Below are 57,671 nucleotides of genomic sequence, written 5' to 3'. Positions count from 1 at the left end.
TTGCAAAGAAAGCAGCTACCTCTTCCCAGTTGTTTACCCGTTGGTAATCCGTCAGGGGTAAGTTATGCGGCGCGGTAAACAGGAGGGGAGTACCCTTAAAAGAAGCAAGGTTTTTGTCGTGGTCATCAATCATGTAATCTGCCTCCACAATGGTTTTGGAGCCACAGAACACAATATTCCGCCAGCTGATAAAAGGGAAGTGCTCATTCAGCCATTCCAGCTTTTCCGCTAATGACAACGGAAACTCCATTGCTGCTGATACAATAAATACTTCATGATTTTCAGCCAGCGCTTTTACCACTTCCTGGCTGCCTGCCATTACCGGAATGTTCCGGAAAAAACCTGGTTGTCTTAATAAGCGATGGGCTACTCCTTCGCCTAAGGCGCTACCCTCCGGTACGTTATTCATACGCTCCGGGTCTATCACCTCTCCATATTCTTTGGCATACACATCCAGCAGGTGCTGTGTAAGGTCTGCCATTACATTGTCCATATCGATTGCTATTCGTGCCATATTTTGCTGTTTCTTGCAAATTTATGCCATATTTCGCATATTGTTGCAAAATATTTCATAATATTGCATAAAATAGCAAGCGTATGTTGAAAGAGGAAAGGTTGGACTACATCCTGAAAAAGCTGCAAACCGATCATAAAGTGCTGCAAACGGAGCTGAGCAGCGATTTGCAGGTATCTGAAGATACCGTGCGGAGAGACCTCGAATCCCTGGCACAAAATGGGCAACTGATCAAAGTAAGAGGAGGCGCTATCCCGCATTCTCCCAATCCTTACTCTTTCATGGAACGTATCCAGTATCATGAAGACGACAAAAAACAGATGGCCGTTAAAGCGTTGAATTTTCTGCACAACGGACAAACCATTATGTTGGATGGTGGTACTTCCACATTAATGCTCGCGAAATTATTTCCTCCCAACCTGCATATCCGCGTGATCACTAACAGCGTACCTATTTTGGCGCAGCTAATAGAACACCCGGCCATTGAATTGATTTTTACCGGTGGATTAATTGGTAAAGAAGCAAGAACGGCCGGCGGAATGGATACCATCCGCATGATCGAAAAATTGCGGGCAGATATTTGCTTTCTCGGTATTTGTAGTCTGCATCCCGATGCGGGCGTAACCGGGCTGGATATGGGCGAAGCAGATGTAAAAAGCGTCATGATCGCATCCTCTAATAAAAGAGTGGCGTTGGCAACCAGTGATAAAATGGGTACTGCAGAACCTTTCAAGGTATGCGATATCACATTGTTGGATACCATTATCACGGATAATCCAAATCTGCCTTCCTTGAAACCTTATAGTGACCTGGGTATACAGGTAATTTAATCCGTTTAATTTTTATCTTACCGAAGATGTTACAGGATGTATCGATGGTGATGACTAATAAGAGAGCCTCCCGTATTGCGGTAAGTGCTTTATTTTTTCTTACCGGTTTATGTTTTTCCAGCTGGGCTTCCCGGATTCCGGATATCCAGCAAAGTTTGCGCCTCAACGACGCCGGACTGGGTAGTTTATTACTGGCGCTGCCCGTAGGCTCCATCATTGCTTTGCCGTTAACAGGCGTATTGATATCTAAATACAGCAGCCGCCAGGTATTACTGATTGCAGCCGTTGCTTATGCAGCCGTATTGCCTACGCTGGGATTGGCCCACACCGCCTGGGAGCTGAGTATTCTCCTGGTGATCTTTGGCTTTTGTGGCAACATGGCAAATATTTCGGTGAATACGCAGGCTGTTGGTGTGGAAGCAATGTATGGGCGTTCCATCATGGCCTCTTTTCACGGCTTATGGAGTGTAGCTGGTTTCACTGGCGCCGCCATTGGTACGGCTATGGCCGGCTTTCATATGGCTCCTGTGTATCACTTTTTAATTATTGCCGGCATTTCTTGGGCCCTCCTGTTGTTGACCATGAATCATCTGGTATTACGGGTACCTAACGAAAACAAAGTACCGTCGCTGTTTGCAAAGCCGGATAACTTCCTGCTCACGCTGGGTATTATTGCCATGTGTTCTATGATCTGTGAAGGAACTATGTTCGACTGGGGTGGGGTATATTTCAGAAGAGTATTATTAGTGAGAGATGGATTGTCTGGTGCCGGCTATGCCGCGTTCATGAGTACCATGGCCTCCGGACGTTTTATAGCAGATTATCTGACCACAAAATTTGGCGTTAAAAAGATGCTGTTGTTAAGCGGCACACTCACCGCTACCGGCTTAATTGTGGCGGTTATTTTCCCTTACTTCTTCCCCGCGATGTTTGGATTTATGTTAGTAGGAGCGGGTGTTTCTGCTGTGGTACCGCTGGTGTACAGCGCCGCCGGAAAATCCACTACTATCCCGCCCGGTATGGCATTGGCAACCGTATCTACGATCGGTTATATGGGTTTCCTTTTTGGCCCTCCATTGATCGGATTTGTGGCGCAGGCCACCAGCCTGGGTGTTGCCTTCACATTAATTGCAGTGATGGGAGCAGCTATTGCCGTCATGTCTACCAGAATAAAAGTATAATATTTACACAGCCACTGCGCCGTTTATACGGGGCAGTGTGCTGAATGAGATCTCTTCTTCGCGATGATCTATCACCAGCCAGTAAGCATCTTTTTGTAGTATTACCTGTGGCTGCTGCATGCCGGCAAGCGCCGTGAGTAAGACTTCCGGCGAATGATCAAAAGGTATAAATCTTACCAGCGGATGTATGCCCTGGTCATTCAGTGGTGCATCTGTCAATGCTTCTCTTGGTAGAAAGTTCAATTCATTGATGGCCAGTTCCATGGCTACAATTTCCTGCAGATAAGGATTGGTAAGGATTCCAGTATTTATTTGCTGTAGTAAGAATTCACCAAAGAGGGTAATTTCCCGCTTAAATTGTAAATCAGATTTTTGTTGTATCTGCCAGAATGCTTCTGCCTGGGAAACCAGCTCCGGGCCCAGCAAAAAGCAGGTATAGGGAAGCATCGTATAAATAGGGGTGATCCTGTTTACACGATACAGCGTACAACTAACAGACATCCCCGGTTGATGTACCACGGCCTGCAGGCGGGCCTTTTCCCGGTCCGTCAAATCGTATCGCAGGAGTATATCAGTGGGACTGGTACGCATCTGAAGGCATAATTGCGGGGAAGCAATCAGGTCTGTCAAGGCTTTTTGAAAAGATAAGAGTGACATATGTTTCAGGTATGATAGAGGTGCCAGGCTGCTTTCGCCCGGTTAAGTTCGCGTGTAATGCCCTCGAACTGTAACAGGTGAAAGTAGGATTCGTGAAACTCGAAAGTAATGCCGCAAAGATTAGGAACTAACGGTAACGTATAATCGAGTAGTTCCCAAACTGCCGGCGGACAAGGACCTGCGTGAGAATCCGTATACATGCCACCCAGTTCATTACCGCCTGCAATATGAATTTCAATCACTTTGTCCAGTTGTAGTTGTGTGATAAATTCTTTGGGGTCAAAGTGATGATTAACAGCGTTGGTATATACGTTATGAATATCGAGCAAGAGTCCGCAGGACGTGTCATTTGATAGCTCATTCAGAAACGCCGTTTCGCTGAGCTCCTGATCTGGCAGGTCAATGAAGTATACATTGTTTTCCACCAGGAAAGGTGTGGGAATGGCGCGTTTAATGGCATTAATTCTGCCACCGATCATATCCAGCACTTCATAATCGTAAGGTACGGGTACGGCCAGGCCTGCGTTATGCTCTTCCTGTTGATCGTTATGCACTTTTACAAACGACAGGTGATCGCTGTGCCATTTGAATGCATAGCGTTGATGCCATTCTTTCATTTTCTCCAGGTAAGCTTTATCGAAGATGCCGGCGCTGCCAAGGGAGTAGGAGATATTGTGTGACGTTAAGGGATAGTGTGCAGCAATTCTATCCAATACATTCATCCAGGATTCAATTTCTTCAAAACGTTGCGGGCGGCCGCTGCCGCGGTCTGTCCAGAACATATCCGGGATGATTTCCACATAGTCGCAGCTATCCGGACAAGCCTGCAGGTATAATTCAAGCGAAGGGTTGTAAAGCAATCCTACGCCCAGTTGTGGGATGGTTTGCTGATAAAGATGTCCCACTCTGGCAGATGATATAACTTGTGACATGGGAGAAGATTTAGTAACCGTCCCGGTATATACCGGGACGGTTGGACTACATTAATGTTGTGCTGCCACATTTTTAATGATGGCCATTTTATCCAGATCCACTTTAATCACTTCTTCCAGTTTTTCCCGGATGTTGAAGTGTACGCCGGATAAGCAAGCCTGGCAACCACGGGGGTTAATTTGTTTGATCACCATAGACTGTAATTTGGTGATGTCTTCCAGTTTGGTGCCTTTAGGAACGGCAACATCTACGTGACCATTTTCACCGTAGTGAATTTCAGCTGTACGCATGACATGTGTTTTTTGGGGGTGTGTAAAATATTTATTGAAAACAGATAGTAATATTCCCTGTCGGCAGGGCTGTTGTAGTTATAGTGCCAGTCATTTTGGGGTTCAAAACGCAGTGTTTTACTGCGGATAGTAAAGTTAGGAGAATCTGTTGAGAACTAGATAAGTATTTATACGGGAAATGTGGTTAGCAGGAACTACCTGCTAACCGGTAAGTTGATCAGTAAGAGGCTACAGCCCGCTCTATTGCCTGTTGTACAAATTGATTCAGGTTTAAATGCATTTGTTTGGAAGTGTGTATAGCCTTTCGATGAAGCTCTGGAGATATTCTGATATTGAATGATCCTTTGGCGGGTTTAAAAGGTTCTTTATTGGCTTTCTTGCAGAGTTCCAGATAGTCTTCTACAGCTTCTTCAAATGAGGTGTGTAAGTCTTTTACTGTGCTTGCTTCAAAGCTGATCAGATCATCTATTTCTTCAATTTTACCAAAGAATACGTCGTCTTCTGCACTGAAATGAACACTGCCCAGAAAGCCTTTGTATTGCAGCATGCCCTTTTTCTTCATAGTTGTTCGAGTTTTTTTATGATAGGTGCTTATTGCAATTTACTTTCGATTCTTTGTTGTCGCAACTAAATTTTAGTTGCATTATGCTTTATTTCTTACATCTCCAACTGCTTAATCAATCTAAAACTCTTCTCCAATAACTCTTCCAACGTTTTTTCTTCTATTAACAATGTATTCACCTGCAACCGTAAATAGAATTTAGTGGTAACTGCATCCTGCCAGTCTGTGTCTAACGCTATGGAGCCTCCCAATAGGGGATTCGTCAGGTATTGCAGGTAAGGCATTAGCCCGGAAACAATAGAAGTGGGCTTCGCGATAGTGATGAAAGCCTTGTCAAAGTCAGGGTATCCTGTTTTTACCTGGTTAGGATGTAGGCGGCTTAATAAGCCCACCATTTTCCCGTTGTCGAATATTTTTAACCTGTTTTGTTGGGTTGAAATCTCCAGCATTATTACAGTGGTGCCGCCATATTTATAAAACACATTTCTCGGATCATCCTTTGTTCTTCCGGGGGTTAATTTTCCAGTGATTAATTTGGGATAGACAAGTGAGTCAAGGAAATCGTTTTGTGTATTTTCCCATGAGAATGAGCAATTACCAGTTAGTCCCTGATAGTTGATATCAAARGAAAACCTGTAAACAGGTTGTGCATCTGTCCCTTCCACGTATAATGCATTACTGCCGTATTTATTCAAAATGCTTTTCCACGATGACTGAAGTTCCTGCATAACATGAAATCATTTATTTCTCTAAATAACATATATTTTTTATATAAAACTTCGTGTATTTAATCATCTCAGAAAAAAAACTTCCCTCCAAACAAAATTATTTTCGCTTTATAAACTTCAAAACCCGTAACTTTGCACGATTTTTTTGTTCCCTCATACGGCAGGAAAATCAATTTGGTTTTTCATTTTCAATAGATTACACAAATGCCAAAAGACTCATCTATCAAATCTGTTCTCATTATCGGTTCTGGACCCATTATTATTGGTCAGGCTTGCGAATTTGACTATTCYGGTTCCCAGGCAGCACGTTCGCTGCGGGAAGAAGGAATTAAAGTGATATTGATTAATTCCAACCCGGCTACCATCATGACGGATCCTATGATGGCCGATAAGGTTTATTTGCTGCCACTGACCGTGGAAAGCATTGAGCAGATTCTGGAAGAAAACCAGATAGATGCCGTATTACCCACCATGGGAGGGCAAACTGCGCTGAACCTTTGTAAAGAAGTAGACGAACTGGGAATCTGGGAGAAGTTCAATGTTCGCCTGATTGGGGTAGACATTAAAGCGATCGACAAAGCAGAAGATCGTGAACAGTTCCGTCAGTGGATGATCCAACTGGGTATCCCGGTGGCACCCGCCAGAACGGCTAACTCTTTCCTTGAAGGAAAGGAATTTGCACAGGAAATAGGCTTCCCGCTGGTAATCCGTCCTTCCTTTACCCTCGGTGGTACCGGTGGAGGATTTGTACACAGCAAAGAAGACCTGGACGAAGCACTGGACCGCGGTTTGAAAGCTTCTCCTATCCACGAAGTACTGGTTGAAAAAGCAGTACTCGGATGGAAAGAATACGAACTCGAACTGTTGCGTGATAAAAATGATAACGTTGTTATCATCTGTACCGTAGAAAACCTGGACCCAATGGGTATTCACACAGGGGACTCTATCACCGTAGCTCCTGCCATGACCCTGAGCGACACCGCTTTCCAGGACATGCGTAACAAAGCAATGATGATGATGCGCGACCTCGGCAACTTCGCCGGCGGTTGTAACGTACAGTTCTCCCTGAACCCGGAAAATGAAGAACTGATTGCGATCGAGATCAACCCTCGCGTAAGCCGCTCTTCTGCACTGGCTTCTAAAGCAACCGGTTATCCGATTGCAAAAATCGCTGCTAAACTGGCGATTGGTTATACACTGGATGAACTGGAAAACCAGATCACCAGAACTACTTCCGCTTTCTTCGAACCAGCACTGGATTACGTGATCGTAAAAATGCCACGCTGGAACTTCGATAAATTTAAAGGAGCTGACGATACCCTGGGTCTGCAAATGAAATCAGTAGGAGAGGTAATGTCTATCGGACGTACTTTCCCTGAAGCGCTGCAGAAAGCCTGCCAGAGCCTCGAGAACGATGCACTCGGTCTGGGCTACTATGGTAAGTCACTCATGAAGAGCGAGCAACTGATCGAGAAATTAAAGCGTCCAACCTGGGATCGTATATTCCGTATCAAAGATGCTTTGATGGCGGGTGTATCTGTAAAACATATTCATCAGCTGACTTTCATCGATCGTTGGTTCCTGAATCAGATACAGGACATCGTGAACCTGGAAAAGCAATTGCTGGAACATGACCTGGCAAGCGTACCAGTGGAAATGCTGAAGGATGCCAAGAAAATGGGCTTCTCCGATGCACAGCTGTCTATCCTCTTCGGCGATAGTGATGAAGATGAAGTATACGCTAAACGTAAGGAACTGGGCATCACCCGTACTTTCAAAATGGTGGATACCTGCAGTGCGGAGTTTGAAGCAAAAACACCTTACTTCTATTCTACTTTCGATACCGAAAACGAAAGTATCAGAACTGATAAGAAAAAAATCATCGTACTCGGTTCCGGTCCGAATAGAATTGGACAGGGTATTGAGTTCGACTACTGCTGTACACACGGCTTACAGGCTATCCAGGATTGCGGTTATGAAGCGATCATGGTAAACTGTAACCCTGAAACAGTATCTACCGACTTCGATATGGCGGATAAGCTGTACTTCGAGCCGGTGTTCTGGGAGAACCTGTGGGAAATCATCGAGCTGGAAAAACCAGAAGGTGTGATTGTACAACTTGGAGGACAAACAGCGCTGAAACTCGCGAAAAGACTGGAACAGAAAGGAGTGAAGATTATCGGAACTTCTTTCGACAACATGGACATCGCGGAAGATCGTGGCCGTTTCTCTGATATGTTGAAAGACCTGGGTATTCCTTATCCTAAGTATGGTACTGCTTACAATACAGATGATGCCATTGAGGTAGCGAAAGAAGTAGGTTATCCGGTACTGGTGCGTCCTTCCTATGTATTAGGTGGTCAGCGTATGAGAATCGTGATCAACGAAGAAGAGCTGGAAGAATCTGTACTGAGCTTGCTGAGACACTTACCAGGTAACAAAATTTTGATTGATCACTTCCTGGATCGTTGCCAGGAGGCGGAGATAGATGGTATTTTTGATGGTACTGATTTCCATGTAATGGGTGTGATGGAACACATTGAACCAGCAGGTATCCACAGTGGCGATAGCCACGCGTTGCTGCCGGCTTTCAACCTGTCGCCGATTGAAGTAACCACCATGGAATACTATGCAGAAAAGATTGCACGCGCCTTGAACATCAAAGGCCTGATCAACATTCAGTTTGCCATTAAAGATGGTAAAGTGGCGGTGATTGAAGCTAATCCACGTGCATCCCGTACTACACCGTTTATCGCGAAAGCTTACCAGGTACCATATCTCAACATCGCTACCAAAGTGATGATTGGTGCTAATAAGCTGAAGGACTTTACCATTGAAAAGAAACTCACCGGCTTTGCTATCAAAGAACCAGTGTTCTCTTTCAACAAATTCCCTGGCGTAAACAAAGAACTGGGACCAGAAATGAAGTCGACTGGTGAAGCCATCCGCTTTATCAAAGACTTGCGTGATCCTTACTTCAGACAACTGTTTAAAGAAAAGAGCATGTATCTGAGCAAATAGTTTTTAGCTATTTGCAGCAAAATAAAAAAGCCATCGGAGCATTATGCTTCGATGGCTTTTCTTTTATGAACAGATCACTTGTTATCGCTTCTATCTAACAGCTAATTGCTAAAAGCTTATAGCTATAAAAAAACAGAGCCTGATAAAAATCAGGCTCCTTCTTTTCCCTCAAAATAACCATTAAAGACACGACTATTGAATCTGGTAAGATTCAAATAGCGTGACCGGTAATGCAGTTTACAAATAATATTATATTTAAAAGAGATGTTAACTAATCAATAACAGATGAAAATTTCAATAATTCTTTAATGATTGATTATTAATATATTAAATAGTTCGTATTAATTACTAGTTACCTGCTGTTTTTCGCAGTGGGGAGAAAGTTTTCAAGATATCATATATACATACTATTTCATGCATTTAACATTTTTAAAACACTTTGATGCAAATTAAGTGAGAGGTTCGTGATGTCATAAAAGTTAACCCCACATGCATTTTGAATCAACCTTGTTTGTTACGATGTGTTGGAAACGTATTCCTTTTTTACGCATCATTTTACCATTACTGGGCGGAATAAGTTGTCAGCTGTTGCTTCCTTTATCCCCCGTTTTCCTGTTATTATTGACAGGTATCTGTATCTCAGGTTTACTGCTGTTTCGTTTATTGCCGCTACAGTGGCGCTTTGCAATCGGTTGGCTACCGGGTGTATGGATATGCATGCTATTGTTTTGTTGTGGCGGCCTGTTATTGTATAAAGCTGATATCCGCCACCGGCAAGGATTTTTCGGACAATCGGCTACCGATTCTTCGTTGCTTTTATTGCGGGTAAATGAAGCATTACAGGAAAAGGCCCGTTCTTTTAAAACAACGGCCCGGATAATTGCGGTTTATGAACATCATCAATGGATGCCCGTAAAGGGTTATTTGCTGCTTTATTTTGCCCGGGACAGCTCATTGGCTAATATTGATTACGGAGATGAAATAGTGGTCAGGAAGCGCCCTGAAATGATTAAAAACACCGGTAATCCCGGTTCATTTGATTACCAGCAATACTGTGTAACCCAACAGCTTTATCATCAGCTTTACCTGCGCGCGGAAGATTGTTACCGGTTATCCCGCAACAGGGGGAATGTAATCAACCGGTTATTGTTGCAGGCGCAGGGGTATTGTCTTCGTAACCTGAAGCAATATATCGGCAACGGTCCGGAGGCAGGGATGGCCGAAGCATTGCTCATTGGCTATCGTCCGGATCTTGATAAAACGGTGGTGCAGGCGTATAGCAACACCGGCATTGTGCATGTTATTGCTATTTCGGGAATGCACCTGGCCTTGTTGTATGGCACGCTGCTATGGTGTTTGCAATGGTTGCCCGCAAATAAATGGGCGAACATAGGAAAGGCGGTAGTGATCCTGGCGGTGCTATGGGGTTTTGCGTTGCTTACCGGCGCATCTGCGTCTGTATTGCGCTCTGCGGTGATGTTTACAGGGATTACGATGGGGCGTTTTGTGCTGGAAAGATATAGCAGTATTTATAACACGCTGGCAGCATCTGCTACCCTGTTGTTGTGTGCAAACCCTTATCTGGCAGTGGATGCAGGGTTCCAATTGTCTTACCTGGCGGTACTCAGCATTTTACTTTTTTATCAGCCATTGTATGAGCTTTGGGAGATGAAAAGAAAGTGGGCCGATCTTATCTGGCAAATGATGGCCCTGTCTCTCGCAGCTCAGTTAATGACTACACCGGTTAGCCTGTTTTATTTTCATCAGTTCCCTAACTACTTTCTGCCTGCCAACCTGATAGCGGTTCCTTTATCTACCGTAATTATTTATGGAGAAGCTATCCTGTTGTTCCTGGCGCCTTTCCGGCTACCCGCCATATGGTTGGGAACCGGATTGAAATACGCAATTATGTATATGAATGCCTGTGTAAAATGGCTGGGAGAATTACCCTATGCATTGATCACAAATATTGATTGTACCCTGCTGCAAACCACTTGCTTGTACGTAATAATCGCCGCATTGGCAGGGTGGTGGCTACTTAGCTGGAAAACAGGCCGCTGGCTGGCGCTACTGGGTGTATGGGCGTTTCTCGCTGCCCATGCTTACAGAACCACCCGAAGAAACGTCCAATGCAAAATAATTGTTTATAACGTGGCCGGCTATACGGCAATTGATTGCATACAAGGCCGACAGGTGCAATTCGCCGGAGATGACAGTGCCTGGCAACTTCCCGTAGCAGCCACGGCACTGACGGCCGCCAGAAATGAAATAGGTGTACATCCCGGACACCTCAACAGCTTTCAGCAATATGGACACTGTATCAGCTTCCTGGGCAAACGGTTACTAATGATAGATACCGCACTGCCGGCCTATCTCCCGAAAAGAAAATTAAAAGTGAATTATATACTGATAGTGCATAACGCCTTGCAGGATATCAGGCCATTAAACACCTGGTATGAATTTGATACGCTTATTTTTGCGACCTCCAATAGTACACGCCGCATAGAAAAATGGCGCCAGGCCTGCGATACCCTGGGGTGGAAATACTATGCAATTGAAAAGGAAGGAGCTTTTGTGTATAACTTCCCGTAACAGGAAGAATGGCGGAATCAGTAATTAACAGACTATTTAATAGCTGGTTACGTCTGAAAAATGCCGTTTTTAATACCAAATGTGGGCGATAAATGGAAAAATGATTGTTACGTGTTAACTTTGCGCTTCTTTTCGGTTCCAAACCAGGGAGCCTATGTTATTAATTTCTAATGTTTTCCATTCATGCAAAAGCAAATTAAATCCGCTTTGATCTCCGTTTTCTATAAAGATAACCTGGAGAACATTGTTAAAAAGTTAGGTGAACAAGGTGTTACCATCTATTCTACCGGTGGTACGCAAAAATTTATTGAGGACCTGGGCGTGAAGTGTGTGGCAGTTGAAGACCTGACTGCTTATCCTTCTATTTTGGGTGGACGTGTTAAAACCCTGCATCCAAAAGTATTTGGTGGTATTCTCGCTCGTCGTGATAACCCGCAGGACCTGGAACAACTGAAAGAATACCAGATCCCTGAAATTGACCTGGTGATTGTAGACCTGTATCCATTCGAAGAAACAGTAAAGAGCACTACTGTTGAGCAAACCATCATCGAAAAAATTGACATCGGCGGTGTTTCTCTGATCCGCGCAGCTGGCAAAAACTATAAAGATGTAGTGATTGTTGCCTCTAAAGATCAATACGCTGACCTGGAAAAAGTATTAACAGATAACAATGGTGCTACTACCATTGAAGATCGCAGAAGCTTCGCTGCTAAAGCATTTGAAGTATGCGCTCACTATGACGTAGCCATCTCTCAATATTTCCTCAACAACGAACCTGGTGTTAACTTCCAGCTCTCTGTTCCGCAGGGACAGGTAAACCGTTATGGAGAAAACCCACACCAGCGCGGCGTTTTCTACGGCAACCTGGATGAAGTATTCAACAAATTGCACGGTAAGGAATTGTCCTTCAACAACCTGGTAGACGTAGACGCTGCCTGCCAGCTGATCCAGGAGTTTGAAGCCACTACCTTCGCCGTTATCAAGCATACCAACGTTTGCGGTATTGCCTCCCGTAATACCCTGAAAGAAGCCTGGGACGCAGCTTTGGCTGGTGACAAGGAAAGTGCTTTCGGCGGTGTACTGGTAACCAACAAGGTAATCGATAAAACTACCGCTGAATCTATCAGCGAAATTTTCTTCGAAATCCTCATTGCACCTGGATTTGACGCAGATGCACTCACCGTACTGCAAGCGAAAAAGAACCGCATTTTACTGGAACAAAAACAACCAGTGAAAAGCAAATACATGTTCAAAAATGTATTGAACGGTGTATTGCTGCAAGACAGCGATAACGGCAACTACAAAGAATGGAATGAAGTAGGCGCCCGTCCGGCTACACCAGCAGAGAAATCTGACCTGGAGTTTGCCAACATCGTTTGCAAACACCTGAAATCTAACGCCATTGCACTGGTAAAAGACAAACAACTGATCGGTAAAGGTTGCGGACAAACCTCCCGTATCGATGCTTTACGTCATGCTATCGAAAAAGCAGGACAGTTTAGCTTTGACCTGAAAGGCGCTGTGATGGCATCTGATGCTTTCTTCCCATTCAACGACTGTGTAAGCATTGCTCATGAAAACGGTATCAACGCCGTAATCCAGCCAGGTGGTTCCGTAAGAGATAATGACTCCGTAGAGTTCTGCAAAGAACATGATATGGTGATGGTGATGACGGGTATGAGACATTTCAGACACTAATAGTTACTACTAATAGAGATAATGCAGAAAGCGCCGGAATTTTTCTGGCGCTTTCTGCATTAAAACCATCTGATATTCGAAAAAAAACAATAGTATTGTCAGCTTGTAAATCAATATAATTCTAAAAGCTACGCCCCCGTGGTGCATAGCTGTTCCAGATGTCTTTTATTCAACAAAATATCATGCAGGATGCGGATGATGCAGATTTGATCCGGGAGTATAAAACTACCGGCAAACTGGATTTTCTTGCAGCACTTTACCAGCGTTATATGAGCCTGGTATATGGGGTATGCCTGAAATATTTTGATGAAGAAGCCAGTAAGGACGCGGTAATGCAGATCTTTGAGGAACTGATCGGCAAACTGAAACAGCATGAAGTCCAGAATTTTAAAAGCTGGCTCCACGTATTGACCCGCAACCACTGTTTAATGAAGCTGCGGGCCATGAAAAATAAGGAATCACGACAAGTATCAATAGATGATCACCCCGTTGTGGAAAACGAGGAATTAGGGCATCATGAAAACGGAATGACGCTGGAAGACAATCTCCAGAGTATGGAGAAATGTCTGGAAACCTTACCAGAAGAACAAAAACGTAGTGTTGACCTGTTTTATCTGCAGGAAAAAAGCTACCGGGAAGTCAGCGTTATTACCGGATATGACATGAGCAAGGTTAAAAGCTACATCCAGAACGGAAAGCGGAACCTGAAAATATGTATGGAGAAACAAGATGTCTGATAAGCGACCACATATAAAACCGGAAGCCCTCGCCGGCCTCATCCGCCAGTACCTGGCCGGAGAGCTGGACGATAAGGCGATGCACGACCTGGAACGCCAGGCCCTGGACGATCCGTTCCTGGCCGACGCGTTGGAAGGGTATGCAACGCATGCTCCGGAGCAACAGACACACCAGGCAGACCTGGTTTCCCGGTTGGAAGCACGCGTGGCACCCAAAGAAAGCAAGGTGCGTGTGCTGTATTATCGCTGGGCCGCGGCAGCTGCGATCTTATTATTGATGTTTTCTGCCGGTTGGTTCCTCTGGGAACAACAACGGCCTGCACCGATCGCAGGTGTAACTCCTTCGACGGCCACACCCGTACCCGATTCCCAACCACAGGGCGAAAGTACAGTCGTACCACCTGTAGTACCGGCTCCGCCAGCACTGGCCAGCGCCGATCAACACGCTAAAAACGTAATTCCACCCCCTCCGGCAGCCGAACCATCGGTTAAAGTGGATCGCCGGACAATTTCCGCTGCAGATGAGCCCGCGCCAACTCCAGCACCAGCTGCAGCTCCTGTACCTGAGGCCAGAGCTTATAGCCCGGTACCGGCAATTGCTGATAAGTTTGTGGAAAAAGCGCCTGTAACAGCAACTGAAAAGAAAGGACAACTGGAAGAGCACCATAATTATTTTATGCCTCCAGCGGATGCAAAGAAGGATAATCAGGCTTTCTCTGCCAACTTCGATAGCAATAAAAGTTTAAGTGAAGTAGTAATAACTGGCTATAGTACCCAGCGGAAAAAATCTGTTACCGGATCATCATCTATTGTGATTCGTGGAATGAGCACTATTCAGCGCGACAGCGCCAGCAGTGTAGAACGAGCTTTACAGGGAAAAGTGGCAGGTGTACAGGTTACCAATGAAGGAAATACAGATGATGAAGTTACCTATCATGCACCTGCTCCAATAGTAGGAGAAACGGCCTATGACAACTATCTCCGGACCAAAACAGTTAATCCGGATAATAAATACAATGGCACTGTACGTGTATCCTTTACCGTTATGCCGGATGGGTCTCTGCAGGACTTTAAGATTCTCCGTCACCTGAATGATGCCTGTGATGCAGAAGCCATCAGGGTGATCAAAGAAGGACCGGCATGGGCGCCTGCTTCAGACAGAAAACCTGCCAAAGTAAAAGTAAGAGTGAGATTTACGGTGGAAAAAGAGTAAGACTTACTTATTCCGTTCTTTCCATTGCTGGTTAAAGGATTTGGCAGCAAATACGGGTAACTCCCGGTTGTCGCCCCAGCCCTTGGCAAAGAATCGTTTTAGCAGAAAGTTTTTCATTTTACCGCTGGCCATATTCATCATCTTACGACTGCCACAGCCCTGCTTCCATACAAACCAGGCAAATTTTTCACCACCGGAGGTATAGTTTTCTTCCACCGCTTTTTGCCGGTTATGCAGTAACAATTCGTGGAGATTAATGCGCACCGGGCATACCTCGGTACAGTTGCCGCAAAGAGAAGAGGCAAAACTCAAATGCATATACGAATCCATGCCCTTCAGATGTGGCGTAATCACAGAGCCGATTGGACCGCTGTAAGTAGCTGCGTATGTGTGGCCGCCAATGTTTTTGTAAACGGGGCAGGCATTGAGGCAGGAACCGCAACGAATGCAGTACAGGCTTTCGCGGGCAGTGGTATCCTGGAGGATATTGGTACGGCCGTTGTCCATCAGGATTACATACATCTCTTCCGGACCATCTGTTTCTCCTTCCTGGCGTGGGCCGCTAAAAATGCTGTTGTAGGCAGTTACCTGCTGACCAGTGCCGTAAGTAGCTAACAAAGGCCAGAATAGCGCCAGGTCTGCAATAGAAGGTAATACTTTTTCTATCCCTACCAGTACAATATGCGTTTTAGGAAATGCAGTAGTTAAGCGGGCATTCCCTTCATTCTCTGTTACCGCTATCGATCCGGTATCGGCCAGGATGAAGTTGGCGCCAGTAATGCCTATTTCTGCTTCCAGGTACTTATGACGTAATTTTTCGCGGGCTACGAGGGTGAGTTGTTCTGGTGTAAGACCCGGATCTGTACCCAGTTTTTCGGCAAATAAGCGGGCTACATCTTCCTTGCTTTTGTGCATGGCCGGTGTAACAATATGATAAGGCGGTTCCCCGTCCAGTTGTTGTATATATTCTCCCAGGTCAGTTTCTACACATTCAATGCCATTACTTTCCATGAAGGCGTTGAGGTGTACTTCTTCTGTGGCCATGGACTTGCTTTTCACAATGCTTTTACATTGTTTGGCCTGGCAGATGGCCAGTATTTCCTGTTGTACCTGTTCTGCCGTTTCTGCCCAGATTACTTTACCACCGCGGCGGGTAAAGTTTTGCTCGAATTCTTCCAGCAGGTTATCCAGGTGCTCAATAGCTCTCCACTTAATATTTTTGGCGCGTTCTCTCGCGCCGGCGAGATCGGAAAACTGGTGCTTTCCGGCTTTTACAGCCGTATTGTATTTACCTATGTTGAAATTGATCGTCTGCCGGTGTCCCAGGTCAGCCGCCTTTTTTTCACTTTCTTCCAGAAAAGTAGATGCTATTTGATGCATAAGTAAGCAGTGTTCCTAATTAAAGATAGTTAAATCCAAAAACGATTTACTTGTATTCCCCTGCAATTTTATCCAGCACTTCATAAAATTCCGTGCCGTATTTTCTGATCAAAGCATCTTTGAGGAAACGATATACGGGTACCTGCAAGGTTTTACCGTTTTTACAGGCAGGCTTACAAACGTCCCAGCGGTCGTAGTTTACTGCTTCGAATGTTTCGTATTTCTTAATCCGGATAGGGTAAAGATGGCAGGAGATGGGCTTTTTGAAATCCACTATACCATCGTTATAGGCTTTTTCAATGCCGCAGCCTACAATACCATGAGCATCTATGGTGGCATAGGCGCAAATGCCTTTGTTCACAATAGGTGTTACATAACCATATTCATCATCTATGGTATTGGTGCCGGTGCGTTCAATTTCCTGTATGCCTTCTTCCCGCAGGTATGATTTGATTTGCGGATAAATTTTCTTCAGGGTTTTTACTTCTGCTTTTTCGAGCGGAGCGCCGCAATCGCCGGCAACGCAACAGGCGCCTTTGCAGGCAGAGAGGTTGCATACAAACTGCTCTTCAATTATTTCGTCACTTATGTATTTGTCGTCAATGATAATCATCGGGAAACGGTCTTATGCCTGATACAGACAATCTTAATAAGACCACAAAGTTACGGCATTACCAGCTTATCTCCAGCGGAGGGTTTCCACCATATGCCACATATCCTGTTCCAGGAACTTGTATACGGGAGCGAGGGAGTCGGCATTGGGGGTGGCGTCAAAGTAAAGGGCGCCACGGAGAAAATGCTGAACGGAGTCAGTAGCGAAGAACTGTTTGGAAGAAGCAGCATTACCGCCTACTTCGTAAAAGGTGCCATTCACGTTGTTGGGCGTGTGGATCACGTTTTCATCGATGTATTCGGCTTTATAGGTATGCTTATAAGTCATTTTGAAAGCGTCGTCCACCAGTTTACGGTAGGTATTATTGCCGGGGCCGATGATTTTGTAGCTCATATAAATTTTCCCGTTCATGGTAGGGAAGTCTATGTTGATCCAGTAAGGGTTTTCTGGCGCAGCGCCGAAAAAGGAAGTATCCTTTACGATATTGGCATAGGCCGGATATTCGAATGTATAAGGATATTCCGGCATATCGAATTTGCGATAAGATCTTTCCGGGAATTTGATATTGAAATAGCCTCTGGGCTTGGGAGTAGGTACGTTTTCACAGGCTGCCAGCAATAACGTCAGCAGGGAAATGATGGCGAGGGCCTTTCCTTTTAAATGTGGCATTTTTCGGTTATTTAACAGGCGTTATACTTTATCAGCGGCGTCCGGCCTGATGGTTACCTGTACTTTCTGGATGCGCATTTTATTGACTTCCAGTACAGTAAAATCATAGTTATTGTAGTTAATAACGCTGTTTTCTTCCGGAAATTTTCCGGCCAGTTCCAGGATGAGACCACCAAGGGAGTCGCTTTCGCCTTTTACGGTTTCAAAGGCTTCGGGAGGGATGTTCATGATCCGGCAAACGTCATTCAGCATGGTTTTGCCTTCAAATACATAGGTGAAGTTGTCTACTTTATTATAGTTGAATTCTTCTTCATCAAATTCATCTTTGATATCGCCGATTACTTCTTCCATGATGTCCTCCAGGGTAACGATACCGGAGGTACCGCCAAATTCGTCTACCACTACGGCAAAGTGCATGCGGCGGCTTTGGAATTCGGAGAGGAGATCTTCAATGAGTTTATGGCCATGTACAAAGAAAGGCTGCCGCATTACCTCGTGCCAGTCGAAAGATTCGCTTTTATCGAGATGGGGCAGGAGGTCTTTGGTATGGACAACGCCTACTATATTATCCAGGTTGTCTTTGTATACGGGGAGCCGGGAGTAGTGAAGATCGGCTACTCTTTTAACGATGTCGCCAAAGGAGCTGTCGTATTCTACGCCATTCACATCGAGGCGGCCGCGCATAATTTGTTTAACGGTGATGTTGCCAAATTTGAGGATGCCTTTGAGGATATTTTTTTCTTCCTGGGAGGCGGTAGGGTCTACGCTCATTTCGATGGCTTCATCGATTTCCTGGTAGTTGACAGGGCCACTGCCGCGGTGAAACAGGCGGGCTTCAATGCTGCCGCTGAGGCTCACGAAGAAGTCGCTCACAGGTTCCATGGTGGCATGTACCAGGCTTACAAACCAGGCGAAGTAGGTAGCAAAGCGGATATTGTTTTGGGCGGCCCATACCCGTGGGAGTATCTGGCCGAAGAACAGTAAAATGAGGCAAATAGCGGAAATACGCACCACCAGGGATACTACCGGCAATGTTTGCAGGTCTTCCATTTGGGTAACGAGGTAGTTGGTGATCATGATGAAGGCGATCGTCAACAGGATTCCGGCTATTTGTAAGGAAGCCAGGAGTGATTTTGGCTTTTCCAGTAGTTTGGTAATGAGTTTACCGGAGGCATTTTGCCGGGTTTTAAGCACGTTCAGGTCCTTATAGTTTAAGGAAAAGAAAGCTACTTCTGCCCCGGATACGATGAAAGTAAGCAGCAGCAGTACAAATATAACCAGCAGGAACACCACCACGTTAGGGGTGCCAATGGGAGTGCTGGCTTGTAAAAAATAGGATACGTTGCTTGCCGAAAGGATGCCCAAGATGTTCAACTTTGATGTAAATAATCAAAAAATAAGGGGAAAGAAATTCATGGAATTACTTTCCCTGCACGCAAATATAAGTAATGTCCCTATACGGGATTACGTGCGTACGAAACTTAATATTTTTTTGCAACTAGAACGGCAGATCGTCTGCTGGTTCATTCAATGAAGGGGGGATTTCCATTCCGGGGAAACTTTCTCCACTGCCTGAGCCTGTACTGCTATGGTGAGGTATGGGGTGATCTTGGCTATTGAGGTCCATGCGTTTATCCAGCATAACCAGGTTGTCTCCTACAACTTCAGTGGCAAATTTTTTATTGCCTTCTTTGTCTTCCCAGCTGCGGGTGCGTAAACGGCCTTCAATATAAACAAGACTGCCTTTGTGCAGGTATTTCTGCGCGAGTTCGGCCAATCCCCGCCAAAGCACCACCGTATGCCACTCTGTTTGTGAAATGAGCTTGCCGGCTMTGTCTTTGAACGTTTCAGTAGTTGCCAGTGAAAATTTGGCCACTGCGATATTTCCTTCCAGAAACTGTACATCCGGATCTCTGCCCAAATTGCCTATCAGGATTACTTTATTAACACCTCTCATAGTTGTAGGTTTTTTTAGTCTATTGTTAAAAAGTTCTTCTTTTAATAAATAAACAACCTTCTTAAAGTTAATATTTTTTTCCAATCGATAGGGAAAAATTTCTTACTGGCAGCCGATTGAGGCGGATTTTATCATTAGCAACTATTACTGAAGTGGCTTAGCGCTTAATGTATATTTTTAATCTCTATGCGTGTTACCTAAAATAATTGTAAGTGATTGCTTTCCAGGAAGGTGGTAATTGTTTTCGGGAAAGCGTAGTTATTCAGGCTGTTTCTCGCTACCAGCGTGTATCCCGGCAGGTCGGGTTTTTTCTTCACGATGATACTAATGAATTGGCTATGAATGGTTTGATGTGTCAGCTGTTGTTTAAAGGGAGCTGACACGCGGTCTATTTTAATAGCGATGTTGCCAAAGTACTGTTGAAAAGCTTCGGATGACTGAATGGCGGTGATATCGGAGGGTGTTGGTGTTTCTATCAGCAGAAATTCGTGCAGGTTCTGCCAGATATCGCTGTCTGTTCTTTTCCGGATGAAGAGTTGGTCTTTGTAATGGACCAGCAGGTAGTTGAAATACCTTTTTTTGATCTGTAGTTTTTTAGTTTTTACCGGGAGAAGGGGAATGAGTTGTTGGTGATAAGCTACACATTTTTTCCGGAGGGGGCAGTCGTCGCACAGGGGTTGCTGTGGTTTGCACACCACAGCGCCGAAGTCCATGATACTCTGATTGTATTCAGCAGAAGCGCCTGTAGGCAGGAGTTCCTGGGCAAGGGTATCGAATTGTTTTTTGCCGGCGGTGCTGTCAATTGGGGTATCGATGCCAAAGAAGCGGGAGAGGACGCGGAATACGTTGCCATCCAGCACGGCGTAGGGCAGGTTGAAGGCAAAGGAGGCGATGGCGGCGGCGGTGTAAGGGCCGATGCCTTTCAATGCTTTGATCTGTTCGTACTGGTCCGGGAACTTACCGTGATAGGTGTTGGTAATTTCGCGGGCGGCGGCCAGCATATTTTTACAGCGGGCGTAATAGCCGAGTCCCTGCCATAAACGGAACACTTCCTCTTCGGGTGCGGCGGCCAGTTTAGTGACGTCGGGGTAGTGTTGAATGAAGCGCTCATAGTATGGCCAGCCTTGCTCCACGCGGGTTTGCTGGAGAATGATTTCAGACAGCCAGATGCGGTATGGATTTTTTTCACCCTTCCAGGGCATGTTGCGGGTATTCATCTCCCGGTTCCAGTCCAGTAATTTTTCGGTAAAAAAATGTCGGGGTGATATCATTTATATATTATTTTAATAAAATTATTTAGTATATTGATATGGCAAAAGCTGTACAAAACCCTATAAGGTACAACAGATACCCATTTCCGGGCCTGCAAATAAATATAATTTATCGCCAATACCAGTTATAAGAAAAAATGATAAAATTTATTTGCTTAAAATTCAGCAATTAGAATTTTTAAATTAACTTTGAGAGTAAAGTAATCCTCTCGCTTTCATATGAGAAAAGCTGATTTAATTAACAACATTGCTGAAAAAACCGGCATCCCCAAAGTCGATGTGTTAGTCACACTCGAGGCTATGTTCAAAGAGGTAAAAGAAGCACTTGCAAACGGAGAACACATTTATATCCGTGGGTTTGGTTCTTTTATCACTAAGAAAAGAGCAGCCAAGATTGGGCGTAACATCAAGAAGAACGTAGCTGTGGAGATCCCTGAGCACTTTATTCCGGCATTTAAACCTTCGAAAGAATTTGTTGCTGAGGTAAAGAAGCTTAAAAGTTCTTAATTTTGCAGCCTAATATTTTAGGCGATGCAAAAAACACAAGTTCTTCTGGTGGGTGCTGCGGTAGCACTATTGGTGATATTATTCGCCTTTGGCCGTACTGTGCCCCGGTCAGAAAAGAAACCTATGTCATCTGGCGCCCCTATGCAGGGCGGACAGGAGGTGGAACCTATTGCCTTCTCTGAACTGCTCACCACAGCCAAAGGAAAAATTCCTGCTGAGAAACTTTTACAGGTTAATACAATTGAAACAAATGTTATTCGTGGAGATGTAAAACTCCAGAAGATAGCCGCGTACCAGCAATTGTACAACACCTGGGACAGCCTCAACCAGCTGCCCGTAGCCGCATATTATCTTGGCGAAGCCGCTAAGTTGGAAAATTCCGAAAAAAGCCTCACCTTTGCAGCCAATTTATTTTTAGCCCACTTGCAACACGCAGAAGATCCGCGTATTGCGAAATGGGAAGCCCAGCAAGCAATTACCTTGTTTGACCAGGCAATACAATTGAACCCAGCAAACGACACACTGAAAATATCGCAGGCCATGGTGTACATGAACACCGGCGAACCGATGACAGGCGTGGCCAAGCTGAGAGAAGTAGTGGCTGAACACCCTGATAATATAGATGCACAGGTTACTTTAGCGAACCTCGCTATTACATCAGGTCAGTACGATAAAGCTATCGAAAGACTGGAAGGCGTTGCGAAGAAACACCCGGATAATGCGAAAGTATTATTTGTGCTGGCAGAATCGTACCGGAGCAAAGGAGATAAAAAGAAAGCAATTGAACTGTTTGAGAAAAGTAAACAACTCATGAGCGATCCGGAACTGAAGAAAGAGGTAGATAGCTACATTAAAAGTATTCAATAATATTATTTTTCAATCATTTAAAAACGTATCAGCGTATGCCTTGCGGTAAGAAAAGAAAAAGACATAAAATTGCCACTCACAAGCGTAAAAAAAGACTGAGAAAGAACCGGCATAAAAGTAAGAAGAAATAATTACTCCAGTTTCCCGCCATTTATACTAACATGGTATTCTCCCGGCGCGGTGGTCGGATAAAAATTTTCATATATCCTGCATGATTCTAGCATTTACTTCTTAAATTGCTATAGTCATGCAGGTTGTTTCCATAGATCCCGCAATTGAATTCTCCGGACATTACCTGCAGTGATCGCTGAACCCTTAAGCAATCCATTCATCACACTACGTGAAGAAATACGCTAACTTTATGGTGAGCTATTGTTTTGGTATGCAGTAAGCTGTTCTTACTTAATAGCCGTGTGCATAGCATAAAGGTGAAGTTTTAAAGGTTAAAATTTTGGACGCTTGAATAAGGAACTTATTATAAATGCGGCTCCTACAGGGGTGGAAATTGCGTTACTGGAAGATAAGAAGCTGGTGGAATTGCATCACGAAAGTGGCAATCCTAACTTCTCAGTAGGCGATTTGTACCTGGGCAAGGTTAAAAAGCTGATACCCGGCTTAAATGCTGCATTTGTGGACGTTGGCTTCGAAAAAGATGCCTTCTTACATTACACGGATCTAAGCCCCTATATCCGCTCTATTCTTAAATTTACTGCAATGGCCATCAGCGATAAAACGCCCGAAGGCTTTGATTTCACTAAGTTTAAAAATGAACCGGAAATAGTTAAGACCGGTAAAATTACAGACGTACTCGGAGGAAAACCTAATATCCTCGTACAAATTCTCAAAGAACCCATTTCTTCTAAAGGCCCCCGCCTTAGCTGCGAAATCTCTTTACCCGGAAGGTTTATAGTGTTAACACCCTTTAATGATATTGTTGCGGTTTCTAAAAAAATCCACTCCTCCGAAGAAAGAAAAAGATTGCAGAAAATCGTGGAAGCTATCAAAACGCCCAACTTTGGCGTTATTGTACGCACCGCCGCAGAAGGAAAGAAAACTGCAGAATTACACGAAGATCTGACTACCCTCGTTCAAACCTGGAAAAATATCCAGGCGAATCTCAGCAGTGGCGTTGCCCCGCAAAAGATCCTGAGCGAACAAACCAAAACGGCCAGTATCCTCCGTGATCTGCTTAATGAGAGCTTTAACCGTATAGTCGTTAACGATAAAAATATATATACAGACACCAAAACGTATATCCAAAAGATTGCGCCCGAAAAGTCTGATATCGTTAACTACTACAATAACGGATCTCCCATCTTCGATAACTTCGGCATCACCCGTCAGGTAAAGGCTTCTTTCGGTAAAACCGTGAACCTCGACAGCGGCGTATACCTCATTATTGAAGCCACTGAAGCGCTGCACGTGATAGACGTGAACAGCGGATATAAAAGCTCCAGCAACAACCAGGAACAAAATGCCCTCGCATCCAACCTGGAAGCAGCAGCTGAAATTGCCCGCCAGCTCCGCCTGCGCGATCTGGGCGGTATCATTATCATTGATTTCATTGATATGAAACTGCCGGAAAACAAAAAAGCCATATTCGAAGCCATGGAGAAATTTATGGCCCAGGATAGAGCAAAACATACCATCTTACCAATATCGAAGTTTGGCCTCATGCAAATTACCCGCCAACGGGTAAAACCAGAGATCACCATCTCCGTAGCGGAAGATTGCCCTACTTGCCGGGGAACAGGCAAAATCGGCGCTTCCATGCTGATTCTGGAAGACATCGAAAAGAACCTGCAATACCTGCTGAATCATCAGCACAAAGGATTGACCATCCGCACACATCCTATACTGTATGCTTACCTTACCAAAGGATTCCTGGTATCCAAACAATGGAAGTGGTACTTCCAGTATAAAAAATGGATCAAATTAAGAGCTGACTCCAACTACCATCTTACTGAATATCGTTTCTTCGACGCCAATGATGAAGAAATTAAGTTATAAAAGAAAAAGGCCTCCGCATCAACGGGGGCCTTTTTCTTTATAATCACTAGAACCGATAATCGTCTCGCGCCGGACTGAAACTGTCTATGATTTTGCAATTTGTCAGCGCACGGCCGCCATGCGGCGTATTGGGCGGAATCACCAGGGTATCAAATTGCTCCAACACGTATTTTCTTCCATCCAGAAACATTTCAAAACTCCCCTCCGCCACATAAGTGATCTGCTCATGCGGATGCTCATGAATAGGCGATTCCGAGCCAGCAATGATCTCCCAGAAAGCCAGGGTACTTTTACTACCATGCACAAAACGGCCATAGTGGCCGGCAATCGTATTTTTTACCGGAATTTCATCTAAAGACGCAGGTTTGGTCATATTATAAGGTTTTGACTTTAAATATAGCAGATTTAATAATGAAGAGAAAACAACATTTTACTAAAAGCTAACAGTTGCTAATGCTATATATTTCATACATTTACGCCATAAATACCCTTATAATCCCAATTGTAATTGTCATGTTTGTTTAAGCAAATAAATACCTCTATTACGCATATGACTATACGTTTTTATTCCTTACTCGCCTTACTGTCGCTGATCATCTTCGCTGCCTGTCAGCAACAAAGTGGCTCCCGCAAGAAAACAAAGGCAAGAGATACCTCTCACTATACCAAACAGGCGTATATTGAACAGACTATCGACAGCAACTTTGTGAATCAGTTCCTGCAATCCCACAAAGCTTATGATGCGTACGATGAATATATCCTCAACTTCTATCGCAAACGCGACTTTCACTACGCCTGGATTAATAAAGACGGGCTTACCGAGCAGGCCAGCAACTTTATTAATATGATGAAGAACGATGCCGCCTATGGTATCAAAGACAGCAGTCTGATGACTCCTGACCTGCAACAACTCACAGATACCCTGCTGGTAAGTGATGTAGGCCTCAAACCTGGAGATCCGGTGATTCCCCGCGTGGAAATGCTGCTCACTTCCCAATTCTTCGCCTATGGTAATAAAGTATGGGGTGGCTTAACCGCCGATTCTGCCAAAGACCTGGAATGGTTTATTCCCCGCAAGAAAATAGATATGGAAAGCCTGCTGGACTCTATGGTAGGGAAAAAGAATAATGCTTTTGAAGATGATGAGCCAGTCAACCACCAGTACATCCTGCTACGGCAACAGCTGAAGAAGTTTGCCAAACTGGAAGCTGGTAGCAAATGGGATTCTATCCGCACTACGCAAAAGAGTTTCAAAAAAGGCGATTCTTCTGCTGTGATTGCGGAAGTAAAATACCGCCTGGAAGCCTTTGGCGACCTTCCCGGAACAGATAGCAGCAAACGCTTTACCGCTGCACTGGATACCGCCGTTCGTAATTTTCAGAACAGGATGGGCATCAAAGAAGATGGTACTATCAACAAAAATGTATTAGACGCCCTTAATACGCCACTGCAGGACCGTATTAAGAAAATACTGCTGAATATGGAACGCCTCCGCTGGGTACCCATAGAGCCTACTACAGACTACATTCTTGTAAATATCCCGCAGTTTAAAATGCATGTTTACGATAAAGGGAAACTGGCCTGGAGCTGCAATGTGGTAGTCGGAAAGCCCGGTGCCAGCACGGTCATATTCACCAAAGAGCTGCGTTATATTGTATTCAGTCCTTATTGGAATGTACCTCCGGGGATATTGGCGAAAGAAGTATTACCCGGCCTGAAACGTAGTGGTAACGGCTATCTGGCCAGACAAAACATGGAAATTGTAGGCGCCAGCGGAAAAACCATCTCTCCTGGGTCTATTAATTTCAGCAAATATTCCGGCGGTAATTTCCCGTATGTAGTAAGACAAAAACCTGGTGGAAAGAACTCATTAGGCAAAGTGAAATTCCTGTTCCCCAACGAATACAATATTTATTTACATGATACGCCTGCCCGCTACCTGTTTGGTGAAAACAAACGCTCTTTCAGCCACGGTTGTATCAGGGTAGCAGAGCCTAAGCATCTGGCGCAATGGCTGCTCCGTGATGATGCCAGCTGGACAGAACAGAAAATTGATGATGCGATGAACGCCGGCAAAGAAAAGTATATTACAATAAAAGATAAGGTGCCGGTATTTATTGTGTATTTCACTGCTTTTGTAGATAGCAATGGCCAATTGAATTTCAGGGACGACGTGTATGGACACGATGCTAAACTGGCTACTTCCCTGTTTGGAAAATAGCAGAAAGCAGAAAGCAAAAAGCTATTGTAGCGGGTAACCATGGCGGATATTAATACGCTTTGATCATTCGCTACAATAGCTTTTTGCTTTCTGCTTTTTGCTTTCTGCTCCTTAATCAGGCGCCTACGGCAATCACAGAAATCTCCACATCTACGCCTTTAGGCAACGCCGCTACCTGAACGGTTTCTCTGGCGGGGAAATCGCTGGTAAAATAGCTACCATATACTTCATTCACCTGAGGGAATGTTTTCATATCTGTTAAAAAGATAGTGGTTTTCACTACCTGCTGAAAGCTCATACCAGCTTCCTGCAAAATGGCCTGCAGGTTTTTCATTACCTGGTGTGTTTCATCTACAATACCGGATTTAATCAATTCGCCGGAAGCGGGGTCCAGGGCTATCTGACCGGATACGTAGAGGGTATTGCCAGCTTTCACAGACTGGTTATAAGGCCCAATAGGAGCGGGCGCATTAGTAGTATTAATGATTTGCTTTTCCATGTAAACGAAAGTAAATAATAATTGAGAACGCACCATCCTTACGAGGCCGGATGTGTTATAATTAATGATTCTTTATTAGGTTTGCCGAAATTTAACGCATGAATATCCTGGTAATAGCAGATGCGCAACGGTACGAAGAATTGCAGCAAAAGGGATTGGGCACGCATCACGACATACAATGGAAAACAAGCCTGGAAGAGGTTTTGTCGCTCAAAGTTTTTGATGTAGTGCTGGATCTTATTTTCGATGATCGGCCGGACCATGCCCTGGTATATGCAAAGAATCCGGGGATACCGGTGTTGGCGGGAATGGTGAAAACCTCCCTGTCCGGCATCATGAACCAGTTTGCGTTTGAGCAGGGATTTAATATCATGGGTTGTAATTTTTTACCGGGCTTTGTGAATGTACCGGTAATGGAAGTAACGGTGATGGATGAAGGACAAAAGGAAACATTGGACCAGGTGATGTACAAGCTCGGCTGGGAATATGCGCTGGTAGCGGATGTGGTGGGCATGGTTACTCCCCGGGTAGTGTGCATGATTATCAATGAAGCTTACCTGACCGCAGAGGAAGGAACCGCTTCTCCCGAAGATATTGATACCTCTATGCGTTTAGGTACCAATTATCCGTATGGTCCTTTTGAATGGAGTGAACGAATAGGCATTTTGCATGTATATGAGGTATTAAAGGCCGTACACGATGCCACCGGAGATGACCGTTACGAAGTAGCCGCCTCATTGCAAACCGCCTACGAAGCAATTTAATTTATGACATGGCATTAATACTGAATATAGATACCGCAACAACTACCGGCTCAGTGAGCCTTTCCCGCGATGGGCAAGTGATGCAAACGTTGGTGAATGAAAAGCAATCCGATCATGCGGCCACCATGACGTTGTTTGTGCAGCAGATATTGAAAGAGCAGGGCATTTCGCATCAGGAGCTGGATGCTATTGCAGTGAGCGCAGGGCCGGGTTCCTATACCGGGTTAAGGGTAGGAGTGGCTACAGCAAAGGGTTTGTGCTATGCCTGGCAAAAGCCGCTGCTAGCTATTTCCACACTGCAGATGATGGCGCAAGGGTTGGTATCCACTGTGAATGATGAAAATGCGTGGTACTGTCCAATGCTGGATGCACGCAGACAGGAAGTGTTTATGGGCCTGTATGATGCCCGTTTGCAGGAGATAATGCCGCCACAGGCCATGATTCTGGAGCCTTCTTCCCTGGAGGCGCAGCTGGCAGAAAAGAAAATTTACTTCTTTGGTGATGGTAGTCCTAAATGGCAACTGATGTTATCTTCACCTAAAAATGCTATTTTTGCAGAATATGTTATAAGTGCAGCGCATATGGCACCACTTTCAGCGCAGGCATTCGATAAAAAGCTGTTCGTTGATCTGGCTTATTTCAGTCCATTTTACCTCAAGCCGTTCTATTCTCCACAAAAACCCTGATGCATATCCTGTTTTTGTCATGGAACTGTCAAATTACATCTAATTTGCAAGTATCCACCGGTTATATATGATAAAATAAGGTATGGAAATTTTTTTTATTGTGACAGATATTATATTTTTGTGTAAATCGATTACCGCATTTGTTGTCTAACTATTTGCGAGTACTGTCCGTTGATCCCTTTCATTTCATCATTTTTTTAAAACTATTATGCGATGGAAAAAACATTATTAACTACCTCTTCTAATACTCTTATTATTTCTAGAGGTACCAATGAAAAAGACCAGATCAAATTGGATTACATTGCCGTCAAGAAGGCTGCTATGGTTTTACGTGCTATCAACCATAAGCTGCGCCAACAGATGATTAAGCTGTTGGAGGATCACAAGAAAATGACTGTGACAGAGATTTATGTGAAATTGCGTCTGGAACAATCGGTAGCATCGCAACATCTCGCCATTTTAAGGCGCGCAGGCATTGTAATTACAGAACGAGATGGTAAATTTATTCATTACACCATCAACAAGCAACGTATTGCTGAAGTAGCAAAGTTTGTAGAAGAACTTGTTGGTTAAAAGTATTGAACCGTATATTACGGAAGAAATTATATAAGAAAGTAGCCATAACGGCTACTTTTTTATTTTGGTATAGATTTTATCCATAGCTACAGCTCACCAGAAGTTGTAAATTTGTAAAAATCAAAAACCATGTACGTAAAGCAATTGTACACCAACTGTTTGTCGGAAGCGGCTTACTTCATAGCATCTGAAGGAGTGGCAGTAGTGATAGATCCATTACGTGATATAGACGTTTATCTTGATCTGGCAAAAGAACAGAACGCAACCATTAAATACATTTTTGAAACGCATTTCCACGCGGATTTTGTTTCAGGACACCTCGAACTCGCTGCAGTAACCGGCGCCAGCATCGTTTACGGCCCGGACGCTATCACCAACTTTGAGACGTATGTAGCAAAAGACAACGAAGTATTCCAGATCGGCGCAGTAACTATGAAAGTATTGCACACCCCTGGCCATACTGTAGAATCGTCTTGCTACCTGCTGAATGATGAGAAGGGATTACCATATGCGGTATTTACCGGAGATACATTATTCGTTGGTGATGTTGGTCGCCCGGATCTTTTCAGCGGTGACTTAACCAAAGAAGAGCTGGCAGGATACCTGTTTGACTCCCTCAACAACAAAATCAAAACACTGCCTGACCAGGTGATTGTTTACCCGGCACATGGCCCTGGATCTGCCTGCGGCAAAAATCTGGGTCCAAATACCTTCAGCACCATCGGTGATGAAAAAGCCACTAACTACGCACTGCTGGCTACAGAAAAAGACAAATTCATCGAGGAAGTAACCAGTGGTTTATCTACACCACCATCTTACTTCCCGATTAATGCCAAAATAAACAAAGAAGGCTACGATGCCCTGAAAGCCGTGATGGAAAAGGCTATGCAACCGCTTTCTCCGGCTGACTTTAAAGCCAAAGGGAAAGCAGGAGCATTGATCCTGGATACCCGTCCGGCTACTGAATTTGGCAACGGTTTCGTTCCGGGCGCTATCAGCATTGGTCTGGAAGGACGCTTTGCAGAATGGGCCGGTAGTCTGTTGCCTTTTGATCAGGACATCATTTTGGTAACACCAGTGGGCAAAGAAGAAGAAACAGTAGTAAGAATGGCACGTGTAGGATTTGATAACGTGGTCGGCTATCTGAATGGAGGCTACCCTGCATGGGAAGCTGCCGGCGAAGCCAAAGACATGATCATCACCGTAGAAGCTGATGAACTGGCCATGGATATCCCACATGATCCTCACTTGGTGATTGTTGACGTACGCAAACCTATTGAATACGCTGATGGTCACATCAAAGACGCTATCAACCTGTCTTTGGGCGATATGATGGACCCAGGTAAACTGGGCGATATGGAAGAAAACTATAACATCTACGTACACTGCCAGGGCGGTTACCGCAGCATTATTGCCTGCTCTATTATGAAAAGAGAAGGTATTCACAACCTGCGTAATGTAGATGGTGGTTTCGCTAAAATGAAAGACCAGAAAGGATTACAGGTAGTACAAGAAAAGACAGTATTGAACTAATACAGCCAGCTTTCAGGCTATTGGCAAAATGCCGCGAAGATCATATCATATGGTCTTTGCGGCATTTTGCTAATAGCCAGAAGTTAACTGCTGGTAGCTGTTTTTTGGTCATTCCCCCCGTATTCGTTAACTTCTTCCTACAAAATTGTTTGGCCATGACTACCAGAATAACCTCTATAGTATCTATTGGTTTATTGTTGATGTTGGGCTGCCAGCCATCTGATGCTACCCTCAAAGCAGAAGTAAATGAAAAATTAAGCCTGGTACCCGGCATCACCGCAGATGTGAAAAACGGGGTGGTGATTCTCAGTGGAGAAGTAAGTGATGATGTTGTAAAATCTGCTGCGGAAGATGCGCTAAAAGGTGTAAAAGGAGTGAAGTCTGTTCAGGATAATATCACCGTAAAAGCGCCGTTGCCACCAGAACAGCCCACAATAGCAGTTGTTAGTCCTGATGAAATACTAAAGAAAGCACTGGACTCTACTTATGCCGCTAATGGCTTTAGTGATATCATCGTAAGTATTGCTAACGGCGAAGTAACGTTGGATGGCACTGTTAAAAAGAAACAACTGCGGAAAGTAGTACAGCTGGCGCAGCAATCCGGCGCAAAGAAAGTCGTTAACCAGGTAAAAGGTAAGTAGCCTCCGCGCAACCTATGATGCAGGAGAAGCCGCCGTGCGTTGGCATTTCCCTAAATACTCTTCCCATTTTTTTGCCCCTGGTAGGTATGCTTCCAGCGGCGGTGACTCCATACCCATACTTCCGGCTGCTCATAAATATTTTGCTCCAGGTAGTGTACGAAGGTTTCGGTGATGTTGCCATCTGGCTCCTGCTGCGGATGTTCGAATGCCAGCTTTAAAGTGGCGTTATAATACCCTCTTTTTTCTTTACGGATATCCACAAATACTACCGGAATATCGCTGCGTTTAGCGCCCATTTCAGGGCCTTTGTAAAAGGGTGTCATTTTGTTGAGAAAAGGATACCAGTAGCAGCTACGGGGATTTCCCGGATTTTGATCGGCCACCAGTGCAATCAGGTACTGCTTATTGGCCCATGCTTTCATGCTGTTGCCCATGTCATTGGCAGGAATGAGAATGGTACCAAATTTTTCCCGGAAGTGACGAAACATACGGTCAGCCGGCTTGCTGGTGAGCGGCATATATACCACGAGGAAAGGATAAGCTACGCCCTGCATGCAAAACAGGTTGGCCCATTCCCAGTTGAAATTATGCCCCAGGTGCAGCTGACAGCTTTTCCCCTGTGCATACAATTCATGCAATACCGTTAGATCACAGCGGAAGCGCTTTTGCAGCTGCGCTTTACTCATCGTAAGCAGTTTGATGGTTTCCACCATCATGTCTGTGAGGTTGCGGTAGTATTTTTTAGCAATGAGGGTGATTTCTTCTTTCGACTTATCCGGAAAGGCTTGTGTCAGATTCTCCATCACCACCTTTCTGCGATATCCAATGATATGATATACCAGCACGTATAGCCCGTCGCTGATAAAGTATAACACCGGAAATGGCAATATGGAAAGGCTATAGCAAAAAGCAAGCAGCAGATAATACATATTCCTGTTTGTTGTAAATCCAACGCAAAGGTAATGAAAGACGGCCGTTTAGCTTACAATACAATGTTTTGTATCAGCTCAGACTTAAATGGATAATCCGTATTGAAATGAAGTCCCCGGCTTTCTTTGCGGAACGCAGCTCCTTTTACAATCAGGTAGCCTGCCGTAATCAGGTTGCGTAGTTCACACAGCTGTGGTGATACGGTGGTTTGTTCGTAGAGTGCTTCGGTTTCTTCGTGTAAGATATCCAGCCGGCGCAGTGCACGTTGCAAACGCACATCTGTTCTTACAATCCCTACATAATCACTCATGATTTGTTTCAGCTCTTTCAGGCTTTGCGTGATCAGGATCATTTCTTTGGGAGCAGTAGTGCCAGTGGCCACCCAGTCGGGTACATTTTCTTTAAATTCCAGCAGATCTATTCTGCTGGTAGCATCCATAAAGCAACGATGCGCAAATACCATGGCTTCCAGCAGGGAGTTGGAGGCCAGGCGATTGGCGCCATGGAGGCCGGTGCTGGCGCATTCGCCGCAGGCATATAAGTTACGGATAGAGGTAAGGCCCCACTCATTGGTTTTGATACCACCGCAGCTATAATGCGCTGCCGGCGCTACCGGAATCATTTGTGTGGCTACATCTATACCAATGGCTTTACAGGTTTCATAGATGTTGGGGAAATGATGAATAAATTTCTCCTGATCCATATGACGGCAGTCGAGGTATACATACTCGGTACCGGTGATTTTCATTTCGCTATCTATAGCGCGGGCTACAATATCGCGTGGCGCAAGCGACAGACGCGGATCGTATTTATGCATGAAGTCTTCGCCATGAATGTTGCGAAGAATACCGCCATCACCTCTCACTGCTTCGGTGATCAGGAATGAAGGGTTTACGCCGGGTTGGTACAGGGCGGTAGGGTGAAACTGGATGAACTCCATGTTCTCAATCCGTCCTTTGGCGCGATATACCATGGCAACGCCATCGCCGGTAGCGATAACGGGATTGGTAGTGCTCCGGTATACCTGTCCGTTGCCGCCAGTGGCCAGCAGCGTTATTTTGGAAAGTATTTTTTCTATTTTGTTGGTAGCCAGATTCAGCACATATACGCCGAAGCATTCAATATCGGGGGTGGACTTGGTGACCAGGTAACCCAAATGGTGCTGGGTGATGAGGTCTACTACGAAGCAATGTGTGATCAGTTCTATATTGGCGCGGCGATGGATCGCATCCAGCAGCGCGCGTTCTATTTCTTTGCCGGTAATGTCTTTGTGATGAATTACCCTGAATACGGAGTGGCCACCTTCACGGCCCAGCGAAAAATCGCCATCAGGATTTTTATCGAAGTTAGCGCCCCATTCAATGATTTCGTTGACTCTTTCCGGTCCTTCGGTAACTACTATTTTTACTATCTGCTCATTACAGAGACCGTCGCCGGCGATGAGGGTATCTTCAATATGCTTTTCGAAGCTATCATTTTCCAGGTCGTTTACCACTGCCACACCGCCCTGGGCGTATTTGGTATTGGTTTCATCTTCCCTGCTTTTGGTAATGATCGTAATCTTTTTATCCGGGTATTGTTGTGATACCTTGAGCGCATAGGTGAGCCCTGCAATTCCTGAACCGATGACAAGAAAATCTGTTTGCTGCATAGTTCAACAAAAATAATCATTACGGATTAAAAATTATGATTTCCGTTGGGAGAGGTAGGCGGCCCGTTTACGGAAGTATAAAATGCTGCCATATATCAGCCCCCATTGTGCTATACCGTAGGTAAGCATTACCAGGATGCCGTTGGCAGGAAAAGGATGGTAGAATTTGCCTATGGCGATCATGGAATCAGAGATCAGGAATAATACGGCGCCGATCATACAATACCAGGCCTCCGGCTGCCGCCCGAAATGGAAAGCATGTAACACGCTTTGTACTGTAATAGAGAGCGCCAGGGAATATATCACCACGGGAACGAATAAACTACCCAGGTAAGGGGTTAAAAATAAGATGAACAGGATAATGACAGCCGCATTGAGAAATATATAGGGATACTTACAGAGAGGAACCGGCGGATTACTATATCTTATTTTCAGGAAGAAAATGATGTACATGACATGCGCCAGCAGGAAACTCCCTAACCCAGGCAGAAAGAACCGTTCGAATAAAAGGAGGTCATCTCCCAGAAAGGAAAAAAATATGGCCAGCAACAGGAAAGTGCGGAAGCTGCGTGGCATTTTGGTGTCGGTAACCAGTACATATACGGCCAACAGCACCATCAGCAAGGGCTTGGTGACATACCGGTAGCTGTCCTTATTAAGCGCAATGCATAATATATCGGCCAATAATGCCAGGAAGTATATGATAAGGATTACAGGACGTTTCATAAGGAAAATGGTTGTCGTCCTAAAGTAGTAATAATTTTTAAGTATTCAGCAAGATATAAAACGTTGTACCGTTCCCGTTAATACCCGGGCTCATCACCTTCAGTTGTCCGCCGTGCATTTGTATAATTTGTTGCGATAAGCTCAACCCAATGCCAGACCCTTTCTTTTTAGTGGTAAAGAAAGGAATGAATATTTTATTCATGGCCTCTGCATCAATGCCAGGACCGTTGTCGGTCACTTCAATGGATATCTGTTGAATGTTGTTCAGGTATAGTTTGAGTTGAATAGTAGCGTCGGGTGTTTGTTCCAGTGCATCCATCGCATTTTTCACGAGGTTAATCAACACCATTTGCAGTTGCGATACATCGGCATGAATTTCCATATTCTCGGCATCTATTTCTACGATAAACCGGATGCCTGCCTGTTTCATATCTGCCTGGAAAAGGCTGCTGACAGAGGTTACCAGTGTTTTAACATTTACGCTGGTAAATTGTGGTTGTGGGAGGGTGGTATAATCGCGGTAAGCGTTCACAAAGTTCATAATGCCTTTGCTGCGGCTTTCTACCGTCTGTAATGCTTCGCGTAAGTCGGAGATGCCTTCCTGGTGCTGTGCACCGGGTGCAATGTCCAGGTCCACAATTTCCTGCATGGTACCAATCAGTGATACAATGGGGGTAACAGAATTCATGATTTCATGGCGCAGAATTTTAGTCAGGTTCTGCCATGCTTCCAGCTCTTTTTTCTGTAGTTCGGAGTGGATGTTCTGTATGGAGATGAGTTTGATCAGTCGTCCCTGTAAGCGCACGGTGGCGGCATGTATAGAGAGTTGTTGCTCCTGTCGTGTAGCATACAACGTTTTATTGCCGGAGGGCAATTCCATCAATAGCTCTGTCAGACCGGGGTGTACGGTTTTCAGCTCATGGAGATTACGCAACCGGTAAATGCCCATGAGACGGAAAGCTGCGGGGTTGATCAGTTCTATTTTTCCTTCGGTATCAAATGATAATACACCAATGCTGATGTGTTGTACAATGGTGTCTATATATTTCAGATTGGCTTCTTTCTCCGCCCTGGTTTGCCGGAAGGCCTCCAGTACTTCGTTAAACTGGTGATTCAGCATACTGAAACTTTTCCCCAGTTTATTATCTGCACTGAAGCGGATGGAGAAGTCCTCATACCGGATGGATTCCAGGAATAAGGTGAGTTTGCGGTTGATGCGATTCAGGTAATAATAAATGCCGTACAGCTGCAATAATATCAGTGGCGATAGCAGGAATGCCAATGGCTGCATGCTATGCATGTACAGCCAGATGGCGGCTGTGAGTGTAATTGCCAGCAGGAGTACCCGCAGACCGATATTGATGCTGAAGCGATTCATGATTAAAAGAGCTGAAAGTAAAAGGCAGAAAGCAAAAAGCTATTGAAGCGAGTCACAGGAGCGAGTCACAGGAGCGAGTCAATGTATATGCGACGTATTCGCTTTTATCATTCGCTTCAATAGCTTTTTGCTTTCTCCTTTCCCCTTTATGCTAAATATTATATTTTTCCAATCTTCTGTAAAGTGCGGCTCTACTGAGTCCCAGCTCTTTCGCTGCTTCGGTGATGTTACCGTTACATTTTTTCATGGCCTGGGAAATGATATTGCGTTCCATTTCTTCCAGGTTGTAACCGGTGTCCATAGCCTGATCGGAGCTATTGTTATTTTTTACAAATACATCTTTAGGCTGCAATGTTTTTCCCTGAGAGAGGATCACGGCTCTTTCAATGGCATGTTGCAGCTCGCGGATGTTGCCGGGCCAGTCGTACCGTTGCAGTTGCGTGATTAATGATTCATGCATGCTGCTTACTGGGCGTTTGTATTTATCTCGGTACAGTTGCATAAAATGTTCGGCGAGAGGAATGATATCTTCTACCCGGTCGCGCAGAGGAGGCAGTTGTATTTCGATGGTGTTGATACGATAGAGCAAATCCTGTCTGAACAGGTGTTGCGCGGCCATGTGCTGAATATTTCTGTTGGTGGCGCAAATGAGTCGCACATCAATAGGAATGCTTTTATTGGAGCCTACTTTGGTCACCGATCTGTTTTGCAGTACGGTGAGTAGTTTGGCCTGGAATGGGATGGAAATATTTCCTATTTCATCCAGGAAGATGGTACCGCCATTGGCTTCTTCAAAGCGGCCAGCGCGATCTTCGCGGGCATCGGTGAAGGCGCCTTTGACGTGACCAAACAGTTCGCTTTCGAAGAGGGTTTCACTGATGGCGCCGAGGTCTACGCTCACGAAAGGTTTGGTGCTACGATTCGATTGTGCATGTATTTGTCGCGCCAGCATATCTTTACCAGTACCGTTTTCGCCGAGGATCAGGATATTGGCATCCGTAGCGGCTACCCGTGATACGGTATCAAACACCGACTGCATACCGGGGCTTTGACCAATAACCTGGTTGCCGGGATGGTGAACAGCAGCGGGTGGTTTATCTTGTTGAGCGGCTCGTTTGTTATACGCTGTTTGAATGGTTGCGAGCAGCTTTTCATTTTCCCAGGGTTTGAGTACAAAGTCTACCGCACCTGCTTTGATGGCTCTTACGGCCATTTCCACATCACCATAAGCTGTGAACAATACGACCGCTGTTTCCGGCTTAATATCGAGGATACGATCCAGCCACTCAAATCCTTCTTTCCCGCTACTGAGGTCCCGGGTAAAGTTCATGTCCAGCAGGATTACGTCGTAATCAAAGTTGGATACGAGGTAAGGGATTTTTTGTGGATTCTTCTCAAAATCAACTTGTTCAAAATGGCGTTTTAATAACAGGCGTGCTGCACGTAAAACGTCCACATCATCATCAACAATTAAAATCTTGGCGGGTTGCATGTTAGTCATATGCGAAAGGGTGAATAGGCAACAATATTAAACAAAGATTCTTTCAATCCCACAGCTAAATTCAGGAACTTTTAAAAGTGTCCAGAATCGGACACCCCATGTCCGGCAAAGGACGTTTTTTTAGCCATAAATTCAATGAAATCAACGCTGGTAAGGCGTTTTGTGCTTTGGCATGTGGATTGACTTTCTACCGACAGCAAACTTTTCGCTAATACACATGGATAGAAAAATAGAAAAGAAGTTTTGGAATAAGAAACGCATCATGATGATAGGTGGTGGCGCAGCAGTAGTGATGTTGCTGCTATACACCCTGATCTTTGCGGACCACCGCGCTACCCTTAATGTAGAAAAAGATAAGATTACTATTTCTGCCGTTAAGAAAGGTACCTTCGATGTATACATTGCCGTTACTGCTGTTGTAATGCCCCTGAAAACAATTCGCCTGGATGCTATTGAAGGTGGTTATGTAAGCCGTAAATACCTGGAAGGAGGTAGCATGGTAAAAGCGGGTGACTCCATTCTCCGGTTGGATAACCAACATATGATGATGGACTTCGTGAATCACGAAACAGAGATTTACCGGTTACGCAACGAATTGCAGAACACGCGCCTGAATATCCGCCAGCAGGACTTTGCCATGCAACAGAACATTTCTGATATAGATGCTAAAATTGAGGCCGCACAAGACCTGTACGATCGCAATAAGCAGCTGGTAGAAGAAAAGATAGTGGCCCGCCAGGATTTCAATAAGAACAAATTTGAACTGGAAGGGCTGCTGCGCCAGAAAGACATCCAGCTACAATCCCAGCGTTACCAACAGGAAAACGCCAAAACACAAATTACACAGCTGGAAGGAACGCTGGCCCGCACCCAGCATAACCTGGAGTTGATGCGGGAAAACCTGAATAGTCTCATTGTACGGGCCCCGGTTTCCGGACAACTCTCGTCTATAGATGTGGAAGTAGGTTCCAGCATTACCGCCGGACAAAATATTGGCCAGATCGATGATCTGAATGGATTTAAATTACGTGCAGATATTGATGAACATTACGTTTCCCAGGTTTTTGCCGGCTTAAGAGCTTCCTTCGAATTTGACGGTAAAACTTACGATATGGTGGTAACTAAAGTGTATCCGGAAGTAAAAAGCGGCCGTTTTCAGGCCGACATGACCTTTGAGAAGAATACGCCGGAAGGCATCCGTCGTGGACAATCCTCTCCTATCCGCCTGGTGCTGGGTAAGTCCGCTGAAGCGATCCTTTTGCCACTAGGTGGATTTTTCTCTGATACTGGTGGTAACTGGGTATATGTGGTGGATAAAAGCGGTAACCGTGCTGTAAAACGCAACATTTCGCTGGGCCGTAAAAATCCTTTATATTTTGAAGTACTGGAAGGCTTACAGCCGGGAGATCAGGTCATTACTTCTTCCTATGAAAACTTCGGTAATAAAGATGTTTTATCCTTTTAGTAATCATCCATTTTTTTATATAAACTAGCATTAAAAATTATAAACACTTATGATACGCACCGTTAACTTACAGAAGCTGTTTACAACAGAAGAGGTGGAAACCACTGCTCTCAACGGTATTAACATGGAAGTGCAGGATGGTGAATTTGTGGCGATCATGGGGCCCTCTGGTTGTGGCAAGTCTACCTTGTTGAACATTTTAGGGCTGCTTGATAATCCAAGTGATGGAGAATACCACTTCTGGGATAAGGAAGTAGCGCGTATGAGTGAAAGACAAAGAGCGCAGCTTCGTAAAGGCTCTATCGGATTTGTATTCCAAAGTTTTAACCTCATCGATGAGCTGACAGTTTTCGAAAACGTAGAATTGCCACTGTTGTACCTGAAAGTACCGGCTGCTGAAAGAAAAGTAAAAGTAGAAGAAGTGTTGGAGCGCATGAATATCATGCACCGCCGGAATCACTTCCCGCAGCAATTATCTGGTGGTCAGCAGCAAAGGGTGGCTATTGCCCGTGCGGTAGTAGCGAAGCCTAACCTGATATTAGCGGATGAGCCTACCGGTAACCTGGATTCTACCAATGGAGAAGAAGTAATGAAATTATTGCAGGAGCTGAACAATGCAGGTACTACCCTGATCATGGTAACGCACTCGCCATATGATGCTGGTTTTGCTCACCGTATCGTCAATCTGTTCGATGGACGGGTAGTAACCGAGAATATCAAGGAGCAATTCCATGTGTGATTTTTTTCCGCCATTCTAAAACCACATCGTTATGCTTCGGAATTATTTCAAGATTGCTATCCGTCATCTGCAGCGGCATAAATTGATTACGGTCATTAATGTGGCCGGACTGGCAGTGGGCATGGCCTGCAGTATCCTGATTGTGTTGTATGTAAGTGATGAATTGAGTTTTGACAGATTCCACCGCAACGCGGATAATATTTATCGTATTACTACCACTACCCGCACACCGGATGGGGCAACAGCGTACGACGCCAGTACACAGATTGCCCTGGCGCCAAACCTGAAGAAGGAAATTAGCCGCATTACTGACGCCGTGCGTATCTGGGGACCAGGTAAAACACTTTTTACTGCTGGTGAAAAGAAAATTTGGGAAGAAAATGCTGCCTTTGCGGATCAATCCTTCTTTCAATTTTTCAGCTTTCCACTACTGGAAGGAAATCCCGCCACCGTATTAAAAGACCCTTATTCTATTGTACTAACCGAAAGTACCGCCAGGAAATATTTTGGCAATGAATCCGCTATCGGTAAACTGATAAAAGTAGGTAACGGTTTTAGCTGCACTGTAACAGGTATTGCAAAAGATCTGCCTGCTAATACAGATCTGCCTTTAAGTATGATCATGTCTTTTTCTACCATGATTCAGCAATCCCTCAAGGCAGACAATAAGCTGGAAGAACAATGGTTCATGTTTGCGAACAATGTGACTTATGTACGACTGGCTGATCATACTGATCCTGCTAAGCTTACTAAAGAATTACAGTCTTTTGTTACCACCCATATAGGAGGGATACTAAAGCGGCATAATATAACATTTGCGCTGGAGTTACAGCCAAACAGAAATGTACATCTATACCCCCAGGGAGATAAAGGTGTTAATAATTCCGCTATGATCTGGATGTATATTGCCATTGCAGCCTTCCTGATCCTGATAGCCTGTATCAACTTCATGAATCTCACCACTGCACGTGCACATGAAAGAGCGAAGGAGGTAGGGTTACGTAAAGTGTTGGGTGCAGAAAGAAAAAGCCTGATTCTGCAGTTCCTGACAGAATCGCTGGTGATTAGTATCCTCTCATTTGTGTTGGCATTTGTATTTGCAATGGCGCTGATGCCTTCCTTTAATGCTATTACCGGGAAAGAGTTATCGCTGTTTGCGACGGACAGATTGCCGTTGTATGCGGGTGGTTTGTTCCTGGTAGTGATAGTAGGATTGATTGCGGGCAGTTATCCTGCATTATACCTGTCCGGATTGATTCCTGTGCGGGTATTGAAAGGAAACTTTATTGCATCAGGTACCCGGGTGTTGGTTCGTCGTGGTTTGGTAGTAGCACAGTTTGCAGTAGCGGTCGTATTGATTATTTCTACGGTAGTGGTGTTTTCACAATTACGCTATTGGCAGAAAAAGAACCTGGGTTTTGATAAAGAACATCTGGTGAATGTGTACTTGTCGGGCATAGATGGTAGCGCCAAAACAGCCTTGTTGAAAGCGTCTTTCCAAAACCTGTCCGGTGTAGAACAAGTTACAATGCACAATTTTTTAATGGGAAGTGGTGTATTCAACAACAACCCCATTGTACGCGAAGGAGGAGAAGATAAAGATGGATTTGTAGCGGGCATTATCCAATCGGATTTTGACCTGCTGAAAACGACTGGTATTAAGCTGGTGGCTGGTCGCGACTTTAACCCAGCGTTATCAACGGATTCTTCGGATGCTTTCATTATTAATCAAACAGCAGCCAGACAACTAGGATATAAAGATAGTGCTGTGGGCAAGCGTATTGAATGGCGTCCCGGATATATGAGCCGGCATGGTACCATTGTAGGAGTGATGGAAGATTTTAATCTGCAATCATTACAGCAACCCACCATGCCTGTGATCTATATGGTGAATCAGGATGCGGCAGCGGTACTTATGTTACGTTTAGCTGCCGGTGATCAAAAAGCGATGCTAAAGCGCGTAGAAGCAGCATGGAATAGCATCATACCCGATACCCCTTTTAATTATACGTTTGTAGAAAGCGATATCAGGGCCCAATATGTGGCAGAGCGCACGCTTGGTAAGCTGTTCGGTATCTTCTCCGGACTGGCTATTTTTATTGCCTGTATAGGCTTGCTGGGGCTGTCGATGCTCATTTCCCGGCAGCGTACAAAAGAAATAGGCATCAGGAAAGTATTGGGAGCTTCTGTATCCAGTATATCCTTGTTGTTATCCAAAGACTTCCTCAAACTGGTTTTGATAGGTATCTGCATTGCTTCACCAATAGCCTGGTATGGTATGGAGCGCTGGTTGCAGCATTTTGCATTCAGAATACACATAGAATGGTGGGTGTTTGCACTCACTGCGGTGTTGGTGGTATTAATTGCGTTGTGTACCATCGGTCTGCAGTCTGTAAGATCGGCATTAATGAACCCGGTTAAGTCACTTAGATCAGAATAGACATGATTAAAAATTATTTTCGCATTGCCTGGAGGAATCTGCAAAGAAGCCGCTTCTTTGCTGCGCTGAACATTGCCGGCCTCGCTTTTGGTATGGCGGTATGCCTGTTTATTCTCTGCTGGGTGGCAGACGAATACAGCGTAGATAAATTTCATGCTAACGGCGCTAATATTTACCGGCTCCATGTGAATGCCGACTGGGGCGGCTTGCGCACCATGAGCGTTACTCCTGTGGTATTGGGAGACGAAGTGAAAAGAAGCTTTCCCGAAATCACCGCCAATGTACAGGTGCGTGCCCTTGAGGATGTGATGCTATTCAAGACGAATGGGAAATCATCCATGGAAAAGAGCGTGATATATGTATCTCCTAACTTCCTTCAGGAAATGGATTTTCCACTGGTAGCAGGCGATAAACGTACTGCCCTTACACAGCCCAATTCCATTGTATTAACAGAAGCATTGGCTAAAAAATATTATGGCGATAGTGATCCAGTCGGACAAATTATAAAGCTGGATAATGGAAACACCCTGCAGGTAACTGGTGTGGTGAAGCAGCCACCGGCTAATTCTTCTCTCTCATTTAATTTTATTATTCCTATTGCCGTAAGCATAAAAGACGATCCCTGGCTGCTGAGACCCGGTAGTTATAGTATATTCAACTACATGGTGATCCGCCCTGGTACAGATATAAAACAGCTGACCGCCAAAATACAACAGAACTATCAGCGGCTGAACCCTACACAGAAGAATGAATTATGGTTGCAACCTTTTGAAGACACTTATCTGTATGGAAAGTATGAAAATGGGAAAATAGCCGGTGGAAGGATAGAGTATGTTCGGTTGTTTTTTATCACCGCGCTGATTGTACTCGCTATTGCATGCATCAACTTCATGAACCTTTCTACTGCACAGGCTTCCAGGCGTGCGCGGGAAGTAGGCGTTCGTAAATCCTTAGGTGCTACCCGCTCTTCCCTGATGTTGCAGTTTACCGGTGAAGCCATGCTGATGGCAGCTATAGCAGCTGTTTTAGCAGGCACTGTGGTGTGGTTACTGATGCCGTTTTTCAATAATTTTACGGGTAAGCATATTATTTTCACTATACCATTGATTGGCAAATATATGCTTKGTTTGCTGCTGGTTACTTTGGTAACAGGCGTGCTGGCAGGCAGTTACCCGGCGTTTGTATTATCCCGTTTTCTGCCGGTAAAGGTGCTGAAAGGCGATTTGAGTAGCAGCGGTGGAGCTTCCCTGCTGCGCAAAAACCTGGTGGTAATACAGTTTGTCCTCTCTTTTGTGTTCATTGTAGGAAGTGTAGTGATCTATAGTCAGATGAAATATATCTATCACCGTAATCTTGGGGTAGATCGGGAAAATGTGATGTATACGGTGCTGGATAAAGGTTTTCTGGCAAATCAAACAGCCATGGAACAGTCGTTGGCGCAGTTACCACAAGTGAAATCTTTTACCTATTCCAATTTTATTCCATTGTCTGTTGGTGGCTCCAGCGCCGATCTTTCCTGGGAAGGTAAGCCGGATCAACTGGTCGTTAACACAGCGCCACTAACAATTGGATATGATTATTTAAAAACATTGGGCATGACATTGAAGGAAGGACGTGAGTTTTCGCCCGACTTCGCCTCAGACACCAATGTGTATATGATCAATGAAACAGCCGCCCGTGTAATGGGTATGACGAATCCGGTAGGGAAGGAGATTGAGTTCTGGAGGGGGAAAGCAAAGATCATAGGGGTAGTGAAAGACTTTCATTTTGCCTCCATGCGCGAAAATATTAACCCGATGGTGATGATGCTCCAACGCAGCGATAACAACTATATGTTGCTGCGCCTGGCCAAGGGGGATGTGGCTACCGAAATAGCAGCTGTGGAAAACGTTTTCAGAAAGTTAAATCCGGAATATCCATTGGAATATCATTTCCTGGATGAAACTTTTGATAATATGTACAGATCAGAAACGATGCTTAAAAAGCTAGCGGAGGTATTCGCCATTGTAGCGGTATTGATTTCCTGTCTGGGCTTATTTGGCTTGTCTGTTTTCACAGCAGAACAACGGAAGAAAGAAATTGGTATCCGGAAGATACTAGGCGCATCGGTGCTCAACGTAACTACGTTGCTTTCCCGCGAGTTTCTGCTACTCGTATTGTTGGGCATATTGGTAGCTACACCATTGAGCTGGTACCTGATGCATAACTGGCTGTCGGGTTTTGTTTATCACGTGAATTTATCTGTCTGGATTTTTATAATGGCTGGCGCATTGGCGATGATCATTGCGCTTACTACGGTAAGTTTTCAATCCATTAAAGCGGCGTTGGCAAACCCGGTACAATCTTTAAAATCAGAATAAATACTGCGTATATGTTTAAACGTTATATCGTTATCACTATCAGAAATCTGCACCGGCAAAGGTTATTTACCTTTATCAATATTGCCGGGCTGGCGGTAAGTATGGCGGTGTGCCTGATAGTGCTGATTTCTACACGCACCAGTTTTACCTATGATAATTTTCATCCGGATATTGCACATACCTATAGAGCTACATTGAAAGTGCAAACGGCTGATGGACGGAAGTATCACCTGGCCAGCACACCTGTTCCACTGGGAGAGATGTTGAAAAGCAACTATGCAGCCATTAAAGAGGAAGTAAACCTTTATGGTGCGTTGTCTGGTGAAGGAAAAATTAATAAGAAGAAGATAAATGTAAGAGGCGCCTTTACTACGCCTTCCTTCTTCAATGTGTTTGGATTTAAACTGGCAGCAGGAAATCCGAAAACAGCCTTAACAGCGCCCAATAGTATTGTATTAACAGATGGAACGGCTAAACGATTTTTTGGTACCGTGGACCCCATGGGTAAAGTAATAGAATTTGACCGGCTGGGGAGCTTTGTGGTAACTGGCGTGTTGGTGCCGGCTCCATCTGAAACGCATATCAGTTATGAGGCTTTTGCTGCTATGTCGTCTGTACCAGCGTTGGAGCAAAGTGGGGCCTTACCGCCCAGAATCCAGAACTGGGACCTGAACCAGGATTCCTATACGTATGTAGTGATGCGGCCGGGTGAAGGCAGGGCTGCGTTTGAGGCGGCTTTGAATGACATTGCTCACCGTTATGATGATTTGCCCTCAAAAGGAGGAAGCCGTATCAGTTTTGAGTCACAGGCGTTGAGTAAAATTACGCCGTCGCAGGAATTATATAATGATATTTCTGGTACCCCGCCGTGGACAAAGATCCTGGTGGAAGTTGGCGTAGCCCTGGGCTTGCTGATTTGTGCCTGCTTTAACTATACTAATTTATCTATTGTCCGCTCCATGCAACGGGCCAAAGAAGTAGGTGTGCGTAAAGTCAACGGGGCACAGCGTTGGCAGGTATTTATGCAGTTTATTACAGAGTCAGTATTTATGTGTATACTTTCGTTGATCATGGCAATGATACTGTTGCTGGTAGCCAGATCAACGCATTTCGATGCATTGCCTATACCGGATACTAACCTGTTTGAGCCCAAAATACTGGCCATGTTCCTGCTGTTTAGCGTGATCACCGGCATTGTGGCAGGCGCTATTCCTGCCTGGGCATTATCTTCTTTCCAGCCGGCAAAAGTGCTGAAAAATCTGATCGATATAAAACTATTTGGTGGACTGGGCCTGAGAAAAACGCTGATTGTGATTCAGTTTGCCCTTTCCCTGACAGCCATTATTTTCCTCGTTACCGTATACCGGCAATTTAGCTTCAAAGCGGTAAAAGATATGGGCTTCTACCGTAAGGATGTATTGAATGTGCCATTGGCAGATGTGGATTTTCAGTTGATGAAAGGACGCATGATGTCACTGAACGGGGTATCAGCAGTAACGGCCAGTTCTGGTACTTTAGGCATGCCGCGTGATGCCAGCTTTTGTACGATCAAACCTGGTGAGGGTAAAGATCCGATAGAGTTTGGATATTATGCGGGAGATGCGGACTTCGTCAAGGTCATGCATCTTAAATTAGTGGCAGGTAGCACCTTCCCTGCGGCGGCATCTACAGAGAAGGAACAGTATGTAATCGTGAATGAAAGGGCGCTGAGTGTAATGGGGATTAAAACGCCCGCCGATGCGATTGGTAAAACATTATGGCTGGCATCTGATTCATCTGCACTGAATATCGTAGGCGTAGTGCAGGATTTCAACTATCAACCTATAGAAGTAAACATTCGCCCAATGGCGATTCGTTATAAAACTGGTGAGTTCAGGCAGTTGCAACTGGCCATGACTAACGGAGATAAAGACCAGCAAATTGCCGCGGTGAAGAAGGTTTGGATGGAATTGCATCCTGGTGAAATATTTTCTTCCGAATGGATGGATGAACAATTGCTGAGTCGCAGCGGTGGGGAAGTTATTTCCATGCTGGGATTCCTGGTATTTATTTCTACCATGATTGCAGCGCTGGGGCTGCTGGGCATAGTGGCTTATACGTCGTTTACCCGCAGAAAGGAAATCAGCATCCGGAAAGTATTGGGCGCTGGGTCTACAGGGTTACTGTACCTGTTGTCCAAAAACTACATACGTCTGATCATCATTGCCAGCTGTATAGCGTTGCCATTCGGTTATCTGGGCAGTATGTTCTTCCTGCAAATATTTGCTTACAGGGTGAGCATCGGTATTATTCCGATGTTGGGAAGTGTGTTGTTTTTGTTGTCATTAGCCATGGTAACTATTCTTTCACAAACATGGAAAGCGATTGACGTGAATCCCGTTGACAACCTGAAAAACGATTAACGATGATATTATATCAACATATTAAAAAATGAATAACAAGTGAACAGCAAATCAGAGTGTGTGTCTACACGCCCTGCTTCTTTTTTCGCTTTTAATATATATCACTATGTTTAGAAGTTACTTAAAAATTGCCTGGAGAAATTTGCAGAAGCAAAAAGTGTTTGCGGTAGTGAATATTATCGGAATGAGCACCGCCTTGTGTGCGGCGTTGCTGTTATCGCTCACTGCCTATCGGGAATGGACATACGATAACTTTCATGAAAACGGAAAAGACATCTATCAGTTGCTAGGGAAAGAGAACGTGGGTGCCCGCATAAAAACAGGCTCCAGCATGGCGCAACCACTGGCAGATGCTATTAAAAAGGAAATACCCGGTGTAAAGTATACAACCTTCATTGCAGACGATCATTTACCCGTAAGATATGGGACCAACCAGTACTACCTGGGCACCCAGATGGTAGATAAAGATTTTCTGCAAATGTTCACGTTCCCACTGATGAAAGGGAATCAGCAGGTGGCGCTGCAACAGTTGAACCAGGTGGTACTAACAAATAAGTCTGCGATCAGCCTGTTTAAAGACGAAGAGCCAGTAGGCAAAACGATAGAAGTGAACCTGGGAGGCAAATGGCAGCCTTTTGTGGTAAGTGCTGTTGCAGCGGATATTCCGGATAATTCCACCCTGACTTTTCAGCTGTTGATTCGTTTGGAGAATATGCCGGAGTATGCCAAAACAAAGAACGAATGGAATGCATCTAATTTTCCATTGTTTATACAATTAGAGCCAGGCGTTAGTCCTGTTGCTTTCGAGAGAAGTGCCGTTCCGCTGTTGAAGAAATACTATAAAGGAAAAATAGAAGACCTCGAAAAGGTAGCAGGTCMTGCCGACAAAGGTAAAAACCTGTTTTGGCTGAAAACCTTACCATTGAAAGATTTTCATCTCGACCCGGAAGGCCAGTATAACAGCGGCCTGAATAAATTTTACCCCTGGTTGATGCTCATTTTAGCTACACTGATTACCAGTATTGCCTGTATTAATTTTATCAATCTCTCTATCGCCCGGTCTTTTGGCCGTAGTGGTGAAATAGGGCTGCGGAAATCACTGGGAGCGCAGGATCGGCAGTTGTTAATACAGTTTTGGGCAGAAGCCTTTCTCTTATGCTGTTGTGCGCTTTTCCTCGCCGCTTTCCTGATGGTATTACTCTTACCGTATTACAACCAGGCCTTCGGTCATAATGTAGCATTGGGTATACTACGTAATGTAAAAGTAATAGTAGTGGGAGTATCCGTGTTTTTTGTGATCACCTTACTGGCGGGTGGTTACCCGGCATGGAAGGTAGCCCGGCTGAATATTGTACAGGTATTGAAGGGAAAGTTGAAATTGAGCAAAAGCAGTGGTGTACGCAATGGGCTGATTATCGTACAGTTTATAGTTGCCGTGGTGTTGATCAGCTGCACCTTTATTATCTGGCAACAACTTCGTTTCATACAAATGGCGCCACTGGGCTACAATGCCACACAGGTGATCAGTATACCATTGGATAATGCACCACCATCGGCGATTGAAGCCATGCGCAACCGCCTCGCCGAAGTTCCGGAAGTAAAGCGGGTAACTGGCAGTATGCTCAACCTTGGCCTCGGAAAAGATGGCTCATCCGGCAGCTGGACGCGCGGATTTAGCTATAAGGATGGACATATCACCACCCAATGCCTGGTAGTGGATTATGACTATGCTTCCACCCTGGATCTGAAACTGGTGGCGGGCCGGGATTTTTCCCGGAACTACGGTACAGATAGTTCCGCAATAGTGATCAATGAAAGCATGGCTAAACAACTGGGTGTAGCCGATCCCGTAGGCACCGTATTTAAAATGGGCGATGACGGCCCTGTACACGTGATTGGTGTGGTGAAAGATTATAATTATGAATCGCTTCGAAAAAAAATTGAACCATTGGTGATGACCATGAAGGAGCCATCTGCCCTATACTATATCTTCGTAAAAGTAGAAACCAAAACACCTATTGCCACGCTGCAGCGCATTGCTACGGTATGGAAAGGGCTGAATCCACTGGCGGAAAATGATGCCTCTTTCCTGGATGAAAACACGCAACGACTATACGTACAGGAGAAGCGTTTTTCAAAGATATTCTTAACAGGTGCCATTCTCGCTGTCATTATTTCTACCATGGGATTATTTGCTATTGCGGTGTTAGTAACAGCGCACCGGGAAAAGGAAGTGGGGATACGTAAGGTATTGGGTGCTTCTATTGGTGGACTGGTGTTATTGTTATCGAAAGATTTTCTCCGCCTKGTATTAGTGGCTATTGTAATAGCTACACCGGCGGCCTGGTATTTCATGCATCGATGGCTTCAGAATTTTGAATTTCATGTAGTCATACACTGGTGGGTATTTGTAATAACCGGACTTTTAGCAGTAGTCATTGCTTTTGTAACAGTAAGTTTGCAATCGGTGAAAGCTGCGCTCGTTAACCCTATAAATAGTTTAAAAAGAGATTAAGTATGTGGCGTAATTATTTGAAAACGGCAGTAAGAAATCTGATAAAGCGCAAGTTATATTCATTAATTAATATCACAGGGCTGGCTGCGGGGATTGCCTGCTTTGTATTGTTGGCGCTTTACCTGCAAAACGAATGGACGTACGATAAGTTTCACGTGAATGCAGCACAGTTGTACCGCATCCGTACTGACTACGGAGAAAAGGATCAGCCGATGGTACATACGGCAGTGACCTTTAATGCGTTGAAGAACGTGATAAAAGAATATCCCGAAACTAAAAATGTAGCCAGGGTATATCCTTCACCTACCACCGTAAAGTATGGTGATAAAGTAGCGAATGAGCAACGCTTTCTTTATGTAGATCCGGCTTTCTTACAGATGTTTACTTTCCCGCTGTTATCGGGCAACAGTGCCACTGCACTGAGTGGCCCTAATATGGTGGTGGTATCTGCTTCTATGGCGAAGAAATATTTTGGAACCACAGATGTAGTAGGGAAGGCCCTGAAGATAAATGATAAGCGGGAATACCTGATTACAGGAGTAGCAGCAGATGCGCCGGCTAATACCCATTTGAAATTTGACTTTTTGGCCAGCTACTCCTCCCTGGGGATAAAAGATAACTGGAATGCACCTAACTATTACACCTATGTGCAGTTAGCCGATAATGCCACTGCAGCAGGGCTACATAACAGGCTAGCTTTCCTGGTAAAGGATATGATGAAGGATGCACCTAATAGCGGTGCTACGATGGACTTTATACCAGAGCAGGTAACCGGAATTCACTTGTATTCTATTGCCGGTAACTCTACGGAGCAGGGTGGCGACTTGCGTTATAACTATATCCTGGCTATTGTAGCGGTGCTGTTGCTGCTGATTGCAGGCATTAATTTTATGAACCTGGCTACAGCCCGCTCTGCCGAAAGGGGACGGGAAATAGGGGTGCGTAAAGCATTGGGGGCCGTGCGAGGTCAGCTGTTCTGGCAGTTTATAGCTGAATCCACACTCATTACAGGATGTGCTATGGTGATAGGTGTGCTGCTGGCATTGCTGTTGTTGCCTTCCTTCAATAATATGGCAGATACCCGGTTGGTGCTGGGCTGGACGCAGGGATACCGCATTTATGCCTTACTGGGCCTGGTGTTTGTGGCCACCGCTTTTCTGGCGGGTACTTATCCGGCTGTATTCCTGTCGGGCTTCCGGCCGGTACAGGTATTGAAAGGAAGGATGACTTATGCCGCAGGCGGAAATATTCGTAAAACACTGGTGGTATTTCAGTTTGCAGCATCTGTATTCTTTATTATCTGTACCCTGGTAGTAGGAAATCAACTACGGTATATTCAGCATAAAAAAATTGGGCTGGATAGGTCACATGTATTGGTACTGTCTGGCGACCATTTAAACAGCCAGATGTTTGAGGCGCTGAAAGGCCGGTTATCGCAACAGGCGGGTGTAGCAGGAGTAAGCGCTTCCTATGATTCGCCGGTGGCAGTAGCTGGAGGTTATGGGATTGGCAATGTGGAAGGCAAGCCGCCCGGGTTCAGCATGAATATTACAGCTATTCCGGTAGAAAAGGACTACCTGCATACTATGGGTATTCAGTTGATTGCCGGAAATGATTTTAGCCATGCAGATATCCAGGATGTGTTGAAGCCGGATAGTATAAGGGTGTACCACTTCTTTATGAATGAAACGGCTATACGTCAACTGGGTTGGAAGCCGGAGGAAGCCATCGGAAAAAGACTGGCCATGAATGGCCGTGTGGGCAGTGTGCAAGGGGTGATGCGCGACTTTCACTTTGCGTCCATGAAAAGTAAGATAGAGCCTATTATTGTGTTTCCTGAGTATGATTATTTTGGAGAGATATTGATCAAGACAACCGGTCATAATGATCCGCAAACTATTGCCGGTATTGGCAAAATCTGGAACGATTTTCTGCCGGGAACGCCCTTTGATTATCATTTTATGGACGATGATTTCAATAGCTTGTATAAAGCAGAATTCAGAACCAGTACTATCTTAACTGCTTTCTCTACCGTGGTGATCCTGGTGTCTTGCCTGGGATTATTGGGATTGGTGGCATTCACCGCAGAGCAGCGTACCCGCGAAATAGGTATTCGTAAAGTAATGGGGGCATCTGTTACCAACGTGATAGCACTCCTATCTAAAGATTTTGTGAAGCTGGTATTGATAGCCTTGCTGATAGCGGCGCCGATAGCCTGGTATGTTATGCATCACTGGCTGGAAACCTTCGCTTATCGTACCAGTCTGAGTATATGGATTTTCCTGCTAGCCGGTATGATAGCAATGGTGATTGCCTTGCTGACAGTGAGTTTGCAATCCGTGAAAGCGGCCTTGGCGAATCCGATCAATAGTTTGCGGGCCGACTAAATGATGAAGGAATAGCACATTAACGTTTGTGCCTAATCGCAGGCCATTAGTTTTAATTATATTGCTATGCCGTTATGCAGTAATAGCACAATTATCAAAAAACAAATTAACTGATCATGATACAATTGCAGAAAATTTCCAGGCATTTCCCCGTTGGATTCGGAAAAAACTATATCCTGAAAGATATTGACCTTACTATTAATGAAGGAGAGTTTGTATCCATCATGGGACCTTCCGGTTCTGGAAAATCCACATTACTGCACATTATGGGGCTGCTGGAAGAACCTTCTGAAGGACAATATCTCTTTGAAGGCGAGCGGGTAGATAAAATGAATGAAAAGAAACGTACCCAGTTACACCGTGGCTCTATAGGATTTGTGTTTCAGGCTTATCACCTGATAGATGAATTAACAGTGTATGAAAATATTGAAACCCCTTTATTGTATAAGAATATACCTGCTTCGGAAAGGAAAAGCCGGGTAGCCGATGTATTGGACCGCTTTAATATGGTAGCTAAGAAAGACCTCTTCCCAAATCAGTTATCCGKGGGGCAGCAACAGCTGGTAGGTATTGCCCGTGCTATAGTGGCGGAACCACGCGTTATCCTGGCTGATGAGCCTACCGGTAACCTGCATTCTGATCAGGCTAAAGTTATCATGCAGTTGTTCAAACACCTCAATGAGCAGGACAAGATCACCATTATCCAGGTCACCCACTCAGATGTGAATGCCACCTACGGTAACCGCGTTATCCAGATCCGCGATGGTCAGATACAACCATAAGGGCAGCTCACTTTTAGAATTTGTAAAAAAAAGATTATGTTGTACACTCAATTGATGAGGTATACTGCCATACCTGTTAAATTTTTGCCTTCTATCAAGAAAGGTGAAAAACAATCATCACAATTACTATATTTTTGGTATGTTATGAGAATATCCCGAATAACAGGAATACTCCTGATTTTATTGTTTGCTAACATCGCATCCGCCGTAGCACAAGATACGTGGAGTTTGCAGCGTTGCGTGGATTATGCTTTGCAAAATAATCTGACCGTTAAACAACAAGTCATTGAAAAAAGACTGGCAGACCTGACGCTGAAACAAAGCCAGCTCGGGCTGTTGCCGAACTTAAGTGGTACCCTTGGTGGTAACTGGACGAAAGGTCGTAGTCCCAGCCCCCAAACCAATAGCTACATCTTTACCTCCTATTTCTCCGGTACCGGCGGACTGGATGCATCGGTTGATATCTTCAACTGGTTCTCCAAAGTGAATACGATGAAGGCAAACCGTTTCGATGCACAAGCGAATAGCTTTCTGTTGGAAAAAGCCCGCAATGATCTCGCATTCAATGTGGCAACATCTTTCTTACAGATCCTGCTGAATATGGAACAGGTAAAAGTGAATGAAGTACAGGTATCCCTGACCAATTCCAACCTGGAAAACACGAAGAAGCTGGTGATTGCCGGTTCAGTGCCAGAAAGTAACCAGGCAGACCTGGAAGCCCAGCTGGCACAGGATAGTACCAACCTGGTGACCGCAAAAAATGACGTGATTTTATCTACCCTGCAGGTGAAGGCTTATCTGAATCTGGGATTTGATATACCTTTTGTCCCAGAAGTGCCGGAGAATATTGGTACACTGACTACCACTCCGCTGAATGAAATGGCACCGGAAATGGTATATAGCAAGGCTACTACCACTTATCCGCTGTTAAAAGCAGATGAGCTGAGGATTGAATCCGCTAATAAGAACTTTAAAGCTACCCGGGCGCAGTTATATCCGAAATTAACAGGAGGGGCGGGTATTTCCGCCCAGTACGCCAGTAACAGTTATAACCCGGTTTTGGGTGCGCCATTCTTTACTGTGGATACAATAGGACAAGTAGTCAATAGTAATCAGAAAGTAATAACTAATACCCCGCATTTGAATGTAATTGGTCAAAACCGCGTTTCTTTCCGGGATCAGCTGGACAATACACAATATCAATACGCCTCTTTAAGGCTGGCAATCCCCATCTTTAATGGTTGGCAGGCCCGTGCCGCTACCTCTAAAGCAAAATTGAATGTACAGCGAATGGAATTGACCCGGGACCTGGATAATCAAAAGCTGAAACAGGATATCTATACTGCACATGCCAACGCAGTGGCTGCATTACAGAAATTTAATGCCTCTACAAAAGGAGTGGCCGCCGCACAGAAAGCATATGATTTTGCGACGAAACGCTTTAACCTCGGGTTAATGAACACCATTGATTACATCACCACACAAAGTAAATTATTCAGGGCGCAGATAGATAAGGTATCGGCGCAATACGATTACATATTTAAAATGAAATTACTGGAATTCTACAGAGATCAGAAAATATCGCTGTAGCGATGCCGGAAACTAAATTGCTTTATGAAGAAGAAGACACTTTATTGGCTCATAGGCATACTTTGTTCACTCGTTATTTTGCTCCTTGTACTGAAAGCATCAGGAGTTATTGGTAAGGAAGAAGGGATTAAAGTTGCAATAGATAAGGCTGCCAACAGAAACATCATAGAAGTAGTGACAGCCAGCGGGAAAATTTATCCCGAAATTGAAGTAAAAGTAAGTTCTGACGTATCCGGTGAAATCACCGACCTCCTTGTACAGGAAGGTGACTCCGTGAAAAAAGGACAAATACTGGCACGCATATACGCTGATATTTACGGATCTATGGTAGACAAGGCTGCGGCCTCTGTAAGTCAGAGCCAGGCTCAGTTAGCCAATTCTGCCGCCGCACTCAATTCCTTTAAGGCCCGCCTGGAACAAAACAAAGCTGCCTATAACAGAAACAAGGAACTCCTTGGCCAGAAAGTGATCTCCAAATCAGAATTCGAAACCGCAGAAGCTACTTATCTCGCCTCACTGGCAGATTATAACGCTGCCGTGCAAAGTATCAACGGTAATAAATTCGCCGTACAAAGCGCTCAGGCCAACCTGAACGAAGCCAATAAAAATCTCGGTCGTACTACCATTTCTGCACCTATGGGGGGGATTATCTCCCTGCTGTCTGTAAAGAAAGGGGAACGCGTAGTAGGTACCGCACAAATGACTGGTACTGAAATGCTCCGCATAGCCGATATGAATACCATGGAAGTACAGGTAGATGTGGGCGAAAACGATATCCCAAAAGTAAAATATGGCGATACGGCCATCATTGAAATAGACGCCTATAATAACCGTCAGTTCAAAGGTACCGTAACACAGATCGCCAGCTCCAGTAAAGGCGCAGCCACTGCTACCGCAGTTACCGCTTCTTCTGCAGAACAGGTAACCAGCTATATTGTACATATCCGCATATTGCCTTCCAGCTATGAAGACCTGATCGCCAAATCCGGCAAAAGAACTTTTCCGTTCCGTCCGGGTATGAGCGCCAGCGTTGATATTCAAACGCGCTATGTAAATAATATTCTGACTATTCCTATCAATTCAGTCACTACCCGTGATGCGGATTCCACAAAGCATGGAGATAAGAAGAAGCCAGTGCAGGATGATACTACCCCCAGTTCCTCTGCCAGCACAAAACCTACTTTGAATGAAGTAGTATTCGTATTGCAGAAAGATGGTACTGTTAAGATGGTATCCGTAAAAACGGGCGTACAGGACGATGCCTGGATTCAGGTTACATCCGGTATTAACCCAGGAGACCAGGTGGTGAGTGCACCGTACACGGCTATATCCCGTTTATTGGATAACGGTAAAAAAGTAAAAGTAGTCCCTAAAGCAGATTTGTTCGAAGGACAAACGAAATAAAGCGCAAAGCGTAAAGCAGAAAGCAAAAAGCTATTAAAGCGAATGATAAGTGTGAATGAGTAATTTAATTACCCGCTCTTATCATTCGCTTTAATAGCTTTTTGCTTTCTGCTTTACGCTTTCTGCTTTTTAGTTACCTTGCGTAAAAAACAGCACTGTGAGCACGAGCATTGGAATAATTGGGAGTGGTAGCTGGGCTACTGCCCTGGCAAAAATTCTGACAGATAACGGTCATCATATACACTGGTGGATCAGAAATGAAGACACCATTCGTCATATGCAGCAGCGTCATCATAATAAGCATTATCTCACCTCTGTATATTTTGATACCAGCCTCTTATCATTAAGTAATGATGTAAAGGCAGTGGTAGCCGCTTGTGATGAGTTGGTGTTGGCGGTGCCTTCCGCTTTTTTGGAAGATGTATTACGCCAGCTGCCCGCAGATGCCTTAAACGACAAAAAAATTATTTCTGCAATTAAAGGGCTGGTTCCCAGCAATAATACCTTGATTGGAGAATACCTGCAAGCGCAGTTTGGTTTACCAGCCAGCCAGTACTTTACTATTACCGGCCCATGTCATGCGGAGGAAGTAGCCAATGAAAAGCTATCTTACCTCACTTTTTCCGGTACACAAATGGCTTCTACCCAGGCGATTGCTGATAAGTTTACGGGTAGTTACCTCCAAACCATTGTGAATACAGATGTGGTGGGTGTTCAACTGGCAGCAGTCCTCAAAAATATTTATGCGCTGGGGGCAGGTATTGCCCATGGCCAGGAATATGGCGACAATTTCATCAGTGTATTTATCGCGAATTGTTTCCGGGAAATGCAAACGTTCCTGGAAAAATATGAAGAGCAAAAGGCTGCTGTGGCCGGAACTGCGCCTATGGTACATAATTACAGTGCCAGCGCTTACCTGGGCGATTTGCTGGTTACCTGTTATTCTTTGCATAGCCGTAACCGTACTTTCGGTAACATGATCGGCAAAGGATATAGTGTAAAGGTCGCACAGCTGGAATTGAATATGATTGCTGAGGGCTATTATGCCAGCAAGTGTATGTATGAAATGAACAGGAACATTGGCGCGTATATGCCGGTAGCACAAGCGGTATACGCTATTTTATGGCAACAGGTACACCCTTCAGAAGCTTTCCTGGCACTGGAAAAAGGCTTCATATAAAGTTATTTCCCGCAAAATCATAGAAAGAAATGGAATCGCCGGAGGGGCTTTGCCAAACGTTCCTCCTTTGATTCCATGTTATTATCCTAATAAGTTGAATGATTTTGCGGGAAAGTAAATTTTAGTAATCATCATAATCCTCGTAGTTATCCTCCCCAATCTTCATAATCGCCCGCACATTGGGAAAATATTGTTTTATCAATGTAGCAATACGGGTAAAAAGATAATCGCTTAAAACAGGTCCTTCGTAGTATTCTATCTCATTGGTTTCATCGGAGATGATATACTCTGTGATGTTTCGATCAATAATGGCCTGAAATCTTCTCTGACGTGGTAGCTTCCGCAGGTTGATTTTGGTAGGTACTCCATCCACATTGAAAGTACATGCAATGTTACGCATAACAACAATTTTGGGTTTAAATGAGAAAACGGAATGGTTAGTTGTGTTTCACATGGTAAGCCTTGGTACAGCTAAAATAAGCTGAAATGGACAAGTGAGCAATATTGTAGCGTTATTTTGATTAAATCATGTCATTTGTACCCTATTTTGCTACAATTCCCTGCGAAATACAATACAATTATAAGTTTTTATGATTACACCAACCGTTAATGAAATATAAATGCAGAAAATAAAAATCTGTTCAGGGTGTGGATAGGGGAAAAGAAGTGTAGAATATATTCTACACTTCTTGCCGGACCAATCCGTTACAATCCGGCAGTACCCGCATTGGATTGATATTTGGAACATCCAGAGTCCATTCCCGGAAATAAAAAGAGGAACGGGTTACGTGTTAAACAGAATTGCAAATTTTTTTTGTTATGAAGATTAGAACCCTGCTTTTTGTTACTTCTTACCCCCCACGCGAATGTGGTATCGCCACTTTCGCACAGGATCTGGTAAATGCGATGAATAAGAATTTTGCCGGCAACCTGAATATTGAAATAGCGGCATTGGAGGAAATGGGAAAACCAGCAAACCCTAAAGAGGCTCCGGTTACATATACCGTTAATCCATTCGATATTGACAATTGTATTGAGTTTGCACAGCAGATAAACGACAACGATAAAATA

At 44.6% G+C, this 57,671-nt stretch carries 48 protein-coding genes (2 of these 48 only partly in view); 28 read left to right on the top strand and 20 right to left on the bottom strand.

Features of this window, described 5'->3' with window-relative positions:
- On the bottom strand, positions 1 to 514 hold the 5' portion of the coding sequence (locus AC1DFM_RS14190; RefSeq protein ID WP_477077389.1) for a 5' nucleotidase, NT5C type. It extends 23 nt beyond the left edge of the window; 514 of the gene's 537 nt are visible here — the first part of the coding sequence; its start codon is at positions 512 to 514; its stop codon lies off the left edge, out of view.
- An 83-nt stretch (positions 515 to 597) separates the two neighbouring features.
- Here AC1DFM_RS14190 and AC1DFM_RS14185 point away from each other — a divergent pair, with 83 nt between their 5' ends.
- Positions 598 to 1,344: a DeoR/GlpR family DNA-binding transcription regulator gene (locus AC1DFM_RS14185; RefSeq protein WP_477077388.1), complete on the top strand. Its 747-nt coding sequence runs from the start codon at positions 598 to 600 to the stop codon at positions 1,342 to 1,344.
- A gap of 26 nt (positions 1,345 to 1,370) precedes the next feature.
- A complete protein-coding gene (locus AC1DFM_RS14180; protein ID WP_477077387.1) occupies positions 1,371 to 2,525 on the top strand; it encodes an MFS transporter in 1,155 nt (384 codons plus the stop codon).
- A 3-nt stretch (positions 2,526 to 2,528) separates the two neighbouring features.
- On the opposite strand, the gene AC1DFM_RS14175 is transcribed toward AC1DFM_RS14180, so the two are convergent.
- From AC1DFM_RS14175 to AC1DFM_RS14155, 5 genes are all read right to left on the bottom strand, one after another.
- The gene (locus AC1DFM_RS14175; RefSeq protein ID WP_477077386.1) at positions 2,529 to 3,182 is read right to left on the bottom strand and encodes a hypothetical protein; all 654 of its coding nucleotides are present in this window, start codon (positions 3,180 to 3,182) and stop codon (positions 2,529 to 2,531) included.
- A 5-nt stretch (positions 3,183 to 3,187) separates the two neighbouring features.
- A complete protein-coding gene (locus tag AC1DFM_RS14170) occupies positions 3,188 to 4,114 on the bottom strand; it encodes an MbnB/TglH/ChrH family RiPP precursor modification enzyme (RefSeq protein WP_477077385.1) in 927 nt (308 codons plus the stop codon).
- Between the two features lie 51 nt (positions 4,115 to 4,165).
- On the bottom strand, positions 4,166 to 4,405 hold the full coding sequence (locus AC1DFM_RS14165) for a hypothetical protein (protein WP_477077384.1): 240 nt from the start codon (positions 4,403 to 4,405) through the stop codon (positions 4,166 to 4,168).
- A gap of 217 nt (positions 4,406 to 4,622) precedes the next feature.
- The gene (locus AC1DFM_RS14160) at positions 4,623 to 4,967 is read right to left on the bottom strand and encodes a type II toxin-antitoxin system HicB family antitoxin (protein WP_477077383.1); all 345 of its coding nucleotides are present in this window, start codon (positions 4,965 to 4,967) and stop codon (positions 4,623 to 4,625) included.
- A 95-nt stretch (positions 4,968 to 5,062) separates the two neighbouring features.
- Positions 5,063 to 5,695, bottom strand: a complete 633-nt coding sequence (locus tag AC1DFM_RS14155) for a hypothetical protein (RefSeq protein WP_477077382.1) — start codon at positions 5,693 to 5,695, stop codon at positions 5,063 to 5,065.
- A gap of 204 nt (positions 5,696 to 5,899) precedes the next feature.
- Here AC1DFM_RS14155 and carB point away from each other — a divergent pair, with 204 nt between their 5' ends.
- From carB to AC1DFM_RS14130, 5 genes are all read left to right on the top strand, one after another.
- Positions 5,900 to 8,716 carry a carbamoyl-phosphate synthase large subunit gene (gene carB, locus AC1DFM_RS14150; RefSeq protein WP_477077381.1) on the top strand — a complete coding sequence of 939 codons (2,817 nt, stop codon included), beginning with the start codon at positions 5,900 to 5,902 and terminating at the stop codon, positions 8,714 to 8,716.
- Positions 8,717 to 9,205: 489 nt separating this feature from the next.
- On the top strand, positions 9,206 to 11,308 hold the full coding sequence (locus AC1DFM_RS14145) for a ComEC/Rec2 family competence protein (RefSeq protein ID WP_477077380.1): 2,103 nt from the start codon (positions 9,206 to 9,208) through the stop codon (positions 11,306 to 11,308).
- Between the two features lie 183 nt (positions 11,309 to 11,491).
- Positions 11,492 to 13,006, top strand: coding sequence for a bifunctional phosphoribosylaminoimidazolecarboxamide formyltransferase/IMP cyclohydrolase (gene purH, locus AC1DFM_RS14140; protein ID WP_477077379.1), 1,515 nt, complete (start codon positions 11,492 to 11,494; stop codon positions 13,004 to 13,006).
- Between the two features lie 158 nt (positions 13,007 to 13,164).
- A complete protein-coding gene (locus tag AC1DFM_RS14135; RefSeq protein ID WP_477077378.1) occupies positions 13,165 to 13,743 on the top strand; it encodes an RNA polymerase sigma factor in 579 nt (192 codons plus the stop codon).
- Entirely contained in the window at positions 13,736 to 14,956 is a 1,221-nt protein-coding gene (locus AC1DFM_RS14130) for an energy transducer TonB (protein WP_477077377.1), read from the top strand. Before AC1DFM_RS14135 ends, AC1DFM_RS14130 begins: the two co-directional genes overlap by 8 nt.
- Positions 14,957 to 14,959: 3 nt before the next feature.
- On the opposite strand, the gene AC1DFM_RS14125 is transcribed toward AC1DFM_RS14130, so the two are convergent.
- From AC1DFM_RS14125 to mutY, 6 genes are all read right to left on the bottom strand, one after another.
- Positions 14,960 to 16,336, bottom strand: coding sequence for a LutB/LldF family L-lactate oxidation iron-sulfur protein (locus AC1DFM_RS14125; RefSeq protein WP_477077376.1), 1,377 nt, complete (start codon positions 16,334 to 16,336; stop codon positions 14,960 to 14,962).
- A 46-nt stretch (positions 16,337 to 16,382) separates the two neighbouring features.
- Entirely contained in the window at positions 16,383 to 16,949 is a 567-nt protein-coding gene (locus AC1DFM_RS14120; protein WP_477077375.1) for a DUF3109 family protein, read from the bottom strand.
- Positions 16,950 to 17,015: 66 nt separating this feature from the next.
- The gene (gene gldD, locus AC1DFM_RS14115; RefSeq protein ID WP_477077374.1) at positions 17,016 to 17,618 is read right to left on the bottom strand and encodes a gliding motility lipoprotein GldD; all 603 of its coding nucleotides are present in this window, start codon (positions 17,616 to 17,618) and stop codon (positions 17,016 to 17,018) included.
- A gap of 21 nt (positions 17,619 to 17,639) precedes the next feature.
- Positions 17,640 to 18,983 (bottom strand): gliding motility-associated protein GldE, encoded by a 1,344-nt coding sequence (gldE, locus tag AC1DFM_RS14110; RefSeq protein WP_477077373.1) that lies wholly within the window; start codon positions 18,981 to 18,983, stop codon positions 17,640 to 17,642.
- 133 nt (positions 18,984 to 19,116) lie between these two features.
- Complete coding sequence (locus tag AC1DFM_RS14105; RefSeq protein WP_477077372.1) at positions 19,117 to 19,575, bottom strand: single-stranded DNA-binding protein; 459 nt, start codon at positions 19,573 to 19,575, stop codon at positions 19,117 to 19,119.
- A 197-nt stretch (positions 19,576 to 19,772) separates the two neighbouring features.
- Complete coding sequence (gene mutY, locus AC1DFM_RS14100) at positions 19,773 to 20,846, bottom strand: A/G-specific adenine glycosylase (RefSeq protein WP_477077371.1); 1,074 nt, start codon at positions 20,844 to 20,846, stop codon at positions 19,773 to 19,775.
- Between the two features lie 219 nt (positions 20,847 to 21,065).
- Here mutY and AC1DFM_RS14095 point away from each other — a divergent pair, with 219 nt between their 5' ends.
- The 3 genes from AC1DFM_RS14095 to AC1DFM_RS14085 all read left to right on the top strand — a co-directional run bounded on the left by AC1DFM_RS14095 (position 21,066) and on the right by AC1DFM_RS14085 (position 24,230).
- Positions 21,066 to 21,353 carry an HU family DNA-binding protein gene (locus tag AC1DFM_RS14095; protein WP_073084475.1) on the top strand — a complete coding sequence of 96 codons (288 nt, stop codon included), beginning with the start codon at positions 21,066 to 21,068 and terminating at the stop codon, positions 21,351 to 21,353.
- A 24-nt stretch (positions 21,354 to 21,377) separates the two neighbouring features.
- A complete protein-coding gene (locus AC1DFM_RS14090) occupies positions 21,378 to 22,220 on the top strand; it encodes a tetratricopeptide repeat protein (protein WP_291925496.1) in 843 nt (280 codons plus the stop codon).
- A gap of 459 nt (positions 22,221 to 22,679) precedes the next feature.
- The gene (locus tag AC1DFM_RS14085) at positions 22,680 to 24,230 is read left to right on the top strand and encodes an Rne/Rng family ribonuclease (RefSeq protein ID WP_477077370.1); all 1,551 of its coding nucleotides are present in this window, start codon (positions 22,680 to 22,682) and stop codon (positions 24,228 to 24,230) included.
- A gap of 46 nt (positions 24,231 to 24,276) precedes the next feature.
- Here AC1DFM_RS14085 and AC1DFM_RS14080 read toward each other — a convergent pair whose 3' ends face one another.
- Positions 24,277 to 24,603, bottom strand: coding sequence for a cupin domain-containing protein (locus tag AC1DFM_RS14080; RefSeq protein WP_477077369.1), 327 nt, complete (start codon positions 24,601 to 24,603; stop codon positions 24,277 to 24,279).
- Between the two features lie 177 nt (positions 24,604 to 24,780).
- Here AC1DFM_RS14080 and AC1DFM_RS14075 point away from each other — a divergent pair, with 177 nt between their 5' ends.
- Entirely contained in the window at positions 24,781 to 26,451 is a 1,671-nt protein-coding gene (locus AC1DFM_RS14075) for a L,D-transpeptidase family protein (protein WP_477077368.1), read from the top strand.
- Positions 26,452 to 26,566: 115 nt separating this feature from the next.
- Here AC1DFM_RS14075 and AC1DFM_RS14070 read toward each other — a convergent pair whose 3' ends face one another.
- The gene (locus tag AC1DFM_RS14070; RefSeq protein WP_477077367.1) at positions 26,567 to 26,950 is read right to left on the bottom strand and encodes a RidA family protein; all 384 of its coding nucleotides are present in this window, start codon (positions 26,948 to 26,950) and stop codon (positions 26,567 to 26,569) included.
- 98 nt (positions 26,951 to 27,048) lie between these two features.
- Here AC1DFM_RS14070 and AC1DFM_RS14065 point away from each other — a divergent pair, with 98 nt between their 5' ends.
- The 5 genes from AC1DFM_RS14065 to AC1DFM_RS14045 all read left to right on the top strand — a co-directional run bounded on the left by AC1DFM_RS14065 (position 27,049) and on the right by AC1DFM_RS14045 (position 31,150).
- Complete coding sequence (locus tag AC1DFM_RS14065) at positions 27,049 to 27,714, top strand: 3-hydroxyacyl-CoA dehydrogenase family protein (protein ID WP_477077366.1); 666 nt, start codon at positions 27,049 to 27,051, stop codon at positions 27,712 to 27,714.
- An 8-nt stretch (positions 27,715 to 27,722) separates the two neighbouring features.
- Positions 27,723 to 28,400 carry a tRNA (adenosine(37)-N6)-threonylcarbamoyltransferase complex dimerization subunit type 1 TsaB gene (gene tsaB, locus AC1DFM_RS14060; RefSeq protein ID WP_477077365.1) on the top strand — a complete coding sequence of 226 codons (678 nt, stop codon included), beginning with the start codon at positions 27,723 to 27,725 and terminating at the stop codon, positions 28,398 to 28,400.
- A gap of 213 nt (positions 28,401 to 28,613) precedes the next feature.
- On the top strand, positions 28,614 to 28,973 hold the full coding sequence (locus AC1DFM_RS14055) for an ArsR/SmtB family transcription factor (RefSeq protein WP_012788619.1): 360 nt from the start codon (positions 28,614 to 28,616) through the stop codon (positions 28,971 to 28,973).
- A 132-nt stretch (positions 28,974 to 29,105) separates the two neighbouring features.
- A complete protein-coding gene (locus AC1DFM_RS14050; protein ID WP_477077364.1) occupies positions 29,106 to 30,509 on the top strand; it encodes an MBL fold metallo-hydrolase in 1,404 nt (467 codons plus the stop codon).
- 155 nt (positions 30,510 to 30,664) lie between these two features.
- A complete protein-coding gene (locus AC1DFM_RS14045) occupies positions 30,665 to 31,150 on the top strand; it encodes a BON domain-containing protein (protein WP_477077363.1) in 486 nt (161 codons plus the stop codon).
- 50 nt (positions 31,151 to 31,200) lie between these two features.
- On the opposite strand, the gene AC1DFM_RS14040 is transcribed toward AC1DFM_RS14045, so the two are convergent.
- The 5 genes from AC1DFM_RS14040 to AC1DFM_RS14020 form a co-directional block, all read right to left on the bottom strand.
- Positions 31,201 to 32,079 (bottom strand): lysophospholipid acyltransferase family protein, encoded by an 879-nt coding sequence (locus AC1DFM_RS14040; RefSeq protein WP_477077362.1) that lies wholly within the window; start codon positions 32,077 to 32,079, stop codon positions 31,201 to 31,203.
- 53 nt (positions 32,080 to 32,132) lie between these two features.
- Entirely contained in the window at positions 32,133 to 33,731 is a 1,599-nt protein-coding gene (gene nadB, locus AC1DFM_RS14035; RefSeq protein ID WP_477077361.1) for an L-aspartate oxidase, read from the bottom strand.
- Positions 33,732 to 33,764: 33 nt separating this feature from the next.
- Positions 33,765 to 34,457 (bottom strand): lysoplasmalogenase, encoded by a 693-nt coding sequence (locus AC1DFM_RS14030; protein ID WP_477077360.1) that lies wholly within the window; start codon positions 34,455 to 34,457, stop codon positions 33,765 to 33,767.
- A 37-nt stretch (positions 34,458 to 34,494) separates the two neighbouring features.
- The gene (locus tag AC1DFM_RS14025) at positions 34,495 to 35,835 is read right to left on the bottom strand and encodes a sensor histidine kinase (RefSeq protein WP_477077359.1); all 1,341 of its coding nucleotides are present in this window, start codon (positions 35,833 to 35,835) and stop codon (positions 34,495 to 34,497) included.
- A gap of 151 nt (positions 35,836 to 35,986) precedes the next feature.
- The gene (locus AC1DFM_RS14020) at positions 35,987 to 37,336 is read right to left on the bottom strand and encodes a sigma-54-dependent transcriptional regulator (RefSeq protein ID WP_477077358.1); all 1,350 of its coding nucleotides are present in this window, start codon (positions 37,334 to 37,336) and stop codon (positions 35,987 to 35,989) included.
- 217 nt (positions 37,337 to 37,553) lie between these two features.
- Here AC1DFM_RS14020 and AC1DFM_RS14015 point away from each other — a divergent pair, with 217 nt between their 5' ends.
- The 11 genes from AC1DFM_RS14015 (at position 37,554) to AC1DFM_RS13965 (ending at position 56,600) form a co-directional block, all read left to right on the top strand.
- Entirely contained in the window at positions 37,554 to 38,801 is a 1,248-nt protein-coding gene (locus AC1DFM_RS14015; RefSeq protein WP_477077357.1) for an efflux RND transporter periplasmic adaptor subunit, read from the top strand.
- A 49-nt stretch (positions 38,802 to 38,850) separates the two neighbouring features.
- A complete protein-coding gene (locus AC1DFM_RS14010) occupies positions 38,851 to 39,540 on the top strand; it encodes an ABC transporter ATP-binding protein (protein WP_331966589.1) in 690 nt (229 codons plus the stop codon).
- Positions 39,541 to 39,571: 31 nt separating this feature from the next.
- Complete coding sequence (locus AC1DFM_RS14005; RefSeq protein ID WP_477077356.1) at positions 39,572 to 41,980, top strand: ABC transporter permease; 2,409 nt, start codon at positions 39,572 to 39,574, stop codon at positions 41,978 to 41,980.
- 2 nt (positions 41,981 to 41,982) lie between these two features.
- Entirely contained in the window at positions 41,983 to 44,340 is a 2,358-nt protein-coding gene (locus AC1DFM_RS14000; protein WP_477077355.1) for an ABC transporter permease, read from the top strand.
- Between the two features lie 11 nt (positions 44,341 to 44,351).
- Positions 44,352 to 46,742, top strand: a complete 2,391-nt coding sequence (locus AC1DFM_RS13995) for an ABC transporter permease (RefSeq protein ID WP_477077354.1) — start codon at positions 44,352 to 44,354, stop codon at positions 46,740 to 46,742.
- Positions 46,743 to 46,848: 106 nt separating this feature from the next.
- The gene (locus AC1DFM_RS13990; protein ID WP_477077353.1) at positions 46,849 to 49,257 is read left to right on the top strand and encodes an ABC transporter permease; all 2,409 of its coding nucleotides are present in this window, start codon (positions 46,849 to 46,851) and stop codon (positions 49,255 to 49,257) included.
- A gap of 2 nt (positions 49,258 to 49,259) precedes the next feature.
- On the top strand, positions 49,260 to 51,644 hold the full coding sequence (locus AC1DFM_RS13985; protein ID WP_477077352.1) for an ABC transporter permease: 2,385 nt from the start codon (positions 49,260 to 49,262) through the stop codon (positions 51,642 to 51,644).
- Between the two features lie 116 nt (positions 51,645 to 51,760).
- Positions 51,761 to 52,426, top strand: a complete 666-nt coding sequence (locus AC1DFM_RS13980) for an ABC transporter ATP-binding protein (protein ID WP_477077351.1) — start codon at positions 51,761 to 51,763, stop codon at positions 52,424 to 52,426.
- A 144-nt stretch (positions 52,427 to 52,570) separates the two neighbouring features.
- Positions 52,571 to 54,016 (top strand): TolC family protein, encoded by a 1,446-nt coding sequence (locus tag AC1DFM_RS13975; RefSeq protein WP_477077350.1) that lies wholly within the window; start codon positions 52,571 to 52,573, stop codon positions 54,014 to 54,016.
- Positions 54,017 to 54,040: 24 nt separating this feature from the next.
- Positions 54,041 to 55,420, top strand: a complete 1,380-nt coding sequence (locus AC1DFM_RS13970) for an efflux RND transporter periplasmic adaptor subunit (protein ID WP_477077349.1) — start codon at positions 54,041 to 54,043, stop codon at positions 55,418 to 55,420.
- Positions 55,421 to 55,577: 157 nt separating this feature from the next.
- Complete coding sequence (locus AC1DFM_RS13965) at positions 55,578 to 56,600, top strand: NAD(P)H-dependent glycerol-3-phosphate dehydrogenase (protein WP_477077348.1); 1,023 nt, start codon at positions 55,578 to 55,580, stop codon at positions 56,598 to 56,600.
- Positions 56,601 to 56,721: 121 nt separating this feature from the next.
- Here AC1DFM_RS13965 and AC1DFM_RS13960 read toward each other — a convergent pair whose 3' ends face one another.
- The gene (locus AC1DFM_RS13960; protein ID WP_291925417.1) at positions 56,722 to 57,000 is read right to left on the bottom strand and encodes a hypothetical protein; all 279 of its coding nucleotides are present in this window, start codon (positions 56,998 to 57,000) and stop codon (positions 56,722 to 56,724) included.
- 419 nt (positions 57,001 to 57,419) lie between these two features.
- On the opposite strand from AC1DFM_RS13960, the gene AC1DFM_RS13955 reads away from it, so the two are divergent.
- Positions 57,420 to 57,671, top strand: partial view of a glycosyltransferase gene (locus AC1DFM_RS13955; RefSeq protein ID WP_477077347.1) — the 5' portion only. It continues 2,022 nt past the right edge of the window; only the first 252 of its 2,274 coding nucleotides appear in the window; its start codon is at positions 57,420 to 57,422; the stop codon falls past the right edge of the window.

Source organism: Chitinophaga sp. 05T412 (assembly GCF_056396465.1).
Note: the sequence above shows the minus strand (reverse complement) of the source record. Positions and strands in the feature narration are given on the sequence as shown.

Bases quoted from the DNA above. Each gene is read 5' to 3' on its own strand.
- AC1DFM_RS14145 (WP_477077380.1), top strand. From the start codon at position 9,206: ATGCATTTTGAATCAACCTTGTTTGTTACGATGTGTTGGAAACGTATT.
- tsaB (WP_477077365.1), top strand. From the start codon at position 27,723: ATGGCATTAATACTGAATATAGATACCGCAACAACTACCGGCTCAGTG.
- AC1DFM_RS14055 (WP_012788619.1), top strand. From the start codon at position 28,614: ATGGAAAAAACATTATTAACTACCTCTTCTAATACTCTTATTATTTCT.
- purH (WP_477077379.1), top strand. From the start codon at position 11,492: ATGCAAAAGCAAATTAAATCCGCTTTGATCTCCGTTTTCTATAAAGAT.
- AC1DFM_RS14120 (WP_477077375.1), bottom strand. From the start codon at position 16,949: ATGATTATCATTGACGACAAATACATAAGTGACGAAATAATTGAAGAG.
- AC1DFM_RS14075 (WP_477077368.1), top strand. From the start codon at position 24,781: ATGACTATACGTTTTTATTCCTTACTCGCCTTACTGTCGCTGATCATC.
- AC1DFM_RS14040 (WP_477077362.1), bottom strand. From the start codon at position 32,079: ATGTATTATCTGCTGCTTGCTTTTTGCTATAGCCTTTCCATATTGCCA.
- AC1DFM_RS14130 (WP_477077377.1), top strand. From the start codon at position 13,736: ATGTCTGATAAGCGACCACATATAAAACCGGAAGCCCTCGCCGGCCTC.
- AC1DFM_RS14030 (WP_477077360.1), bottom strand. From the start codon at position 34,457: ATGAAACGTCCTGTAATCCTTATCATATACTTCCTGGCATTATTGGCC.
- AC1DFM_RS14095 (WP_073084475.1), top strand. From the start codon at position 21,066: ATGAGAAAAGCTGATTTAATTAACAACATTGCTGAAAAAACCGGCATC.
- AC1DFM_RS14015 (WP_477077357.1), top strand. From the start codon at position 37,554: ATGGATAGAAAAATAGAAAAGAAGTTTTGGAATAAGAAACGCATCATG.
- AC1DFM_RS14180 (WP_477077387.1), top strand. From the start codon at position 1,371: ATGTTACAGGATGTATCGATGGTGATGACTAATAAGAGAGCCTCCCGT.
- AC1DFM_RS14090 (WP_291925496.1), top strand. From the start codon at position 21,378: ATGCAAAAAACACAAGTTCTTCTGGTGGGTGCTGCGGTAGCACTATTG.
- AC1DFM_RS14185 (WP_477077388.1), top strand. From the start codon at position 598: ATGTTGAAAGAGGAAAGGTTGGACTACATCCTGAAAAAGCTGCAAACC.
- AC1DFM_RS14010 (WP_331966589.1), top strand. From the start codon at position 38,851: ATGATACGCACCGTTAACTTACAGAAGCTGTTTACAACAGAAGAGGTG.
- AC1DFM_RS14165 (WP_477077384.1), bottom strand. From the start codon at position 4,405: ATGCGTACAGCTGAAATTCACTACGGTGAAAATGGTCACGTAGATGTT.
- AC1DFM_RS13985 (WP_477077352.1), top strand. From the start codon at position 49,260: ATGTGGCGTAATTATTTGAAAACGGCAGTAAGAAATCTGATAAAGCGC.
- AC1DFM_RS13970 (WP_477077349.1), top strand. From the start codon at position 54,041: ATGAAGAAGAAGACACTTTATTGGCTCATAGGCATACTTTGTTCACTC.
- AC1DFM_RS14170 (WP_477077385.1), bottom strand. From the start codon at position 4,114: ATGTCACAAGTTATATCATCTGCCAGAGTGGGACATCTTTATCAGCAA.
- AC1DFM_RS14045 (WP_477077363.1), top strand. From the start codon at position 30,665: ATGACTACCAGAATAACCTCTATAGTATCTATTGGTTTATTGTTGATG.
- AC1DFM_RS14025 (WP_477077359.1), bottom strand. From the start codon at position 35,835: ATGAATCGCTTCAGCATCAATATCGGTCTGCGGGTACTCCTGCTGGCA.
- AC1DFM_RS14135 (WP_477077378.1), top strand. From the start codon at position 13,165: ATGTCTTTTATTCAACAAAATATCATGCAGGATGCGGATGATGCAGAT.
- gldD (WP_477077374.1), bottom strand. From the start codon at position 17,618: ATGCCACATTTAAAAGGAAAGGCCCTCGCCATCATTTCCCTGCTGACG.
- AC1DFM_RS14050 (WP_477077364.1), top strand. From the start codon at position 29,106: ATGTACGTAAAGCAATTGTACACCAACTGTTTGTCGGAAGCGGCTTAC.
- mutY (WP_477077371.1), bottom strand. From the start codon at position 20,846: ATGATATCACCCCGACATTTTTTTACCGAAAAATTACTGGACTGGAAC.
- AC1DFM_RS14080 (WP_477077369.1), bottom strand. From the start codon at position 24,603: ATGACCAAACCTGCGTCTTTAGATGAAATTCCGGTAAAAAATACGATT.
- AC1DFM_RS14070 (WP_477077367.1), bottom strand. From the start codon at position 26,950: ATGGAAAAGCAAATCATTAATACTACTAATGCGCCCGCTCCTATTGGG.
- nadB (WP_477077361.1), bottom strand. From the start codon at position 33,731: ATGCAGCAAACAGATTTTCTTGTCATCGGTTCAGGAATTGCAGGGCTC.
- AC1DFM_RS14065 (WP_477077366.1), top strand. From the start codon at position 27,049: ATGAATATCCTGGTAATAGCAGATGCGCAACGGTACGAAGAATTGCAG.
- AC1DFM_RS14125 (WP_477077376.1), bottom strand. From the start codon at position 16,336: ATGCATCAAATAGCATCTACTTTTCTGGAAGAAAGTGAAAAAAAGGCG.
- AC1DFM_RS14175 (WP_477077386.1), bottom strand. From the start codon at position 3,182: ATGTCACTCTTATCTTTTCAAAAAGCCTTGACAGACCTGATTGCTTCC.
- AC1DFM_RS14160 (WP_477077383.1), bottom strand. From the start codon at position 4,967: ATGAAGAAAAAGGGCATGCTGCAATACAAAGGCTTTCTGGGCAGTGTT.
- AC1DFM_RS13960 (WP_291925417.1), bottom strand. From the start codon at position 57,000: ATGCGTAACATTGCATGTACTTTCAATGTGGATGGAGTACCTACCAAA.
- AC1DFM_RS13975 (WP_477077350.1), top strand. From the start codon at position 52,571: ATGAGAATATCCCGAATAACAGGAATACTCCTGATTTTATTGTTTGCT.
- AC1DFM_RS14020 (WP_477077358.1), bottom strand. From the start codon at position 37,336: ATGACTAACATGCAACCCGCCAAGATTTTAATTGTTGATGATGATGTG.
- AC1DFM_RS14005 (WP_477077356.1), top strand. From the start codon at position 39,572: ATGCTTCGGAATTATTTCAAGATTGCTATCCGTCATCTGCAGCGGCAT.
- AC1DFM_RS13995 (WP_477077354.1), top strand. From the start codon at position 44,352: ATGTTTAAACGTTATATCGTTATCACTATCAGAAATCTGCACCGGCAA.